Raw genomic sequence first — 57671 nt, 5'->3', positions numbered from 1 at the left:
CCGAGCAGGTCGCCGCCCTGGTCGCCACCTCCCTGCTGGGGGGCCGGCGGGGCCGGATGGCCGGGGAGAGCCTCGCCGAGCGGATCGGCGCACACGGCGCGCTGCGGCTGCGCGACCGGGCCGGACGGCTCCTCAGCGAGTACGTGGACCGGGTCCTGCACGCCGAACGCGAACGCCGGCTCGCCCCGCTCGACGCGCTCGAAGTCCAGCCGGAGCCGCAGGCCGAACTCATCGCCGCGCTGTCCGTACTGCAGAAGGAGAGGTGACCGGTGACCGCCGTCACTGACCAGGACCACACCGAGCACGCCGACCAGCCGGGCGAGGGAAAGAACAAGGCCGGATCCGCCGACGGCACCCACGCGCGCGTGCGGGACGACGACTCCTCCTCGAGCAGGGGTTCCACGGACCGTTCGGAGGCTGCGAGCCGTTCGGACGCGGGGAGTCGTTCGGACGCCAGAGGCCGTAGCGATGCCACGGGTGGCCGTAGGGACTCCACGGGTGGCCGTAGCGACTCCACGGACCACGCCGACCCCACCGACGCCTGGGACGACGGGCTCATCGCGCGGCGGGTCAGCGAGACCACCGGGGGCGACCAGTACGTCGTCATGGACAGCCGCGCAACCACGCCGCAGTCGGTGGCCCCGCTGGTGTACGACTCGGGGCTGCGCTCCCGGCTGGAGGCGTTGCGCGAACTGGTGGGGCTGTCCCGTACGCGGCTCGACAGCCGGACGCTGGCACGGGCCGGGCGAGTGCTCGACGAGGCGTCCGCGCGTCGCAGGCTCTCGGGGCAGCACACCGTCGTCGCCATCGCGGGTGCCACGGGCAGCGGCAAGTCGCAGCTGTTCAACGCGCTCGCCGGAGTGGCCATCTCGGAGACCGGCCTGCGCCGTCCCACCACGGCGGCACCCATCGCGTGCAGTTGGAGCGACGGGGCGGCGAGCCTCATCGAACGGCTCGGTATCCCGCCGCGGCTGCGCCGGCGCCCGCTGCCCACCGCCGGGGACGCGGAGTCGCCGCTGCGCGGGCTCGTCCTGATCGACCTGCCCGACCACGACTCGGCGGCCGTACAGCACCGCGAGCATGTCGACCGCATCCTGGGGCTCGTCGACGGGGTCATCTGGGTCGTCGACCCGGAGAAGTACGCCGACGCCGTCCTCCATGAGCGCTATCTACGGCCGATGGCGGCTCACGCGGAGGTCATGTTCGTCGTCCTCAACCAGGTCGACCGGCTGCCCGGGGAGGCCGCCGAGCAGGTACTCGACGATCTGCGGCGGCTCCTCGACGAGGACGGCATCGCCCTCGGGGAGTTCGGCGAGCCGGGCACGACCGTCCTCCCGCTGTCCGCGCTCACCGGGGAGGGCGTCGGTGAACTGCGCGAAGTGCTCGGCCAGTTCGTCGCGGAGCGCACGGCACCGGCCCGCCGTATCTCCGCCGACGTGGACATCGCGGCGGCCCGGCTCCGGCCCGTCTACGCCACCCGGCGGCGGACCGGGCTCAGCGAACAGGCCCGGGAGGAGTTCTCCGACCGGCTCGCGGACGCGGTGGGCGCGACGGCGGCGGGGGAGGCGGCCGAGCGCGCGTGGCTGCGCAACGCCAACCGCGCCTGCGGTACGCCCTGGCTGCGATTGTGGCGCTGGTACCAGGACCGCGGCGAGCCCACCACGGGCCGGATCACCGGACGTACGCAGGCCGACGAGGAGGCCACCGCCCGGCAGCGCGTCGAGACGGCGGTGCGCACGGTGGCCGACCGTGCCTCGGCCGGGCTGCCCGCACCCTGGGCCCAGGCGGTGCGTGAGGCGGCCGCCCGGGGCTCCCAGGGGCTGCCCGAGGCGCTGGACGAGCTGAGCGTGCGCGCGGGAGTGCCGACGGGGCGGCCGCCGCGGCCGGGGTGGTGGCCGATGGCCGTGCTGGCCCAGGCGTCCATGACGATCCTGCAGTTCCTGGGCGGGCTGTGGCTGCTGGGTCAGATCCTCCAGATCATGTCGCCGAACCTCGGCGTGCCGGTGCTGCTGATGATCATCGGCATCGTCGGTGGACCGCTCATCGAGTGGAGCTGCCGGATGGCGGCCCGCGGCCCGGCCCGGCGCTACGGCCTGGAGGCGGAACGCCGGTTGCGGGAGGCGGCGGCCGGGTGCGGGCGGGCACGGGTGCTGGATCCGGTGGCGGCGGAGTTGCTGCGGTATCGGGAGGTTCGGGAGCAGTACGGGAGGGTGGTGGGAGTGGGGCGGTGATGGCGCTTCGGAGGCATGGCGGTTGTGACGGACCGCGTGCCTCCACGCGCTGAGGGCGGCGTCCGGTCGGGCGCCGCCCTCCCTCGTGTGTCCACCTCGTGCCCATCTGGTGTTCGCAGTGTCCGCAGGGGTCCGAGCCCCCTCGGCGTCACCCGCCCGGGTGGCGGCGTTGTCCACAGGCCGGCGGTGGTCCACAGCGCTCAGCGGGCTCGGCCCGGCGGCGGCAGTCTGGGGGACACAGCCGTACGGGACGGGCTCGTACGCGTGTCGGCCCCGGGGCCGGAGCCCGGGCGAGGGAGGGGTTCGCGATGAACGAGACGATGGTGTGCGCGGTCGGCCGGGTGGCGACGCAGCCGGTGTACCGGGAGGTGGCGTCCGGCCCGTCGGCGAGGTTCCGGCTGGCGGTGACCGCGCGCTACTGGGACCGCGAGAAGAACGTGTGGACGGACGGTCATACCAACTTCTTCACGGTGTGGGCCAACCGGCAGCTCGCCACGAACACGGCGGCGTCGCTGACGGTCGGGGAGCCCGTGATCGTGCAGGGCAGGCTGAAGGTGCGGACCGATGTGCGCGAGGGGCAGAGCTGGACCTCGGCGGACATCGACGCGGTGGCGATCGGCCATGATCTCGCCTGGGGTACGTCGGCGTTCCGCCGCGGAGGCAAGCAGGAGACAGCGGGAGCGCCCGCACAGCCCGAGCCCAACTGGGAGATCCCGCCGGACGGTTCGGCGGCGACGGGCACGGAGGTCGCCGCCTCTGCCGCACAACCTCCGTCAGGAGAAGCAGTATTGACGTGACGTCAATCACTGCGTGAGCCGCCCGAACTGCGGCTTATCGGCACGTGCACACCGGAAAGTCAGGCGTGGATTTGTCGATAAGCCCTGCTCGCGAGGGATCTTGGCGATAACGATTCCGAGTCGGATCACTCGTCCGACTGTCTCACCGGCGAGCGGGGTCGGTCGCGTACCTAGGATGCCGGGAAAGCTTTCGGGGCTCTTGGGGTCCGCGAGGCTTCTGATTCTGCTGGTGGGACCGTACCCCCCACATCGACGGGTCCTGCTCGAAGGGGAATTTGGTGATTGCTCTGTTCTCTGCGGTGCGCGTACGCAGGCGAGGGCCGGCCGGCCTCGGCGCCGCGACCCTGGTGTCCGGCCTGGTCGCCGCGGGCGTGGTGGCCGGTGCCGGCCGCGCGGCCGCCGACGAGACCACGCAGAGTCAGGGCGGAGCGACGGCGACGATAGCCGGGCTCAAGACGTACGGCACCGCCGTGATACACGGCGGCAACGGTGGCACCGGGGACCAGCAGGTGTCGGCGGGCCTGTTCGAGATGGCCGTCGACGGCGGCGGCATGCTCCAGACGTACTGCGTCGACCTGCACAACCCCACGCAGCGGGACGCCAAGTACCACGAGACGCAGTGGAGCGGCACGTCCCTGGGTGCCAACAAGGACGCGGGACGCATCCGCTGGATCCTGCAGAATTCGTACCCGCAGGTGAACGACCTCGCGGCGCTCGCCCGGAAGGCGGGGGTCCGCGGTGTGCTGACCGAGCAGGACGCGGCGTCGGGCACGCAGGTGGCGATCTGGCGCTACTCGGACGACGTGGCGGTCGACGCCCTCGACCCGCAGGCCGAGCAGCTCGCCGACTACCTGGAGAAGAACGCCCGCGACCTGCCCGAGCCCCGGGCGTCGCTCACCCTCGACCCGCCCGCGGTCTCCGGTCGGCCGGGTGAGCGGCTCGGGCCGGTGACGGTGCACACCAACGCGAGCAGCGTGACGGTGTCGCCACCGGCGGACGCGGCCACCAGCGGGGTGCGGATCGTCGACAAGCAGGGCCAGGCCATCACGTCCGCGGCCGATGGCGGGCAGGTGTTCTTCGACGTGCCCGAGGACGCGGCGGCGGGTACGGCCGACCTGACCGTGCAGGCGTCGACGACCGTGCCGGTCGGTCGGGCCTTCGCCTCCGAGAGCCGGAGCCAGACGCAGATCCTGGCCGGGTCCAGCGAGTCGACGGTGTCGGCGACGGCCGGGGCGACCTGGGCGAAGGAGGGGCCGATCCCGGCGGTCTCGGCGGCGAAGAACTGCGCCGACGGGGGAGTGGACGTCATCGCCTCGAACAAGGGCGACGAGCCGTTCACCTTCGAACTGGCCGGCCTTGAGCACACCATCGCCCCGGGCGAGTCCCGCACGGTGACGGTGCCTCTCCAGGAGGACCAGGCGTACGACTTCACCATCCACGGCCCGGGCGGCTTCACCAAGCGCTTCAGCGGCATGCTGGACTGCCAGACCCAGGGCAACGAGACGGGCACGGCCACCCAGACCCTGAGCGAACCGAGCCCGGCGACGGTGGGCGGCACAGCCACGGACACCAACCTCGCCGAAACCGGCGGCTCCGAGGTCACGCCCCTGATAGCGGGCATCGCCATCACCCTGGTCCTGCTCGGCGGAGCGACCCTGGTCGTACTGCGCCGCAAGGAGACCCCGACCGGGGACTGACCGACGCGCCTGAACGGGCTTGGGCAAACCCAAGGCGGGTGTTGTGCGTGCGGCCGGGTCTCAGACTGTCCCGTGCCGCAGGTGCAGCAGCCCTTCGATGGACTCCAACCGAGCCCGCAAGGTGACCCCGGGGGCCGTGGTGGTAGTCAGCACGAGCACTCGGCATTCCGGGTGCGCGTCATCGAAAGGCTCGGCTTCGTCGTCCCCGGGGGTTTCGTTGGGCTGGATCTCGACTCGCACGCCGTGGTCGTCGGCGAGGTGGTAGACGCCCCGGAAGTGACTCTCTCGCTCTGTGAAGGTCATTCCCAGGCGGGCACTGACAAGCCGTACCAGATCGTCAGCGGTGTGCGTACTGGTGCCGTAGATGTCGTGATCAGCCATGACCCAAGGGACCATAGTGCTTGACTGCTCGGTGTCCCACTCCTTTGACGCCCGCTGTGGGCTTCCCTCCTAAGCTCACCCCATGGAGATCACTGTGCGGGCAGCAGACGCGGCGGACCTGTCGGCGCTGCTGGGTCTCTACAGCGAACTGAACCCGGACGACGCGCCGTTGACCCGAGCGTCCGCTGAGACCGTCTGGGCAGCCGTGGCCGGGCAGCAAGGGCGGACCGTCCTGGTCGCCGAGGTCGGCGGTGCCGTGGCCGGTACGGCGGACTGTGTCGTCATGCCGAACCTCACCCGGGGCGGCCGGGCCATCCTGTTCGTGGAGAACGTCGTGGTGGCCGGCCGTTTCCAGCGGCGTGGTGTCGGGCGCCAGCTGATGCAGGCAGCCGTGCGGCTGGGGGAGTCGGCCGGTTGTTACAAGGTGCAGTTGCTGGCGGCGGACGACGAATACGTCCACAGCTTCTACGAGGCGTGCGGCTTCGAACCCCTGGCACAAGGGTTCCGGCGCTACGTCGAATGACCGCACATGTCCCCGAGGGGAACCGAAGCGCGTTCTTCGACGTGTTCCTGTGCAAGGGGTGGTGCCTCACGCTGCGATCCGATCAAGATCGTGGCAAGGCCGGTGCGGATGTCAGTGCCGGAAGGGATACTTGCGGCGACGGATGACCATGGGGGAGGTCACAGTGACACACCTGCCGACGAGCAGCACACCACCACCGGGCACGGGCACGCCCGTCCTCCCCGCCCAGTCGGCGCAACCCCCCAAGGCGACGCCGGGCCCCGCGGAGCCGCAACCCCGCCGTACCGCTTTCGCCGAGGGCGTCGACCGGCTCCGGGCAGCCGCCACCACGGAACCCGGCCGGCTGCGCATCATCGGCGCCGTCCTCGCCCTGCTCGTCGTCGCCTTCGGCGCCGTCACCGCCTGGCAGATGACCGAGCGCGCGGACGCCGCCGACGACGTCCTCACCAGCAGTCAGCCGCTCAGCTCGGACGCCGCGGACATCTACCGCTCCCTTGCCGACGCCAACACCGCCGCCTCCAGCGGCTTCCTCGCCGGCGGCCAGGAGACGGCCACCTCCCGCGACCGGTACGAGAAGAACATCCGCACGGCCGCCGAGAAGCTCGTCAACGCCGCCGCCAACTCGGACCCCGACTCCCCGTCGGCCAAGACCATCGCCGAGCTGAACAGACTCCTCCCGGAGTACAAGGGCCTGGTCGAACGCGCCCGTACCTACAACCGCCAGGGCTTCCCGGTCGGCGGCGCCTACCTGCGCTACGCCAACGAGAAGATGCAGGACCAAATGCTCCCGGCGGCGGAGGACCTGTACAAGAAGGAGAACCAGCGCCTGCGCGCGGACTACGCGGACGCCACGCCCTACCCCTGGGCGGCCATCGCCCTCGGCATCGCCGCCCTGGCCGCTCTGGCCTGGGCCCAGCACCGCAACTACCAGCGCACCAACCGCGTCCTGAACCACGGCCTGGTCGCCGCCACGGCCACCGCGGCCGTGGTCCTCCTCTGGCTGGTCGTCGGCCACAGCATCGCCCGCGCGGGCCTGAACGACTCCTACGACCACGGCGTCCGCTCCCTGAACGTCCTGCACGACGCCCGCATCGCCTCCCTCAAGGCGAGAGGCAACGAGAACCTGACCCTGGTGGCCCGCGGCGCGGAGACGAAGAAGGTCGGTGAGGAGACCTACGACGCCTACGACTACGACTTCCGTGCGGACATGAAAGCCCTGGGCGCGCACCTGGCGGACGCCGAGAAGCTCGCCGACGACACCTCGGGCGAGCGGCCCGTCACCGCCGCCGTCGGCAACATGACGGAGTGGAAGAAGCGCCACACCGCGGCCCGCGAGCAGGACGAGAACGGCAACTACCAGCGTGCGCTGGACATGGTCATCGGCGCCCGGGACGCGACCGGCGAGTGCTTCGACAGCGTCGACGAGAACCTGCGCACGGCACTCGCGCACGAGGAGACCGAGTTCAAGCAGGCCGCAGGCGACGGCCGGGACGCCCTGACGGGCCTGTCGGCGGGCGCGGCCGTACTCGCCGTGCTCGGTGCCGCGGGCGCGGTCCTGGGCATCGGCCGCAGGCTCTCGGAGTACCGGTGAACGGGCCAGAGGTGAAAGGGGGCATGACCATGCGAGCACGACGTCTGCGGGCCAGTCTGAAGGGCTGGGGCGGAGTGGGCGCGATGGCGGTCGTCTGCGCCCTGGTGGCGCTCTTCGCACTGTGCGTCCCCCTGTCCGGATCGGCCCTGGTGGACGACCGGCCCGTCACCCAGGCCACCCGGGCCACGGCCGCGAAGGCCGAGGAGGACTGCGAGGCCCCCGAGAAGCAGACCCTGTCCCCCTCCTCCGCGGACGGCGACACCATCGAGGCGATCAAGAAGCGCGAGGGCGAGAAGCGCAAGCTCATCGTGGGCGTCGACCAGAACAGCTACCGCTGGGGCTACCGAGACCCCAACAGCGGCAAGACCGCGGAGCTGGAGGGCTTCGACATCGACCTGGTCCACCGCATCGCCGAGGACATACTCGGCGACCCCGACGCGGTCCAGTTCAAGGCGATCCCCACCGACCAGCGCATCCCGGCGATCCGGGACGGCCGCGTGGACATGGTCGTCCGCACGATGACGATCAACTGCGAGCGCATCAAGGACGTCGCCTTCTCCGCGCCGTACTTCAAGACCGGACAGCAGGTCCTGGCCCTCAAGTCCTCGCCCATCAAGGGCTACGACGACACACTCGCGGGCCGCAGGATCTGCACGGCGGCGGGCTCCACGGCCTACTCCACGCTGGAGGCGGACCAGAAGGACGGCGAACTCCCCGCGAACACCGACATCTCCGGGACCGTCCCCAACCAACTCGACTGCCTGGTCAGACTCCAGCTCGGCGAGGCCGACGCCGTGGTCACCGACGGAGCGCTCGCGGCGAGTCAGGCGGCCCAGGATCCGACGGTCCAACTCAAGGGCGACCCCTTCACTGCCGAGTACTACGGCGTGGCGATGAAGAAGGACGCGGACGATCTGGTACGCCGGGTCAACCAGATCCTGGTGGACTACCGCGAGGACACCACGAAGGGCTGGCAGGCGTCGTACGAGAGATGGCTCTCCGCGACACTGGGCAAGGATGCGAAGAAGTCGGAACCACCCGCACCGCAGTACCGCCGCACCACCTGACCACGCGACCGACCCCCCAACCGGCACAACCGCAGCGAGAGGTGATCGATGGGCGTCACGGGATCCACCGGGCCGGTGATGGACCGGGACGAGGTGGACCGTGCGCTGGCGCGGCTCGGCGCGGAGCACGAGGCGATCGAGACCTCGCTCCTCGCCCTCCAGGACCACGCGGGCCGCAGACTCCTGGAGGGCGCCGAACTCACCGGCGTCACCAGGGACCGCTGGACGTCCACGGAGGCGTCGATCACGCTGCTGTGGACGTACTTCGACGCGTACACGGACGCGCTGCGCACCGCCCGGGACATCCGCTCCCGTCGCCGCTGGTCCAGCCGCGAGGACCTGGTGGAGCTGACGGAGCTGCTGAAAGGCGAGTCGGTCACGGTCGCGGGCAGCGCCACCGCGACGGCCAACGCCCCCACCCTGCAGGGCTCGCCGAACAGACTCAGCGAGCGCTACTCGCTCGGCACCCTCGTCGACCGGATGAACGAGCTGTACGCGACGAGCCTGGACATGGTCGTCGCCGCCGACGCCGTCTGGTCGGCGCTGCCCGCCCGGATCGATCTGCTGGCGGCCGAACTCCAGCGCACCCGCCGCCTCGCGCACTCGGTCGGCGTGCGCCCTGGCGAGCACCCGGCGGGTGACGACCTGGAGCGCATCACCCGCACCCTGACCAGGCTGCGCGAACAGGTGGTCTCGGACCCGCTGGCCTTCTGGCAGGCCGCGGAGCGCAGTTCGGCTCCGGGCGGCGGAAGGCCCGACACCACGGTCTACGACCGCGAGGCGCGCGCCCTGGAGGACGTGCGGCGGGAGATCGACGCCGTGCTGACCGTCCGCCAGGACGCCGAGAAGCGGATCGTCAGGCTGCGGGACATCCTCAGCCGCGCGGACCGTACGCTCGCCGAGGCGCGCACCGCCCGGGGCGAGGTCCTCGCGAAGATCGCGGCGACGGAGGTGCCGGTCGTCAGCGGGCCGCCGACGGTGTTGCAGGAGCAGCTGGCGACGGCCGCGGAGTACCGCAGGCAGGCGCAGTGGCACCGCCTGTCCCCGCTCCTGGAGTCGCTGGAGCAGAAGGCCGAGGACGAACTGCTGCGCGCCCGCGAGTCGTTGACCGCCGTCACCGCGCCCCTGGCCGTCCGTGCCGAGCTGCGCGGCCGCCTCGACGCGTACAAGGCGAAGATCGCCCGGCACGGCTTCGCCGAGGACACGCTCGCCATGGAGCGGTACGAGAAGGCACGCCGCATGCTGTGGAGCGCCCCCTGCGATCTGCGCGCCGCCGAACAGGCCGTGCTGCGCTACCAGCAGGCGGCCGCGGAACTGCTCGGCGGCCCGCGGATCCCGGACCAGGACATGTCCGAGGACGACCGGCGGGGGACCGGCGCATGAGCGACAAGGGGGAGTCCATGAGTCAGGCACCACAGGAACCGACCGGCTCGGCTCCACGCACCTGCCAACGCCCCAGCTGTGGCGGCAGCTACGAGGACGTGGGCGGCGGCGAGCTGTACTGCGACACCTGCGGCCTCGCCCCGGTCGTGGCACCCAACGGCATGGTCGGATCGCCCCCCACCGGCATCACCGCCGGCGGCAAAGGAGGCTCGCACGGTTCGGGCTCCAGCCGCAGTGCCCGTTCCACCAGCCGCAGTTCCCGTACGTCGTCCCAGTCGTCGAAGTCCCGCCGCTCGGTGTCGGGGCGCCTCTCGCGCTCCCTGTCCGGGAAGTCCACGAGCCGCTCGGTGTCAGTGCGCAGCTCCGGTTCCGGCGCCGGTTCCTCGACCCGGGGCAGGCTGGGTGCCGGGCTGGTCCAGGTCCCGCCGATCCCGCGGCCCGACCCGCGCGAGATGGTCCTGGACAACCCCGAGGTGCCCGAGCGGAAGCGGTTCTGCTCGCGCTCCGACTGCGGCGCCCAGGTGGGCCGTTCGCGCGGCGACCGGCCGGGGCGTACGGAGGGCTTCTGCACCAAGTGCGGGCACCCGTACTCGTTCGTGCCGAAGCTGAAGGCCTTGGACGTCGTGCACGGCCAGTACGAGGTCGTGGGCTGCCTCGCGCACGGCGGTCTGGGCTGGATCTACCTGGCGGTCGACCGGGCGGTGTCCGACCGCTGGGTGGTCCTCAAGGGCCTGCTGGACACGGGCGACCAGGACGCTATGGCGGCGGCGATCTCCGAGCGGCGCTTCCTCGCGGAGATCGAGCACGCCAACATCGTGCGGATCTACAACTTCGTGGAGCACCTGGACCAGCGCACCGGCTCCCTCGACGGCTACATCGTCATGGAGTACGTCGGCGGCAAGTCGCTGAAGGAGATCGCCAACGCCCGCCGCACACCGCAGGGCAGGCGCGACCCGCTGCCGGTGGAGCAGGCCTGCGCGTACGGCCTCGAGGCCCTGGAGGCGCTCGGCCACCTGCACAGCCGTAACCTGCTGTACTGCGACTTCAAGGTCGACAACGCGATCCAGACCGAGGACCAGCTCAAACTGATCGACATGGGCGCGGTGCGCAGGATGGACGACGAGGAGTCGGCCATCTACGGCACGGTCGGCTACCAGGCGCCGGAGGTGGCCGAGGCGGGCCCGTCGGTGGCGAGCGACCTCTACACCGTCGCCCGCACCCTCGCCGTCCTGACCTTCGACTTCCAGGGCTACACGAACGTCTACGCGGACTCGCTGCCCGACCCCGACCACATCGAGGTCTTCCGGCAGTACGAGTCGTTCTACCGCCTCCTGGTGCGCGCCACGGACCCGGACCCGGGCCGCCGCTTCGCCTCCGCGCAGGAGATGACCGAGCAGCTCACCGGTGTGCTGCGGGAGGTCGTGTCCCTCCAGACCGGCCGGGCCAGGCCCGCCCTGTCCACGCTGTTCGGGCCCGAACTGCGGGTCACCGACACGGAGCTGTTCCCGAAGCTGGACGGCGAGGTGTCCCGGCTGGGGGCGCGGGTGGCGCGCACCCGGCGCGTCTCCTCGGCCGCCGCCCTGCCCGCCTCCGGCGCCCACACGCCCGCCACCGGGGCCCACCAGCCCGCTGCCGCGCTCCCCGTCGGCCGGCCCGCGAACACCTGGCTTCCCGCCGGCTCACCGGGCGCCGCCGCCCCACCGGGCCTCAGCGCCCCACCCGGCCTCGGCGCCCCACTCGCCCTCGTCAGACCCGTCGACACCACGGCGGCCGCCCTCGCCCTGCCCGTCCCGCGGGTCGACCCGTCCGACCCCAACGCCGGTTTCCTGGCGGGCCTGATGACCTCCGCTCCGGCCGAGCTGCTCGGCGCGCTCGCGGCGGCTCCGGCCCCGTCGACCGAGACGCGGCTGCGGCAGATCCGGGCCTGGCTGGAGACCGGCGATCCGGCCGCCGCGCTGGAAGCGCTGGTCAGGCTGGAGGGCGAGCGGCCCGACGACTGGCGGGTGGTCTGGTACCGGGGCGTGGCCGCGCTGGTCACGGGCGACGACGAGGGCGCCGCGCTCGCCTTCGACGCGATCTACGACGCCTTCCCGGGCGAGATCGCGCCCAAGCTGGCGCTGGCCCTGTGCGCGGAGGTGCTGGGCCAGCTCGACAACGCCGCCGAGTACTACCGGCTGGTGTGGTCGACCGACCCCAGTTACGTGAGCTCCGCGTTCGGGCTGGCCCGCGTGCAACTGGCGACGGGGGACCGGCGCAGTGCCGTACGGACGCTGGAGTCGGTGCCGGAGTCCTCCATCCACTACACGGCGGCCCGTGTGGCGGCCGTGCGGGCCCGGCTGCGGCAGCGCACCGCGACGGCCTCCGACGTACCGTTCCTGGAGGACCTGATGGCCGCCGCGGCGCAGGTGGAGGCGCTGGAGGCGTACGGTCTGGACCCGGCGCGGCGGGAGCAGTTGTCGGCCGAAGTCCTCGGTTGCGCGCTGGACTGGGTACTCTCCGGGGGCCAGGGTTCCGCCCCTCCCGCCGCCGGGGGACGGACGCTGCTCGGCAGCGGCCTGGACGAGCGGGGCCTGCGGTTCGGTCTGGAACGCTCGTACCGCACGCTGGCCCGGCTGGCGCGGGGCGGCGAGGAGAGGATCGACCTGGTGGAACGTGCCAATCGTTACCGCCCCCGGACGTGGGTGTAGTTGATGTCGCAGATGCCCCAGTTGTCCGCCTGCCCGAGTTGCGAGGAACCCCTCGAGTCGGGTGACCGTTTCTGCGGCGCGTGCGGATACGACCTGTCCGCCGTGCCGGCACGGCCGGAGGACAACCCGACCATCACCATGAACGGCTCGGTGCCCGCCCAGGGCACCCCGGCGGGTGAGTACCCCGAGCCACCGACCGAGCCACCCGCCGGCACGGCCTGGCCGGCGCCCCCGCCCCCGCCCCCGAGCGCCCCGCCGGCCGCCCCGGCCGCCGGAGTGCGGTTCGACCGGCGGGCGCAGCCGGACGGACCTCCCGCGCCGCCCGGCGGCGACACCCCCCAGCCCGGGGCCCACCCGGGACAGCAGCCCGACGAGTACCTCCTCCAGGCACCGGACCCCCGGGTGTCCGCCGAGCCCGCGTCCGCGGGGGCCGGCGGCAAGGTCTGTGTCGCCTGCCGGGCCGGCCGCGTGGACGACGACGGCTACTGCGAGAACTGCGGCCACGCCCAGCCGCGCGAACGGGACCACATGGAGCAGGAGTCCGGCCCGATGGCCGCGGTCAGCGACCGCGGCCTGCGCCACCACCGCAACGAGGACGCGTTCGCCATCGGCACCGCCGCGCTGCCGGACGGCTCGCCCGCCTCCGTCGCGATCGTCTGCGACGGCGTCTCCTCGGCGACCCGCCCCGACGACGCCTCGATGGCGGCGTCGAAGGCGGCGAGCGAGACCCTGCTGGCCGCCCTGCCGCGCGGCACGCACCCCCAGCAGGCCATGCACGAAGCGATCATCGCCGCCTCACGCGCCGTCAACTCGCTCGCCGCGGAGCCCGCCACGGCCCGTGAGCAGGCCCCGCACCAGAACGCACCCGCGTGCACCATCGTCGGTGCCGTAGTGACGTCCGGTCTGCTGATCGTCGGCTGGGTCGGCGACAGCCGCGCGTACTGGGTCCCGGTCGACCGGAGCGCTCCCCCCGCCCGGCTCACCGAGGACGACTCGTGGGCCGCGCAGATGGTCGCCGCGGGCCTGATGAACGAGGCCGAGGCCTACGCCGACGAGCGCGCCCACGCGATCACCGGCTGGCTCGGAGCGGACGCCTACGAACTGGAACCGCACACCGCCGCGTTCAAGCCGGACCGGCCGGGCGTGGTCGTGGTCTGCACCGACGGCCTGTGGAACTACGCGGAGGCGGCCGAGGAGATGGCCCGCGTCGTCCCCCTCGACGCGGCCACGCAACCGCTGCACAGCGCCCGGGTGCTCGTCGGCCACGCTTTGGACGGCGGGGGCCACGACAACGTAACAGTGGCCCTCGTGCCGTTCCCGGCCGTCTCCCAGGGGGCAGGATCGGCCTGAGGCCACGTACGGGGACGCCTCGGCGGACCGGAGGGGACCGGTCCGCCTACCGTCATCACCCCGCTCCAGGCGGGGGCTTTCGAGGGGGATCGAAGCAGGCATGGCCATTTTCTCGAAGTCGAACGTGCCCCAGTTCTCGGTGGACGTCTACCAGAACGAGTACCTGCCGGAGGGAGCCGGCGAGGTCAACGCCATCGTCACCGTGACGGCGACCGGCGGCGGCACGATCGGCACCGCGGTCTCGGCGCCCCACCTCTACTCGCCCGGCCAGGGCCCGTCCGCGGCCGTGGCGATCATGGTCGACTGCTCGGGCTCGATGGACTACCCGCCGACCAAGATGCGCAACGCCCGGGACGCCACGGCCGCCGCGATCGACACCCTGCGCGACGGCGTGCACTTCGCGGTGGTCGGCGGGACGCACGTGGCCAAGGAGGTCTACCCGGGCGGCGGGGGCCTCGCGGTCGCCGACGCCACCACCCGCGAGCAGGCCAAGCAGGCGCTGCGCTCGCTCAGCGCGGGCGGCGGCACGGCCATCGGCACCTGGCTGAGACTGGCCGACCGCCTGCTGTCCTCGGCGGACGTCGCCATCCGGCACGGCATCCTGCTCACCGACGGCCGCAACGAGCACGAGTCGCCCCCGGACCTCAAAGCCGCGCTCGACGCGTGCGCGGGGCGCTTCACCTGTGACGCGCGCGGCGTGGGCACCGACTGGGAAGTGAAAGAAGTCACAGGGATCGCCTCCGCCCTGCTCGGCACCGCCGACATCGTCGCCGACCCGGCCGGACTCGCCGCCGACTTCACGCGGATGATGGAGACGGCGATGGGCAAGGAGGTCGCGGACGTCTCCCTGCGGCTGTGGACCCCGGTCGGCACCACTGTGAAGTTCGTCAAGCAGGTCGCGCCCACCGTCGAGGAACTGACCGGCCGGCGCACCGAGTCGGGGCCGCGCGCGGGCGACTACCCCCTGGGTTCCTGGGGTGACGAGTCCCGTGACTACCACCTCTGCGTCGAGGTGCCGCCCGCGGACATCGGGCAGGAGATGCTCGCGGCCCGGATCTCGCTGGTCATTCCGCAGTCCGACGGCAGCGTCCAGAACCTCGGCGCGCAGGGCCTGGTGCGCGCCGTGTGGACGGACGACATGGTCGCCTCGACGTCGATCAACCCCCAGGTCGCCCACTACACCGGGCAGGCCGAACTGGCACAAGCCATCCAACAAGGTCTGGATCTTCGTAAGGCGGGAGATATGGATGGAGCAACGGCCAAACTGGGCCGCGCCGTTCAGCTCGCGAGTGCCTCCGGGAACGCCGATACTGCGAAACTGCTTGCGAAGGTGGTGGACGTGGTCGATGCCGCGACCGGTACTGTGCGACTGAAGGCGAAGGTCGAGGAGGCCGACGAGATGACGCTCGAGACTCGGTCCACCAAAACCGTTCGCGTGAAGAAGTGACCTAGAAGAGATCGAAGGAGGGACGCGCCGACATGCCGACCTGCCCGAACGGACACCAGTCGGGTTCCGACGACTGGTGCGAGGTCTGCGGTCACCGCATGGCGGGTGCCGTGCCTCCGCCACCCCCGCCGCCCCCGCCCGGCGGCGGTTACGGCTTCCCGCCCCCGGGCGGCCCCGGCGGCCCTCCCGGCGGCCCCGGTGGTCCGGGTGGCCAGCTCGGTGGACCTCCTCCGCACCTGTCCGCCGTGCCGAACGCCGAGCCGGAGCTCTGCCCGCAGTGCCGCACGCCGCGCGAGGGCGGCGCCCCGTTCTGCGAGGAGTGCCGGTGGAACTTCCTGACGAACACGGCCACCTCGTACACCCCCGCGGCTCCGCACCCGACGGCGCCCGGCCCGGGCGTGCGGTTCCAGCCACCGGGCCGGCCCGGCCCCGGCGGACCGCCCGGCCCGCCCGGACCGCCCGGACCGTCCTATGGCGGCGGTGACTCGTACGAGTACCAGGGCTCCCGTCCGTCGCAGGTGAACCGCCCGGCCGAGCCGATCCCGCCGTTCGGCGGCGACCCGTCGGGCCCTCCCGGTCCTCCCGGTGGCGGTTTCCCCGGCCCTGGTGGTCCTCCCGGCCCGGGCGGTCCTTCCGGCCCCGGCGGTCCCTCCGGTCCCGGTCCCTCCGGCCCCGGCGGCCCTTCCGGCCCGCCCGGATTCGGTGCCGACCCCTCCCGTCCGGTCCCGCCCCCGCCCGGCCCCGGTGCGCCCGGCCCCGGTGCGCCCGGTCCCGGTGGGCCCGGCGGCGCTCCGCAGGGCTTCCAGCAGTCCGGCCCGCCGGCCCCGCCCGGGTTCCCGCAGGAGACCCAGCGGCCGCAGCAGGGCGGTCCGTCCTTCGGCGGCGGTGATGACGACTGGGTGATCCCCCCGCCGTCGTCCTCCGGCCCCGGCGGTCCCTCCGGCCCCGGCGGCCCCGGTGGCGGTCCGGGCGGTGGCTACGGCTACCCGCAGTCCGGCGCGACCCAGGCGCCCCCCGGCCCTCCCGGCCCCGGCAGCCCTGGTGGCGGTCCGGGCGGTGGCTACGGCTACCCGCAGCCCGGCGCGACCCAGGCCCCGCCCCCTCCCGGCCCCGGCGGCTTCCCGCAGCAGCCCCAGGCGCCGCAGGGACCCGCGACCTGGACCGCGACGATCGGCCCCGACCGCGACTACTTCATGGCGATGATGCAGCGCTCCGGCCCCGAGGCCGCGGGCCTGAACCTGCCCGCGTACTCGCCCGAGCAGCAGCGCACCCTCACCGGCAACCAGCTCACGATCGGCCGCCGCCGTCACTCCACCGGCGACACCCCCGACATCGACCTGGCGGTGCCGCCGGAGGACCCGGGCGTCTCGCACCAGCACGCGGTGCTGGTCCACCAGCCGGACGGCAGCTGGGCGGTCGTCGACCAGAACTCGACGAACGGCACGACGGTCAACGGCTCGGACGAACCCATCCAGCCGTTCGTCCCCGTGCCGCTCCACGACGGTGACCGGGTGCACGTGGGCGCCTGGACGACGATCACGATCCGCAGGGGCTGAGCGGCCCCGCCGGGATCAAGACGGGAGTGGCCAGGCGTACGGCCCCTCCGGGTCGTCCAGCCAGGCCCACTCCCGGTCGCCGCTGACCGTGATGCCATAGCGCTCGCGCTGCGGCCTGCCCTCCTGCTCCCACAGCGAGTGCGCCTCCTGCGGGTCGAGGCTGCCGCGGGTCAGGGCCAGCAGGAAGCGGAACAGGTCGTCCTCCCTGGCCCGGCGCGGCACCCCGCCCATCTGGAGCGGCTCGCCCCCGGGCCGGCTCCCGCCGCGCAGCGGCACGAAGTAGGCGGGCGTGTGCAGGAAACGCCCCTCGGCCTGCCCGGCGTCCGTCACGGTGAGTGCGACCAGGCCGGTGGCGAGCGGCATCAGGATCCGGCCGCCGGGGCGGCTCTGGGCGAGCCAGGCGCGCGGCACGGTGCTCAGCGCGCACGTGGCGATGATCCGGTCGAACGGAGCGCGTTCGGGCACGCCCCGCGCGCCGTCGCCGGTGACGACGACCGGGTGGTACCCGGCCGCGGCCAGGTGCCGGCGGGCCGACTCGGTGATCTCCGGGTCGAGATCGACGGTGGTGACCTTGTCGTCGCCCAGCCGGTAGGAGAGCAGCGCGGCGTTGTATCCGGTGCCGGCGCCGATCTCCAGCACCGTGTCCCCGGTCTGCACGCGCAGCGCGGCCAGCATGTCCGCCATCAGGGACGGCTGGCTGCTGGAGGAGAGCAGTTCGCCGTCGCGCAGCCGGGTCGCCAGCGGGGTGTCCTCGTAGGCGCCCCGTATCCACCGCTCACGTGCCTGCGGGTCCGGGCTCTCACCCCACCGGCGTTCGTAGCCGCCGGCGACGCCGACGTAGTAGTACGGCACGAAGAGGTGGCGCGGGACCGCCGCGAACGCCTCCCGCCACAGCGGGTCGGCGGCCCACGCCCCGTTCGCGTCGATCCTGCGTACCAGCCCCGCCCGCGCCGAGGCGGCGAGACCGTCGGATTCCCTGTCGGGAGCATGCCCGCCCATACCCCCACAGTAAGGGCAAGGGGTGCCGGTCCTAGGCCTTGAGTCCTATGTCCCCGTGTCTGAGAGCATGGAGGGCGTGAATGAGATTCGGCGCGGCACGCTTCAGGAGCAGACCTTCTACGAGCAGGTCGGCGGGGAGGAGACCTTCCGTCGGCTCGTCCACCGTTTCTACGAGGGAGTCGCCGAGGACCCGCTGCTGCGGCCCATGTACCCCGAGGAGGACCTGGGCCCGGCCGAGGAGCGCCTCGTGCTGTTCCTCATCCAGTACTGGGGCGGCCCCACGACGTACAGCGACAACCGGGGCCACCCGCGTCTGAGGATGCGGCACGCGCCCTTCACGGTCGACCGGGCGGCGCACGACGCCTGGCTGAAGCACATGCGGGTCGCCGTCGACGAACTCGGGCTGTCCGAGGAGCACGAGCACACGCTGTGGAACTACCTGACGTACGCGGCGGCGTCGATGGTGAACACGGCGGGCTGACGCCGCCCGTCCCTCGGGGTGCTGGTCAGCGGACGCTGACGTCCAGCGCCCCGAGCCCGGCTCGCCGCACGGCGACCGACCCGTACGGTGTGCGCAGCCTGAGCCACGCGCCCGAGGAGAACAGTCCCAGTGGCTCCTCGCCGGGCGCCTGCGCGCGGGCGGGCCGCAGGAAGCCGAGCGACTGAGCGGCGTGCACGGCCCGGACGGGCAGTCGGGTGTCGCCGACCGTACGGGACCAGACGTCCCGCCCGATCCGGTCCAGCTCGGCCCGCGTCCGCCGCTCGGCGGGCAACTCCTGCGTGCGGGAGCGGAACTCGGCGACCACGGCGGAGACCAGCGACCGCAGGGCGTCGGGCGCCGGCAGTCCCGGTTCGGGCCGCCAGCCGCGGCGCGGCGGCAGCAGCCCCGCCCACGGTGGGCCGGTCACCGCGGCCGGCACCACGGCCGTGGCGCCCTTCTCGTCCACCGACTCCAGGAACTCACCGGCGGACACGGTCACGTCCAGCGTGACGTCCAGCCCGTCCTCGTACGGCTTCGCGAGGCGCACCGCGCGGATGGCCAGCACCTCGAAGGACGGCGGGCGTCCGAAGACGGCCAGCGCGGTGCCCGCCGCCTGGAGACGCACCGCGGCCCCACGGTCGTAGTGGAGCAGCCGGGAGAGGAGGGCCGCGAGGTCCGCCGCCTCCCCCTCGTCGGCGAGGTGGAGCACCGTCATGCGGCGACGGCCTCCTCCTCGTCGTCATCCGTGTACTCCTGGAGGAACTCCCGTTCCTCCGCGGTGATCCGGCGCGGGCGCTGGGCCTCGAAGTCGAACGGCACGACCACCGTCGAGGCCCGTACATAGATCACGTCGTCGTCCTTCACCTCGTAGGTGATGGTGAAGGACGCGGCCCTGATCTCGGTGATCCACAGCTCGACGTCCACCGGGTGGTGCCGGTGGACGAGCTGCCGCTTGTAGTCGATCTCATGGCGTGCCACCACGGACCCCTGCTGGAAATCTTTCTCCGGCCGGAAGAGGAAGTCGATGCGGGCTTCCTCCAAGTAGCGCACGAACACCGCGTTGTTGACATGACCGTAGGCGTCCATGTCCGACCAACGCAGCGGGCAGCGGTAGATGTGCCGCAAGATCGATCAGCCCCGGGTCAGCTTCTTGTAGGTGGCGCGGTGCGGACGGGTTGCGTCCGGGCCGAGCCGCTCGATCTTGTGCTTCTCGTACGACTCGAAGTTGCCCTCGAACCAGAACCACTTGGACTCGCCCTCGTAGGCGAGGATGTGCGTGGCGACCCGGTCGAGGAACCACCGGTCGTGGGAGACGACCACGGCGCACCCGGGGAACTCGAGCAGCGCGTTCTCCAGGCTGCTCAGGGTCTCGACGTCCAGGTCGTTGGTCGGCTCGTCGAGGAGCAGCAGGTTGCCGCCCTGCTTGAGGGTGAGCGCGAGGTTCAGCCGGTTGCGCTCACCGCCGGAGAGCACACCGGCCGGCTTCTGCTGGTCCGGGCCCTTGAACCCGAAGGCGGAGACGTAGGCACGGCTCGGCATCTCGACCTGGCCCACGTTGATGTAGTCCAGCTCGTCGCTCACGACGGCCCACAGTGTCTTCTTCGGGTCGATGTTCTCGCGGCTCTGGTCGACGTACGAGATCTTGACGGTGTCGCCGACCTTGATGGAACCGGAGTCCGGCTCCTCCAGGCCCTGGATCATCTTGAACAGGGTTGTCTTGCCGGCACCGTTCGGACCGATGATCCCGACGATGCCGTTCCGCGGCAGGGTGAAGCTGAGGTCGTCGATGAGGACCTTCTCGCCGAAGGCCTTGCTGAGGTTGTTGATCTCGACGACGATGCTGCCCAGGCGCGGGCCCGGCGGGATCTGGATCTCCTCGAAGTCCAGCTTCCGCATCTTGTCGGCCTCGGCGGCCATCTCCTCGTAGCGGGCCAGACGCGACTTGGACTTGGCCTGACGCCCCTTGGCGTTGGACCGCACCCACTCCAGCTCTTCCTTCAGGCGCTTCTGCCGCTTGGCGTCCTTCTGGCCCTCGACCTTGAGGCGGGCGGCCTTGGTCTCCAGGTACTTGGAGTAGTTGCCCTCGTAGGGGTAGAGGCGGCCGCGGTCGACCTCGCAGATCCACTGGGCGACGTTGTCGAGGAAGTACCGGTCGTGGGTGACCGCCACGACGGTGCCCGGGTACTTGGCCAGGTGCTGCTCCAGCCAGTTCACCGACTCGGCGTCGAGGTGGTTGGTGGGCTCGTCGAGCAGCAGCAGGTCGGGCTGCTCCAGCAGCAGCTTGCACAGCGCGACGCGGCGGCGCTCACCGCCGGACAGGTTGGTGACGGGCCAGTCGCCGGGCGGGCAGCCCAGCGCGTCCATGGCCTGCTCCAGCTGGGCGTCCAGGTCCCACGCGTTGGCGTGGTCGAGGTCCTCCTGGAGCTTGCCCATCTCCTCCATGAGCTCGTCGGTGTAGTCGGTCGCCATCTGCTCGGCGATCTCGTTGAACCGGTCGAGCTTGCCCTTGATCCCGGCGACGCCCTCCTGGACGTTCTCCAGGACGGTCTTGTCCTCGGTCAGCGGCGGCTCCTGGAGCAGGATGCCGACCGTGTAACCGGGAGTGAGGAAGGCGTCACCGTTGGACGGCTGCTCAAGGCCGGCCATGATCTTCAGGATCGTCGACTTCCCGGCGCCGTTCGGGCCGACGACGCCGATCTTCGCTCCCGGGTAGAAGCTCGTCGTCACGTCGTCGAGGATCACCTTGTCGCCGTGCGCTTTGCGCGCCTTGCGCATGGTGTAAATGAACTCAGCCAAGAGAAACCGTCCGGCAGCTTGAAACTGGCAGTGGGCAGATACACCCCATCTTGCCGTACCGCTAGCCCTGGGTGGAAACGCGTATGGCTGTGGGCGGCTGACCTGGCTTTTCTCGGATGACGACTACCGGGCGACTGTCACTGTCGGTCGCCCTTGGTCGACCTCGGGCGCCCTCGCACGGCCCAGGGACGGCCCAGGGGTGATCACTTGAGGGCACCTTGTGCAGGCTGCATCGGGGTGGGTCGTCACCGTTACGTGAACGGCAGGGCTGACCGCTCGCACCGCTCGACGAACGCAGACGCACCCGAAGCAACGCCGCAGCTCGTCCGCGAATAGCGTGCGGCTACCGGTTGATCGGGATCTCATAGACGATCTCGCAGTGAGCGGCGGGTACCACGATGTCCGCTGTCTCGACGGGGCGCCCGTCGTCGCTGTAATACGTCCGCCGGATGTGCGTGACAAGCGCGGCCTTCTGGATGCCCAGAAGAGAGGCCTCCTCGGCGGTCGCCTGTCGCGGCTCAGGCTGTTCCACGGTATGGCTGACGGTGACACCGATCACGGCCATGCGGTTCACGACACCGGCCCCGGCATGCGGGCCTCCCTCGGGGAGGACGACGAGCGTGCCTGCGGTGAGGTCGTAGGGCTCCCAGCTCGTCGACAGCTGCACCGGCCTGCCGTCGGCCAGGAACTCGTACGAGGTCCGGACGCACAGGTCGCCCTCGGTGATGCCCAGCCGGGCCGCGATGTCGGCCGGTGCCGGCACCTTGGCGTCGGTCCTGCTCTCCCAGTCGCCTTGCTTGCCCAGGGCCTTCATGTCGGCACGGAAGGGCGACTTCTCGGGCTGCTCGCGCGCAGACGACCGGACGACCCGCACCCGCTGCCGGGGCTCGGCGACGTAGGTCCCCGATCCGGCGCGGCCTTCCAGCACGCCCTGGGAGATCAGCAACTCCTGAGCCCGGCGCACCACGTTCTCGCCCACGCCGCACTCCTGGCCGATCTGGGCGCGGGAGGGCAGCCGGTCCCCCGGCTCCCACACATGCTCAGCGATCCGCCGCCGGAGTTCGTCGGCGATGCGGAGGTAAGGCGGCTGCTCAGGCATATGGAAAATCTAGTCCACTAGCTCTAACCTAGTTAACTAGCTTCACTCGAAGTGATCGCCAGTGACGGAGGCTGCCCTGTGCCCGCTTCGGGAGTTCGCGCGGCAGCCATCGCTGCCCGGCTGTCCGACCTCGGGCTTCCCGCGCGCGTGGAGGAACACGGCCGGCACACGTCGGTCGAGGCGGAGGTGCCGGACTCACTCACCGCCGACTTATGGCGGGAGGTCCTGGAGGCGGTGGCTGAAGCCGATCGGTTCGGGCTCCTCGCCACCAGCCTGAACGACCGCACCCTCTGGGCGGTCGTACACAAAGCGGTCCCCACGACGGGCGATGTCGGGGGACCGAGCCATCAGCGATAGGAGCTGACCAGCGTGCTCAACCGTATCCACCGGGCCGCCTCGCTCACCAGAGCGCGGTACTTCCCCAAGGGCAGGCACCGCCGCCCCTTACGGCCGTCCCGGCCTGCACCCGCCCCCGCTTCCCCTGCATTCGCTGACGAGCCGACGGCCGTCCTGCGCCAGGCCCTCGACAGGACGAGTCACTGGCAGCCGCTCAGGGGCGAGGACACCGCACTCATCCGTCCATACGCACTGGCGCACGAGGAACTCGCACGACGGCACCCGACGGTCGTCATCGCTCCGCAGATGCCAACCGACGCCTGGTCGACACTCCTGGGGGGTCCACTGATGCCCTCGCAGTGGCAGACTCTTGGCCCGGACACCTCGGCCACCTCGTACCGCTCGATTGCCTGCCAGATCGGCACGCACCACGCCTGCGCGGAGTCCTCTCCGGAGTCGGCGCCGGTCGACCTGCCCTTGATCTACGAGGCCTGCGACTGTCTGTGCCACTCGGCGCCCGGTCAGTTCAAGCCCGGGAGTCACGCGGTGAGTGACTCGGCGTCCACCGGTGCGCCGGCATCCAACGCCGAGATCACCGAGAGGCGCACGCCGGTATGACGGCACAGGAAGAACTGAGGCTTCTCCCGTGGGCGGGACCGGACGGCAAACCGTGCTACTTGAGCACCGACGGCCAAGGCGGCTACGTCTCCCGCCTGGCGGACCACATCGAGGCGTTCCAACTCGGCATGGCATCTCAACTGCTGGAGCACTCGCGTCAGGTACTCGACGACGAGACCGAGGACCCGGAGGAGCTGAACCTTCTCGCTGCCCAACTGACCAGCGCATTGCGAGACGTGCTGCGTGTAGCGACCAGCCGCGGACATGGTCCCGACGCGCCTGGGCGCCCCTGAGAGGAACTGTGCTGCTGTATAGCCAAACTGATCACCGGCGGCCTCCCACTTGATCATCGCTCTGGCCTGCTGCCGAGCTGTCGGTGCCTGTCGGTAACGATCACCATTGAGCGCCCTTCCACAGCCCGGAAGGGCGCTCGTTCGTGAGTACCGCACTGAGAGTTCGATCTGCTCCTGATGTGAATGGGACCAGACTCGTGCACCGGTGCCACGCGTGGTGCTCTGGGGTCGTTGGTGTCAGCGTTGGACGTCAGCGGAGTAGTTCCAGCGCCGGGCAGCTCTCAACGGACTCGTCTGGCTGATCGGTATACTTCCACCAGACGCACCGTACCTGCGGCGTTCAGGGGAGCGTTCACGCGTACGACGGGCGTTCACTAGCTGCGCCAGAGGTAGAAGATGAACACCATCCCGACGGCGAGGCCCCAGGCGAACGCCCTGAGCTGAGCCTTCCTATCGACTATGAGGCGCGGCGGCGGCGGCGTCACGGTCGCTTCTATCCGCTCCGCCACCCCGCTAAGCACGGTGCCGATCTGCTCGATTCGACCGAAGGGCCGGTCCGGGTTCTGCAAACGTTCGATCTCCCTGGGCAAAGCCTGCAGTTCGCCGATGCTCCGGGTCAGGCGCTCCAGAGTTTCCACGCCACTCTCGAACCTGGTGATGACTTGGGCAAAGTCATTGGGATCCAGCCGCTTGGACACCTTGCCCAAGTCCTCGGCGGCTTGGGACACGCGCTTGGCAACTGTTTCGTTGCTAGAGGACCTCGGTGCTGGCGCCGTTTCAATCCTGAACTTCCAGCCCCAGACGGCAGGAGTCTAATCCTTGAACAGCACGACCATCGTGCGCGGTGGGTTTCGACCTAGCCGACGGTCTTGCCCTTTGTTCGAGAGTGAGTAAGGGGAAGGCGCCGATGTGACGATTAGGGAGATCGAAGAGGTTTCCCAGACTATCTCTTACCGTCGCACTGGGCCTCATGGCAGGTTCTCTGAGCTAGCATCAAAACAGCCGACTAAATCGCCGCATAGATCAAATGTTAGACGAAATCATGGAATCGCCAGAAGACTACCTGTAGCTGTATCGTGGCGCAAGTTTCTGAGCTAAGCCGGATACTGCCCCTCAGTCAACGGCCAGCAAACGTTTTGCTGCCTTGCTGAATCTGAACCCCTTTTTGCCGAGCTTCTTCACGCGCCTGCTCAAGCGCGCACAACCTTTCTTGTTAGCTTCCTCGTCATCCCGCGCCATGTGCCATTCCAGGCTCGTGCGAACATAGAGCAAGTGCAGCGTATCGCAATATTCCGATATTTCTACTGCTCGCCGAAACAGTCTATTCGGAGTCACTATCCACATCTCAGATAGTGATTCATTGCACCGCCTTTTGGCTTGCGTCAATGCATCGCCAACACTGGATTCGATCTCTCCGTCGAACCAGGTGCGGTCATCCCACTGGACTCTACTTATGGCTCTGTAGAAATCATTGACCGCCAGAATGAACTCCTCGTATACGCGGGATCGAGTATCGTGAACCTTCTTCCGCTGCTCGGCAGTTGCTGATACCCGGGCAGCCCTTCTCTGTGCTGCCGCTGCCGCTAAAGCTGCGGACACAGTCGCCACGGCTGCTCCAGCAGCCCCAATTATTGCAGCCAAACCCGCATCCATGTTGAGAGTTTCCCTGCCTGGAATCCACTGGTCAAGAGTCGCGCAAAATCGAAATTCCAATCGAGGGGAATCATGTCACTCAATGCAAACGCCGTGCGCGTAGCGGATACGGGCGCCTTCTACGTGGCAGCCCCAAAGGCCAAACTTCCGACTGTGCAACGACCCCTTGGGATGCTGCTTTCACGGACGTTGGTTGGATCTCGGGCGACGGGATCACCGAGCCCAAGTCGGCAGACACCACAGAAATCAAGGCTGGTTTCAGGGGCCGTTGCTGTGTGCGGTGCCCGCTCAGCACCGTGGTTCCCGTGGTTTCCCGCTGGGTCGGGCCACGGATGGCACGTGCACCTTCTGATCCGTAGCTCTACAGAGATCGGACACTGGAGGTCATTCAGTCTGCCGGAACGGCTGTGAGGGCCGGTGCTTGGCGCTGGCGGTTGCTGGGGTTGCTGTACTTCGTTGCTGTACCACATCGCCGAGGTGCAGGAAGCCGCCGGCACTATGTCCGGCCTTGTGGCTCATCGCGCGCCATGTCAGGAACCCCACGGCAGGGACCGCAGCGCTTCTTACCTTTACCTGGCCCGACGAGCCATCGACGCGGTACAGGAGAACGGACAGCCGGACGGACGGGTGACAACGGTGCTCCATCTGGAGGAATGAGTGGCGCGAGCACGCGACAGGGCTAGTCACTATACGGATATGACCGACGAACTTGAGCGGCGTGTGACGCTTGGCTTGCTTGCCAATAATCAGGCATGGAAACTGCGTGCCATTGAACGTATCGAACTCTCAAAAGCCATGTGGTCAGAGCGCAGTCGCGAAATTCATGTCAAATCTCTCCAGGAAGTCGCTGACGTCGAGGATTCTGACGGAAACCACGTATCGCACCTGAAGGAGGGATTGCGAGAGCTTCGCAAATCCCAAAACACCGCACTTCTAACTCTACCTGTCACTGATCTGCCAAAGATCCCCCTTCTTGACCTCCACATCAAGATTGGCAATGATCCTGTCTACCGGATTCGCATGGATGACAGTGCGCGAATTCAGGCTGACTACATCGGATTCCTCGCACAGGAAGCGAAAATTTCCACTCCTGGCGAAGACCTATGCAGGTTCCTTACCTCACTCTTCTACTTCCCTACAAATCACTATGAGCAAGTCTGGAAGCGGTACAACGAAGTTTCGTCCAATCCGCGCACGTGGTTCAACTGGCTAAGGATCAAGGGTTCCAAATCCGCTACATTCAAATATCTTACTGAGCGCAGTAAAGTAGACCGCAAGAGAAGTGGAGCTCCACTACTGCCGTTTGATGTGAGCCAAGTGCAAGAGTATAAAGAGTGGCGAGAGCGCTGCACCTATATCGGTGAACGTGTGCGCGAGTTCGTCGTCCCGCACTATTTGAGCGGGACTGAGAACCCTCTCATTGCCCTACCGCATTACGCCGAATTCCTCAAACGGGAGGCAGATGCTCACCTAACGCCAAGTTTTGTATCGAAAATACTCACCGAACTGGAAACTCTACTGAAGTCTGCAAAGACTGGGATGGAGGACGAAGGAAAGTCCAGCAGCCAGCGAGCTGCAGCTAGACTGCTGCTGTGGGCATATTCTGGCTACGGTTGTCGATGGACTGTTTTCGTCAAGCACGAAGTGCCAATTGAAACTCCGTTCATCATTCAAGTGGCCGAGAAGAGGCCGGTCTACTTCAAGCCGACTCAAGGCCGAACTTTCCCCATTCTTAATCATCTGGGGAACGTAGCATGGAAGGAAATTTCCTTCGCTGATGCCGAGACAAACCATGTCAGTGTTCGGGTTTCCGATACTGCAGTACGTCTCAGCAACCGGTGCGCGGTAAGAAGTGAATTGTGTAAGGAGGGTCCTCGTAACAGTGCAGACGAAGAAGAACGGACGTTCGAACTTTACCTGCGTCACGACTCTACGTCGAAGCGAGACGAACGCATCTGGATCAAGGTGCCACTATGTCTCACGAGGCTTCACTCGCTCATGTTGTGGCTCACAATGGCGTTCACAGGACTAGCAATCTGGTTGCTTGCGATCCGTGGATTTGGAGAGTGGGAATACCTTCGAGCATCCGCTGACAACCCAAACATCAAGACCCACGGGTTGACGGCAAAAGACGCCACGGTAATTTTGATCCCCGTGGCTTTCGCGGCCTCGCTTCTACTCGCGAAGGAATCCTCGACTCTGAGTATGAGGATTCGTCAACGCCGCCAAGCCATTCTCATTCTCGAACTATTCGTTCTACTCGCACTAACTTTCTTCCTGTATTTCATTCACTACGTCAAGAACATCTAGAATCCTGGCGAAAGCCCCTCAACCGCCCCGGCTACCATGAACTCCCCGCCAACTGATCACCGGCTGCCCGGCGCGCCGGCTGGGGCACACGTCCGGCTCTACCTACCGCGTCCACCGCTTCCTCGTTTCACCTGGGGGGGGAACCACCGCGCAACGTCAATGAATCGCATGGGGTTCTGCGCTCGGGCTGTTCTCGACCTGGGCCAAGCGCTATACGTCTCAAAGCCCGATCAGGGCCGGATTCCATCCTCTAGCGAGGCTCCCTATAAAAGTTCCTGGCCTCGAACCCCTGCCGGGTTCGATCGGTCAAGGCACCTCGCCCCGTGCCGTCACGCGTGCATCCGTGGTCCGCTGATCAGGTCTTCGGCGTACGCGCCGGGCTGCCGGACCGGTACCGGGCCATGGTCGACCTGGGCGCCGGGTGCGGCTTACGACAGGGTGAGATCTTCGGCCTGGCCGTCGAGAACATCGGAGACCTCGGCTGGCTCTACGTCCGCCAGCAGATCAAGAAGGTCCGCGGCACGCTGGTCTTCGCCCCGCCGAAGCGCGGCAAGCTCCGTGACGTTCCCCTCGACCCCGAGGTGTCGGTGGCACTCCGCGAGCACATGGCGGACTTCCCTCCCGTCGAGGTGACGCTGCCCTGGCTGATCCCGACCGGCCCCAAGGTCACACACCGGCTCCTCTTCACGAGCGGCATCGGCGCAGCCATCTGGAGCCAGGCGTTCAACGACCAGGCATGGAAACCCGCGCTCGCATCCGCCGGCATCATCCCGGCCCCGGAGAAAGGCCAGCGCTACGCCGCCGCCCGCGAGCACGGCATGCACGCCCTGCGGCACTTCTACGCCTCGGTCCTCCTGGACGCCGGAGAGAGCATCAAGGCCCTGAGCCTCTACCTCGGCCACAGCGACCCGGGCTTCACCCTCCGCGTCTACACGCACCTCATGCCGTCCAGCGAGACCCGGACCCGGAAAGCCATCTCCGCGATGTACCGGGCTGCCGGTCACGCTCATGACGGCCCAGAGACGCCCGACGGCCCAAAGACGGCCCAGGCTGCCTGACACGGCCCCTCATCGGCGACAAAACCGCTGGTGAGGGGTCTCTTCGTGCCCTCTCGCGGCAAGTAACACCCCATCTTGCCGTACCGCCAGCCCTGGGCGGAAACGCGTATCGTCGGGGAGCTCTGACCTGGCTTTTCTCGGATGCCGGCTGCCGGGCGACTGTCACCGTCGGTCGCCATTGGCCGACCTCGGGCACCCTCGCACGGCCCAGGGGTGCCCAGCCGGAGGTGCCCCGCACGGCCAGTAGCGCTGCCCGCCCATGCCTTCCTGGCCGTCATCCGCGCCGACGAGGACTACGAACACTCCACCCCCACCGGACTCATCGCCCTCACCTGCAACGCAATACAGCGGCTATTCGCTCGGCCGCCGCATCCCCGAACGATCAACGCGACCATCGCGTGCACTGGTCCCTATGGCGTCGTCGACACCAGGCCCGCGCCCGCGACTGCCACTACCGCCGACGCGAGGCCACAGCATGAAGATCCCCTCATGCCGCCATCAGCGCCGCCAGGGCGCGGTCCATCGCGGCGTTGAATTCTTCCGGCGTCAGCGGCAGCCGGGACTTGACGTCCCGACTCCACTGGTCGGCGAGGACCTCGGCGGAGCCCGCCTCGACACCGTCGAGCGCCGCGTCGGCCAGGTCCGACGGCGCGATCTTGGCCACGGGCCAGCCCGCGGCCATGTCGGTGTCGGCCAGGCCGAGGTGCACCGCTGTCACGAGTGTGCCCTGCTCGGCGAGTTCCAGGCGGACGCCGTTGGTCATGGCCCAGGCGGCGGCCTTGGTCAGGTGGTAGGCATTGGCGCCCTTGCCTCCGAACCACGACATGGCGGAGAGGACGTTGACGATCGCGCCCCCTCCGTTCCTGGCGAGCGCCGGCGCGAACTCCCGGATCATTCCCAAGTGGCCGAACATGTTGGTCTCCAGCTCGTGCCGTACCGCGTCCAGTGAACCGGTCACCAGGTCGGTCCCCGTACTGATTCCCGCGTTGTTGATGAGCAGCGAGACGTCCGGGGCGGCCTCGGCTGCGGCCCTCACGGATGCGGGATCGGCGATGTCGAGGGGCAGCACGTCGACCCCGGGCAGGTCCACGGTCTCGGGCCGGCGAGCCGTCGCGTAGACCTTGCGGGCGCCCCGTTCGAGCAGGCGCTGGGCGAAAGCGCGGCCCAGGCCGCGGTTGGCTCCGGTGACAAGGGCAACTGAGTTGGTGATGTCCATGCCCGGTACGCTAAAACCTGACGCCAACGTCAGAGGCAAGCGCTGATCATCAGGGCCGGGGGAGAGGAATCGCCATGACCGTCACGGAGGCCGCGGGCGAGCGGCTGATCCGCATCGGCGAGGTGGCGCGGGGGGCCGGCGTCTCGGTACGCGCCGTGCGCTACTACGAGCAGCAGGGGCTGCTCATCGCCGAGCGCAGCCCATCCGGCCAGCGCCTCTACCGGCAGGATGCCGTCACCCTGGTCCGCTTCTTCCAGCAGATGTTCGCCGCCGGCCTGACCAGCCGAAGGATCACGGAACTCCTTCCGTGCTGGGACTCCGGGCACACCGACGCCGAGCAACGAGCCATGCTGCGCGCCGAGCGGGACCGCATCCAGGCCAAGGTCGACGACTTGCAGGCTGCCCTGGACCGCCTCGACGAGGTCATCGCGATCACGGACACGCACCCGTAGGCACTGCCGCACGCGACCGCTCCTACTCCAAGTGGTCGCGCACGACATCGAGGAACGCCCTTCGACTGGGACGTATGTACGCCCAGACCTTCTCGTCCTGCGGCTCTCCCGGGTCGCCGGGGCCGTTTCTGATCACGTCCTGGACGTCATACGCCAGACGACGTGCCGCCTCGTTCACCTCGGTCGCGCACAGCATGTGGATCGTCTTCTGCGCCACCCACATCCTGTCAATGGACTGTTTTGCCCGTGCTTGCCACTGCTCGTCAGCCAGCCTGTGGTGATGGCGGTCTACGGCAACCCGTTCGGCTTCTTGCACTGCGGACAGGAAGTCGACGAGGTGGGTGACGCGTTCGTTGCGACGCGCCTCGGCGCGTTCACGAGCGCTCCGCCGAACTTCGGCCCGCTCCGACGCGCGTCCGCGCTTCCCCCGTCAGAACGGGCAGGTGTCCATCCAGCGGGTGACCAGGGACGGGTCGTTGCGGTCGGCGTCGCGGGCGGGGCCGCAGAGGAACGGCGTGAAGCGGGTGTCGGCGCGCAGCCAGTAGCTGAGGAACGACACGATCCACTTGCCCTGCTTGGCCTTGTTGCCGGAGCCCGTCATGGGGCACAGGTGGTCGCCCGGGACCTCGATGTAGAGCTTCTCGGCCTGCGACATGGAGTTGTACCAGGGCACCGCGTAGGTGTTGCCGTGGGCGACGGGGTCGCTCTGGCAGGTCAGGAAGAACGTGGGGTCGGTGACCCCGGAGAAGTTCGCGTTCGGGTAGTACGGGGCGGTGGGCACGCCCGCCCGGAGTCGCGGGTCGTCCCGGAGGGCCGCCATGACGCCACCGCCGCCCATCGAGTGCCCGACCGCGCCCAGAGTGCCGTTGACCTTCCCCGATATCGGGTTGCCGGTGGCTTCTCCGAGGGCGAGCAACTGGGTGCCGGCGGCGGTGATCTGGCGTCCGCGTGAGGCCGGATCGTCGGTGAGCGTGTTGGTTCCGACGTTGATGACGACGAAGCCCCAGGAAGCCAGACGGGGCGCGAGCCACTGGAGGTTCTGCTGCGTGCCCTGGTACCCCGGCATCAGTACGACGCCCGGGTAGGAACCACCGGCCGTCGGGTACGTGACCGTGCCGGAGCCGTATCCGCTCGGGTCGGGGACGGTGTAGGCGGCCGTGGTCAGCGGCCCGTCCGCGGCCTCGAGGGAAGCGGTCGACGGGGCCGGGATCCCCTCGCCCGGAGAGGTGCCGCGGGAGCCGTACACCTGGAACTCCCACAGCGAGTAGCCGTAGGCGGTGCCACGCCGCGTGCCGTGGACGCGTACGTACCGGCCGCTGCCGTTCACGTCGAGGGTCTGCACGCCGCCGGTGCCGACCGTGGTCGAGTGGACGGTGGTCCAGGCCGTGCCGTCGTCGGAGGTCTGGATCCGGAACGTGCGGGCGTACGCGGTCTCCCAGCGCAGCACGACTCGGCTGAGGGTGGCCGTGGCGCCCAGGTCGACGGTCAGCCACTGCGGATCGCTGAACGTGCTCGACCAGCGGGTCGCGGGGTCGCCGTCGACGGCCGCCGGGGCGGGGGTGGACGCACTCTCGGTGGACGAGGCGGTCGCGGGCCGGCCTTGGGACAGTAAGTCGGCGGCGGCCGCCGGCGGGGCGGCGACGGTCAGCATCGCCAGTGCCAAGCCGATGGTGGTGGCCAGTGCGATCAGTGTCGTCACGGCACGGGACCGGGTCCGTGGCGGCGCGGTCGTGCGGGTCGGCTGACGGGATGGACGCATTGCTTTACCTCCGGATAGCGGTGGGAGCGCGGTGACCGGACAGCGAGGTACGCCCGTACGTGATGGCTGCGGGGATTACCGGGATTGTTCGAAGAGCCAGTCGATGACCACGTCGTTCTCGTAGGTCTGGGCCCATGAGAGGTGTGGGTTCACCGGTGTCGTTCCGGGCGTGTAGCTCGTGAACAGGGTGTGGCTGCGTGTGGCCCGGGCCTGTCGGAGGAGCTCCCGGGACCGGGCCTCGAACTGTGCCTTCGGTAGATCGTTGGCCCATTCCCCCCGGCTGACCCGTGCGCCCGCGGTCTCCAGCGCGTTCATCAGCGTCCAGGTGCCGGGCTTGCCGAACCGGCCTTCCCGGTAGGGGACGACCGGGTCGTCGATGGAGTGGTCGGCCCAGATCGGTATGTGCGTGATCCTGTCCATGGTGGCCGGGTCGCCCCAGCCGGCCGTGGGCAAGGCGGCCGCGAACATGGCGGGTCGCTTCACCAGCAGGCTGTAGATGCCGCGTCCGCCCGAGGAGAGGCCGACGAGATAGAGACGCGACGTGTCCACGCTCCGGGTGTGCTCGCGCACGAAGGTGTCGATGAGTTCGATCAGCGCGCCCTGGACCCTGGTGTCGGTCCAGTCCGTGCCGTCGGGTCCGTCCATGGGACGGGGCAGGGGGATCTGCGGGGCGAGGACGAACGCGGGGTTGCGGCGCTGTCGTTCCGGTTCGGCGAACGTGACGGCGATCCGGTTGGAGGTGAGCTGGGTCATGTTGTTGTCGGCGACCTCGCCACCGCCGTGCAGGGTGACGACGAGCGGATATCGGGTGCGGGTCCGAGGATCGCGTACGAAGCCCGCGGGCCGGTACAGCCGGAAGTCCAGTTCAAAACCCGTGGAGTCGGTGAAGGAACCGGCGGTGAAGTCGTCGACCAGAGGCGTGATGACGCCGTCGTTCCGGCTTGCGAAGGGGCCGGCCTTGAGGACCGGTTCACCGTCTTGGGCGTGCACGTCCGCCACCTGTGTGACGGAGTAGGCGCGGTCGAGCGGGAGGGGGTCGGTGCCGGCTGCCCGTGCGTTGGGGTCGTTCGGGTCGAGTTCGATGATCAGCCGGTCCCCGGGCCGTCCGGGGTGGGACCGGTCGTCCACTTCGGCGGTGGTGCCGGAGTACACCCGGGTCACCGTGCGTGCCGCTGTCTGCCCGCCCACGGTGGCCTTCACCTGGAAGGCCGAGGGCGGGACCACAACGCCGCGTAAGTCGATGCGGTGGGCGTACTGGAGGACCACGGCCGTCACCAGCCAGTTGTTCCTCGGTGTTACCCGGGTGACGAGGTCCGTCCGCAGAACCGGGTGGGGTCCGGGGGCCGCTCGTCGTCCTTCGGATGTGTGTGTCGTGGTGCCGGCGGCAGCGGCGGGTGCCGTGTTCAGGGCCGGCGCCGCGACCGCACCGGCGGTGACGGCGAGGGCCGTCCGTCTGGTGATGCCTCTCATGGGTCCTCGTCTCGGTCGGTGGGAACCCGGGCCGGGCGCCGGAAGTGAAGGGATCCGGGACGCCCGGCTCAGGGCTCCCGGCGGTTACTGGGAGATGGCGCCGGTCAGCAGGGCGGCGCCGCCCCCATCACGCGGCCGGAAGAGAGAGAAGCCGGGCGGGGGCAGCCGAGGTGTTACGCGAGAGTTTCGGAGCACCAGCGGATCGATGTCCAGCATCGAACCGAGATCTGTCCATGCGATGAGCGCATCAATGCGAGCGCGGATCCGGAGCGACACGGACTCACCCCGCGAAGTGTGCCCGCAACCTCCCCTGCGCCCCTTCCACCGATCCCACGCTGTCCAGCCCCAGCAGCGCCGCGCCGAGGACCGGGCTCGCCGTGACCACCTGCGGGACGGCCTTGGGGGCCCGGTCGGACAGCAAGTCGGCGATCTTGTCGTTCAGTTGCGGGTGCCGTGCCGCCAGGACCCCGCCGCCCAGGAGGACCGGGGCCGGTTCGTCCAGGAGATCCAGGCGGGTCAGGGCGACCACCGCCATGGAGACCACCTCTTCCGCCTGGCGTTCCACGATCGCGCGGGCGATCGGATCGCCGTCGACGGCCGTCGCGAAGAGGACCGGGGTCAGTTCGTGGCGGCGGGACTGTGCCACGTGGCCCAGGTGCAGCGCTTCGATGAGCGTGTACATGGACGCCAGCCCGAAATGGGAGGGGAGGGTCCGGGACAGGGCCGTGGCGGGCCCGCGGCCGTCCTCCGCGCGGGACGCGTGCCACATCGCCTCCTCCGACAGGCCCCAGCCGCCGCCCCAGTCGCCCGAGACCCGGCCCAGCGCGGGGAAGCGGGCCGTGCGGCCGTCTGGGTGCATGCCCACACAGTTGATGCCCGCGCCGCAGACGACGGCGACTCCTCGGGGCTCCGTCACTCCGGACCGGAGGATCGCGAACGTGTCGTTGCGGACCGACACCGAGGCCCCCCACCCCCGGGCCCGCAGCGCGGTCGCCAGTTGCTCCTCCTCGACCGGGAAGTCGGCGTTGGCGAGGCAGGCCGAGACGTGGTCGACGGAAGTGAGGCCCGCGGTGCTGAGCGCCCTCACCACCGTGTCGGCCAGCACCTCCATGGCCGTCTCCACTCCGACGGCCGGCGGGCGGAAGCCGCCGCCGCGGGCCGTGGCCAGGACTTCTCCGTCCGCCGTCACGATCGCGACGTCCGTCTTGCTGTTGCCGGCGTCGATGGCGAGGACACGTGCGGTCAGGCCCACGCGAGGTGCTCCCGGTTGTGTGCGATCAGCCGGTCGGTGAGCGCCTCGGCGTACTCGTACTGGCCGATGAGGGGATGGGAGAGCAGCGCCCTGAAGACACGGGTCCGGCCGCCGTGCAGGGCTGCCTCCAGGGCGAGGTCCTCGTATGCCGTGACGTTCGCCATCAGGCCCGCGTGGAGCGGGTCCACCGGTGGTACGGGGAGGGGGGAGGCGTCCTTCGCTCCCACCGCCGCCGGTACCTCGATCACCGCGTCGTCGGGGAGGAACGGGAGCGTGCCCCGGTTGTACGTGTTCACCACCTGGTACGGAGTGCCACCGCCGCCCAGCAGGGCCGCGGCCAGGTCCACCGCCGCCTCCGAGTAGTAGGCGCCGCCCCGCTTGGCGAGCAGTTCCGGCTTCCGGTCGAGGGCCGGGTCGGCGTACATCTGCAGCAACTGCCGTTCCATCGCCGCCACTTCGGCCGCTCTGGACGGCTTCGTACGGAGTTCCCGGACGACCTCGTCGTGCGCGTAGTAGTAGCGCAGGTAGTAGGAGGGGATCACGCCCAGGGTGTCGAACAGCGCGCGGGGGAGGCGTAGATCGGCCGCGATCGTGTCGCCGTGCTCGGCCAGGAGCTTCGGCAGGACGTCCTCGCCCTCCGGGCCGCCGAGGCGCACTCCCGTCTCCCACGTGAGGTGGTTGAGGCCCACGTGGTCCAGGTGTACCTCAGTGGCCTCCACGCCCAGCAGGGCCGCGAACTTGCGCTGCAGACCGATCGCCACGTTGCACAGGCCGACCGCCTTGTGGCCCGCCCGGAGCAGGGCCCGGGTGACGATACCCACCGGGTTGGTGAAGTCGATGATCCACGCGTCGGGGTTGGTGCGGCGGACCCGCTCCGCGATGTCCAGGACGACCGGCACCGTGCGCAGGGCCTTCGCCAGTCCGCCGGCGCCCGTCGTCTCCTGGCCCACGCAGCCGCAGTCCAGGGGCCAGGTCTCGTCCTGTTCGCGGGCCGCCTGGCCGCCGACGCGGAGCTGGAGGAGCACCGCGTCCGCGCCGTCCACCGCCCGGTCGAGGTCGGTGGTGGTGGTGATCCGGCCCGGGTGGTCCTGGCGGGCGAGGATGCGGCGGGCCAGTCCGCCCACGAGGGCCAGGCGGTCCTCCGCCGGGTCCATCAGGACCAGTTCCTCGACGGGCAGGGTGTCCCTCAGGCGGGCGAAGCCGTCCACGAGTTCGGGGGTGTAGGTCGAGCCTCCGCCGACCACGGTGAGTTTCACTGCGGGGTACCTCGCTTCCAGGTGGCCGGGACGACGACCATCGGCCGGGCGTCCGGGGGTTGTCCCCCGGGGAGATGCTGCATGTATGTCTAACCCTTTACTCCGGTGAGCGTGACGCCCTCGACGAACGCCTTCTGGGCGAAGAAGAACACGAGGATCACGGGGGCCATGACCAGCACGGTGGCGGCCATGGTGAGGTTCCAGTCGGTGTGGTGGGCGCCCTTGAACGACTCCAGGCCGTAGGAGAGGGTCCAGGCGCCCGGGTTCTCCGAGGCGTAGATCTGGGGGCCGAAGTAGTCGTTCCAGGCGTAGAAGAACTGGAAGAGGGCCACCGCGGCCATACCCGGTTTCGCCATCGGGAGGACGACCTTGAGCAGGGTGCGCAGGTCGCCGCAGCCGTCGACCCTCGCCGCGTCCAGGTACTCGTCGGGGATCGTGGTGAGGAACTGGCGCAGCAGGAAGATCGAGAACGCGTCCCCGAACGCCATGGGGATGATCAGCGGCCAGAGTGTGCCGGACAGGTCCAGCTGCTTCGCCCAGAACAGGTACATCGGGATGATGATCACTTGGGGCGGCAGCATCATCATCGAGATGACCAGCATCAGGGCCAGATTGCGGCCGCGGAAGCGGAACTTGGCCAGGGCGTAGGCCACGGGGATCGAGGAGACGACCGTGAGGACCGTGCCCAGACCCGCGTAGACCAGGGTGTTCCGCCACCACGTGAGGAAGCCGGGGGTGTCGAAGACCCTGGCGTAGTTGCCCCACTCCCAGGTCTGCGGGATCAGGTCGCGGCTGAGCGCCTGGCTGTCGCTCATGAGGGAGGTGAGGAACACGAAGACGAAGGGGAGCGTGAAGAAGAGGGCCGCCGCGATGCCCAGGGAGTGGACGGCGATCCACTCCAGCAACGCCCTTCGGTGGGCCGTGCGTTCGGCCGGAGAAGGCGGTGCCTTCAGTTCCAGGGGTTTGTCGAGTACCTGGGTCATCGGTCACCTGCCTGGATCAGGCCGCCCCGGCGGCGCATCAGAAGTGCGGTGAAGGCCATGGAGAGCGCGAAGAGGACCAGTGCCACCACACAGGCGGAGCCGTAGTCGAAGCGCTGGAAGCCGAGGTTGTAGACGAGTTGGGGGAGGGTGAGCGTGGACTTGTCCGGGTAGCCGGGCTCGAACTGGGTGCCCGCGCCCTGGATCACACCCGACGCGACCTTTCCGGCGATCAGCGGCTGTGTGTAGTACTGCATCGTCTGGATGACGCCGGTGACCACCGCGAACATGACGATCGGGGAGATGTTCGGGAGCGTGACGTAGCGGAAGCGCTGCCAGGGCGTCGCACCGTCCAGTTCGGCCGCCTCGTACTGCTCCTTCGGCACGTCGAGCAGCGCGGCCATGAAGATGACCATCAGGTCGCCGATGCCCCAGAGGGCCAGCAGGGTGAGGGCCGGCTTCGACCAGGCGGGGTCGTTGAACCAGCCCGGGGTGGGGAGGCCGGCCTTGCCGAGGAGCGAGTCGACCGGGCCCGTGCCGGGGTTGAGGAGGAAGGCGAAGGCCATCGTCGCCGCCACCGGCGGGGCGAGGTACGGCAGGTAGAAGAGGGTGCGGAAGACGCCCGTGGCCGTCTTGATCCTGGTGATCAGCAGGCCCACGCCCAGGCCGAAGGCGACGCGGAGCGTGACCATGACGAGGACCAGCCACAGGGTGTTGCGCAGGGCGGGCCAGAAGAGCGGGTAGTGCGCGAAGACGTACGTCCAGTTCTTCGTGCCCGACCAGGACGGCGGCTTGAAGCCGTCGTAGTGCATGAAGGAGAAGTAGACGGTGGAGAGCAGGGGGTAGGCGAAGAAGACCGAGAAGCCGATCAGCCAGGGGGAGAGGAAGGCGAGGGTGCGCAGGGTCGAGCGGCGGTGTTTCGCGCGCAGTGTGTAAGTGCTCATGAGGCTCTCGGCTCACTTCGCCTGCGCGATGTCCGTGTCGATCTGCCGGGCGGTTTCCCGAAGGCCCTTCTTCAGGTCGGTCGCCTTGCCGCTCTCGTAGGCGTAGCCGAACTCCTGGACGGTGGTGAGGTAGACGCCGCCGTTGACGGAGGCGGGGGCGGTGGTGGAGTCCGGGTTCGCGGCGATCTCGAGGAACGTCTTGAAGCGCGGGTCGTACTTCAGCTTCGGGGACTTCAGGGCCGCCAGGGTCGAGGGCACGTTGTGGATCGCGTTGGAGAAGTGCACGACCGCGTCCGTGTCCGTCGTCATGTACTTCACCAGCTCCCACGCCGCGTTCTGCTTCTTGCTGGTGGCGGCGATACCGGCGATCGTGCCGGTGATGTAGCCCTTGCCGTACTGGTCGGCCTGGTCGTCGGGGACCGGTAGCGGGGCCACGCCGATCTCGAACTTCGGCTTGGTGGCGAGGGCCATGCCCAGCCGCCACTCGCCGTCGAGTTGCATGGCGACCTGGCCGGTGTGGAAGGGGTGCTTGGGGCCCCACTCGTCGCCCAGCTCGGAGCGGTAGGTCTCCAGCTTGCGGTAGCCGCCGAGTTCGTCGACCAACTTCTTCTGCACCGTGAAGGCCTGCGCGAAAGCGGGGTCCTTGGCGACGTTCGACTTGCCGTCCTTGTCGAAGTACGTGGGGGAGAACTGGCCGAGGTAGTGCTCGGTGGTGGTCTCCCAGCCGTGGTAGTTCGGCATGAAGCCCAGCTGCTGGTAGGTGCCGCCCTGGGGGATCGTCAGCTTCTTGGCGTCCTTCTCGAACTCCGACCAGGTCTTCGGAGGGCTGGTGATGCCGGCTTTCTCGAACGCCGTCTTGTTGTAGTAGAGGCCGTAGGCGTCGCCGAGGAGGGGGACCGCGCAGCGGTTGCCGTCGAACTGGGTGTACTCGTTCATCGGCTTCGGGAAGGTCTTTTGCGGGTCGACGCCCGACTTCTCGAAGAACGGGTTGAGGTTCACCAGGGCGCCGGAGGAACAGAACCGTCCGACGCTGTTCGTGGTGAACGACGAGATCACGTCCGGGGCCTTCTCGCCGCCGGTGCGCAGGGCCTGGTTGATCTTGTCGTCGGTCATGTTGCCGACGACGTCGACGTGGATGTTGGGATGCGCCTTCTCGAATCCGGTGACCAGGTCCCTGACGGCCTTCACCTCCGACGGCGCGCTCCAGGCGTGCCAGAAGTTGATGGTCGTCTCCTGGGAGGCGTCGTCGCTCGCGCCGGAGTCCGGCTGACCGGTGCAGGCGGTGGCGAGGAGGGCGAGGGAGGCGGAGGCGGCGAGTGCTATGGCGTTTTTTCTTGATATTCCGGGCATGACGGAGCTCCCTGAGCACGGGGGAAGAGGAGAAGAGGGGAAGAGGGGAAATGCCGGGGGAGGGGGCGGGGTGGGGTCAGCGGGAGGTGTCGAAGACCTCGTCGCGCGTGGTCGCGAGCGCGCTCTCCAGTGCGCCGCGCAGCACGGGGTGTTCACGGACGTCACCCACGACCAGGCGCGGCCGTGACGCGGCCAGCTCCTCCAGCTCGGACTGGACGAGGCCGCGCAGCGCCTCACCGCCCGAGGTGAGGGAGGCACCGCTCAGCACGACCAGCTCGGGGTCGAGGACCGAGACGAGGGAGGCCAGACCGGTCGCCAGTCGGGTCGCGTAGGTCTGGAGGAGACGGCGGTGGGGCGCGTCGTCGGTCCGAGCCGCCCTGGCCAGCAGTTCGGCGGCGGCCTCGGCGTACGGGCCCGGCGGGATGTCCTCGATGCCGAGCTCGCGGGCCAGCCTGGGCACGGCCTGCGAACCGGCGAGCTCCTGGTAGCCGCCGCTGTTGGCTTTGGTGACCTGACGGACCAGGGGCGTGCCCGGCACCGGCAGGAAGCCGACCTCGCCGGCGCCGCCGGTCCAGCCGCGGTGCAGCCGGCCGCCGAGGACCAGGGCGGCGCCCAGGCCCTCCTCGTTCCACAGCAGCACGAAGTCCGTGTGGCCCCGGGCCGCGCCGAGGCGCTGTTCGGCGAGCGCGACCAGGTTGACGTCGTTCTCGTACTCGAAGGGCATCGGCAGCGCGGCGGCGAGCTCCTCCAGGAGGGTCGGGGAGTGCCAGCCGGGGAGGTGGGAGGCGTAGCGCAGCCGGCCCGTCGTGGGGTCGAAGGCGCCGGGGGTGCCGATGACGAGGCGGTGGACGTCGCCCCGGGTGAGGCCCGCCGCCTTCACCGCGCCGTCCAGCGCGTCGGTGACCTGCTGCACGACCGGGGTGCCGGTGCGCCTGCCGGGGGTGGGCAGTTCGCAGCGGCCGACCGTGCGGCCGGTGATGTCGGCGACCGCGGCGATGATCCGCTGTGGGGTGACGTCGAGTCCGGCCGCGTGTCCGGCCGCCGGGTTGACCTCGTAGAGCTGGGCGTTCGGGCCCGGCCGGCCTTCGGTGGTGCCGGTGGCGAGGACGAGGCCCGCGGCCTCCAGGCGGGCCAGGAGCTGGGAGGCGGTCGGCTTGGACAGGCCGGTGAGCTTGCCGATCCGGGTGCGGGACAGCTGACCGTGCTCCAGCAGCAGGTCCAGGGCGGCCCGGTCGTTCATGGCGCGCAGGACGCGCGGGGTGCCCGGCGTGCCGGCGGTTCCTGCCATGCGAGTCCACACCTGCCCTTCGGCTGCTCAGCTTCTCAGTGATCAGGTGGGGAAGTCCATCTGGTGTTTCTTGCCGCCAGATCACTGTTAGGAAAGTTTCCTATCGGTGGGGAGGAAGGTAAGCCCGCCACCACGCGGACGTCAATAGGGGACGTCCTGCCGTCATCCGGGCATACGGAAGGGCGGTACCCGGAGGACCCCGGGTACCGCCCTTGCCGGTACGGCTACTTGGTGGTGCTCGTCGGCGCCGAGGGCGTCAGCGGGGACGCCGCCGCCGACTGCGGGGACGTCGCGTTCGCGTACACCGACGGGGCCGCCATCCCCGCCGTCGGGTCGGCTGCCTGCTCCTCCGCCGGGGCCGTGGCGCCGCCGACGATCCGGATGTCCGCCGCGTCGAAGGCCCGCTTGATCCGCCAGCGCAGTTCGCGCTCCACGGTCAGGGACTTGCCGGGCATCGTCTTGGCCGTGACGCGCACGACCATGGAGTCCAGCAGCACGCTGTCCAGGCCGAGGACCTCGATCGGCCCCCACAGCAGCTCGTTCCAGGGCTCCTCGGCGCCCATCTTCTCGGCGACCTCGTCCAGGGTGGCCTTCACCTTGTCCAGGTCCTCGCCGGCGTGGACGGTGACGTCGACGTTGGCCGTGGCCCAGCCCTGGGAGAGGTTGCCGATGCGCTTGACCTCGCCGTTGCGGACGTACCAGATCTCACCGCCGTCGCCGCGCAGCTTGGTCACCCGCAGGCCCACCTCGATCACCTCGCCGGAGGCCACGCCCGCGTCGATCGTGTCGCCGACGCCGTACTGGTCCTCCAGGATCATGAAGACGCCGGACAGGAAGTCCGTGACGAGGTTGCGGGCGCCGAAGCCGATCGCCACACCGGCGACACCGGCCGAGGCGAGCAGCGGGGCGAGGTTGATCTGGAAGGTGCCCAGGATCATCAGCGCGGCCGTGCCGATGATCAGGAACGACGCCACCGAACGCAGCACGGAGCCGATGGCCTGCGAACGCTGGCGGCGGCGTTCGACGTTGACCAGCAGCCCGCCCAGCGCGGAGCCGTCCACGGACTGGACGCTCCGGTTCATGCGGTCTATCAGCTTGGTGATCGCTCGCCGTACGACGCCCCGCAGCACCGCGGCTATCACCACGATGAGCAGCACCCGCAGGCCGATCGCGAGCCACGTCGACCAGTTCTGCTCCACCCAGCCCGCGGCGTTCGTCGCCTTCTCCTGGGCATCCTGGAGCGAGGGCACTCTCGGGGTCTCCGAGTCCGAAGGGGTCGGCGACGGCGACGGACCGGCGGCGAGCAGGACGGCGGACAGGGACACGGCGGGTACCTCCAGGTGCAACGGTCTGCCCCGGTGCGGTGGCCCGGCGGGGTCAAGGTCACGGCTGGGTCACCGAAAGGGCAGAACCACCACACTAACGGGGCATTGTGTGTGCCCTTGCCGGTTGTGTGAAGGAGAGACCGTGCTCACCTGGGCTTGAACAGGCCATGATCCTGGGGATGCATCAGGTGTGGTCGAAAACACTCCCAGCCCGTTACGGGGACATGGTGGCGCTTTCACCAGGCCTGAGGGGAGACTGGCTACGAATCGTCCCGGCGCGAGCCACGCGCCGCCGGCGTCCAAGGAGGCATCCGTGCCGCATGTCCTGGTCCTCAACGCGTCGTACGAGCCGCTAGGTGTCGTACCGCTCCGCCGCGCGCTCGTCCTCGTCCTCGAGAACAAGGCCGTATGCCTCGAGGAGTCCGGCGCCTATCTGCACAGCGCGACCGTCACAGTCCCCGCACCCAGCGTGGTCCGGCTCAAGCGATTCGTCCGGGTTCCCTATCGGGGGCCCGTTCCACTGACCCGCCGGGCGCTGTTCGCCCGCGACGGGGGCCGGTGCATGTACTGCGGTGGCGTCGCAACCAGCGTCGACCACGTCATCCCGCGCAGCCGCGGGGGCAAGCACGTCTGGGACAACGTGGTGGCGTCCTGCCGGCGCTGCAACCATGTGAAGGCCGACCGGCACCTCGTCGAGATCGGCTGGCGGCTGCGCCACAAACCCGCTCCGCCCACCGGCCTGGCCTGGCGCATCATCGGGACCGGCCATAGGGACCCGCGCTGGCTGCCGTACTTGCAGCCGTACGGCGCGGACGACGCCATGGCCCGGATCGACGGCATTTCCGCCTGACGAGGATCCGGGCCTTCGTATTGCCGCGTGCGGTCCTGAGCCGGCCCCGGGGTCCCCCCGCGCCCCCGGAGCCGGCCGCTCGTGGGGCGGCCGTACGATGCCTCATACGGAGGCCGGGCCGCCCGCGCTCAGGCGTACCGCAGCTCCCCGGGGCGCACAGAGCGGCGCAGCAGGGGCAGTGAGGTGGCCGCGGCCAGCAGGCAGGCGGCGTAGACGGCGAGCGGGACCAGGGCCGTCGCCCACGGCACGGGGCGGCCGGCCAGCACGGCGTACCACGTGCCGACGGTCATCCCGCCGAGGCCCGCGAGCAGCACCGCGGGAGCCAGCGGCAGCGCGGTCTCCAGCAGCAGGGCCCGGCCGAGCACCGTCCGGGGCACCCCGGCGGCGGCCTGCGCGGCCAGGCCCCGGCGGCGGGTGGCCAGGGACTCGGCGGTCCCGACGGCGAGACCGGACAGGGTGATCGCGAGGGCGACCACGACGGCGGCGCCGACGAGGTCGAGTCCGGTGGTGTAGTAGGACGGGTCCTCGGCGAGGTTCTGCTTGGTGCGCACCACGTCGCTCAGTACCTGCCGGATGCCCATGAAGCCGGTCCCGACGACCGTCACCAGCAGCACGGCCGCATGGGTGCGGGCGGCCGACCACGGGTCGTCGCGCAGCCGCTCCGCGGCGATCAGCGTCGCCGCCGACCGGGCCCGGACCGCGAGGATCCGCCCGGTCGCCCTCGCCGCGGCCCCGGAGAGCCACACCGCGCCCGCGCCGACCGCGAGGACCGCGCCCGCCATGGTCAGCGGCAGCCCGCCGCCCGGCCGGTCGGAGGCGGCCGTGGACGTGCCGGCCACGGTCAGCAGCGCCATCACCGCGACCACCAGGATCCCGGCCAGGAACAGCAGCCCGGGCCCCCGTCCGCCGCCCGGCCCGACCCGGCGCACCCAGCCGAGCGGCGAGGCCACCACCCGGCGCAGCGCCAGCGCGCCCGCGACCGCGCCCAGCACCGGTACCGCCACGGCGACCAGGGCGATCCCCAGCCAGGCCAGGGCGGTCGGGTCCCACAGGCGGAGCAGGAGCAGCACCGAGAAGACGGTGGCGACCGCCGAGCCCAGCAGACAGGCCAGCCCGGTCTCCAGCGCCGCGATCCGCCGCACCTGCCAGGGCGTCGCCCCGGCCAGCCGCAGCCCGGCCAGCCGCCGGTCGCGGTGCACGGCGCCGATCCGGGCGCACTGGCCGAGGAACCCGAGCACCGGCACGAGCAGAAGCAGCAGGCCGACGATCACACCGGACCGCGTGCCGGGCTCGTCCAACAGGCCCTCGGCGAGCGGCACCTCGGCGCGACCGCGCAGTGCGGCGAGGGCGACGGCGGCCAGCGCGAATCCGGTCGCGAGCGCGGCGCCGGTCGCCGTGAGCGTCACCCGCCACCACTCGCCGCGGTCGGAACCGCGGGTCAGTTCCCAGGCGAGACGCAGATCGGAGCGCAGGGGGCTCATGCCGTCACCTCCGGGCGGCGGGCGGAGCCGCACGGCAGCCGCCGGGGTTCGGACGCTCGGCGGGCGGAGCCGCGCCGCGGGGATACGCACCGGCAGGTCCTCACGCCGTCACCCCCAGCGGGGCCACGGCGCCGTCCCGGAGCTGCACCTCGCGGTCCGCGTAGGCCGCCACCCGGGCGTCGTGGGTGATCAGCAGGACCGCCGTGCCCGACTCGCGGACCGTGTGGACCAGGGCCGTCATGACCTGCTCGCCGGACAGCGAGTCCAGCGCCCCCGTCGGCTCGTCGGCGAAGACCACCTTCGGGTCGGTGACCAGGGCCCGGGCCAGCGCGGCCCGCTGGGCCTGGCCGCCGCTCATCTCGCCCGGCCGCAGCTCCTCCTGCCCGCGCACCCCGAACCGCTCCAGCCACTCGGCCGCCCGGGCCCGGGCGCCGGCCCGCTCGACGCCGGCCAGCAGCAGCGGGAGGGCGACGTTGTCGAGGGCCGTCAGCTCGGGGATGAGCTGCCCGAACTGGAACACCACGCCGAACTCGGTGCGGCGCAGCTCGCTCAGCCGCTTCTCGGGGAGGTCCTCCAGTCGCCGTCCGTCGTACGTCACCGAGCCCTCGTCCGGGCGGACGATCCCGGCCAGACAGTGCAGCAGCGTCGACTTCCCGCTGCCGCTCGCGCCGGTCACGGCGAGGATCTCCCCCGCGTGCAGCTCGACCGAGGCGCCGCGCAGGGCGGGCGTCCTGCCATGCGCCTTGGTGAGGCCGCTCGCCGAGACAAGGGGCTCTGGTCTGCTCATACTGCGTCGACCTCCGCGGTCAGGGTGGTCAGCCGGGCCGCCGTGGTGCTCATCCAGCGGAGGTCGGCGTCGAGGTGGTTGAGGGCGTAGTCCGCCGAGAGCACGGTCGCCAGGTCCGCGCCCTTGGCGGCCTTGACCGCCGTGAGCTCCCGCATCCGCTCCATGTGGGCGGCGCGCTGCGCGCTCAGGTACCCGGCCGGGTCGCCGCCCGAGAGGATGGCCACCACGACCTTGGCGAAGATCTCGTTCGCCACGAAGGGGGCGGGCGGCGCGATCTCCCCGGACCAGCGGGACAGTTCGTGCGTCCCCTCGTCGGTCGCGCGGTACATCGTCCGCTCCGGGCCGCCGTCCGAGTCGGTGCCCTCGACTTCGGCGAGGCCGTCCCGGACGAGGCGCTGGAGGGTCGTGTAGACCTGCCCGTAGGCCAGCGGACGGGCCTGCGGGAAGCGTTCGTCGTGGCGTCGCTTGAGGTCGTAGCCATGGCTCGGCCCCGAGGCGAGCAGGCCCAGCAGGATGTGGCGGGTGCTCATGCGGATCATTATGTACTGAGTACATGTACTGAGTGAATAGTGGGGCGTGATCGAGTTCTGGCGGGAGGTCCGAACAGTGGCCGGGACGGCTCACTCGGTGACGGCGAACGCCTCCACCGACCACAGCGAGTACCCGTACGGGGTCGCCCGCTTCTCGCCCTGCACCCGAACGAAGCGGACGTCCCGCTCGTCCATGCGGACGCTCTCGACGCCGCCCCGGCCCTCCCGCACCGACGCCGCCGTGCGCCAGCGGCGGCCGTCCGGCGAGACCTGGACGCGGTACGCCGAGGGGTGGGCGTCCTGCCAGCGCAGCACGAGCTGCCCGAGCCGAGTCGGGTGGGCCAGTTCGACCTGCCACCAGGCGCCGTCGTCGACGGGTGACGACCAGCGGGTCTCCGGGTCGCCGTCGTTCGCCGCCGACGCGGGGAAGTCGGGCGTCTCGTCGGCCGAGGAACGTGCCGTGCCGGTGCGGGCCAGGTCGGGTCCGCCGGTGGGCGGGAACGCCCGGACGGTGAGGGTGCGGGTCGCTCCCGCGAACCCCAGCCGGATGTCGTACGACCGCTTCGGCGAACCGCGCTCCACGGTCACCTCGACCGGGACCTCCACGGTCGAGCCGCGCGGCACGGTCAGCTCGCTCTCCGGCACCCGCACCCGGACCCCCTCGGGCGCCTCCACGGTGAGCCTGCCCCGGGCGTCGGCCGGGCGCAGCGAACTCAGTCCGGCCGTCAGACGCTCCGGCTTGCCGTTCTCGGCGTCCACGCGGTCGCGGGTGAGCGACAGGGAGGTGGCGGGGGAGTCCGTGAACCACGGCACGAGATGGTGCACACGGGAGGCGGCGGGACCGGTGACCCGAACGGCATCGGGCCTCTGCGTCCGGGGCGCGCCCGGTGTGCCCGGCAGGGGGTCGTCCGCGCGGGCCCGCTCCGGAACGCGTACCTCCGTCGCCCCCGAGGGGGACAGCCGGCCGACGGTTCGCCAGCCCTCTCCCGGTACGTGCAGTTCCACGCTGCCCTCGGTGCCGGGGTCGGTGAGGACGGTCACGGCGGTGAGATCCCGGGGGTGCGGGAAGCGCAGGGTGCGGCCGTCGCCCCGGTCGCCGGTGTTCGGGGGCGGCTCGTGGTGGATGCCCGACCAGGCCGCGTACGCCTTCTGCGCCTGCCGCAGGAAGGGGTCCAGCACGTCCGTGCCGACCTCGACCCGGGCCGGTTCCAGCCGGGCCCGCAGGGTGCCGAGCCTGCGGTACGCCGTCCAGGCCGCCGCGGTGTCGCCGGCGCGCTGCGCGTCCAGCATGTCGAGCGCGGTCGTACCCGCCTCGCCGTAGCGGGCCAGCAGTTCCGCCCAGGGGGCGACCTCGGAACCGAGGCCGGTGCCCGTCAGCCGCCGGGGCAGCTCGCGCAGCACGGTGAACGCCTCGCGCAGCCGCCGCCCTGCGTCCCCGTCCGTCCCGGCGCTCCTCGTCGCACGGTCCCGCCAGTACGCCTCCGTCAGCGGGCGCAGATAGGCGGACTCCTCACCGCCGAGGACCGACGACGCGTCGTTCCCGGCGAGCGCGGCCAGGGCCTCCCGGCGATGCCGGTCCCCGCCCGCGAGGTCGGTGATCGCCGCCCGCCAGGACTCCCCGGGACGGTAGGCGCGCGGATTCCAGGCGTAGTCGGCGGCGGTGAACAGCGGGATGCGCGACGCCTCCGGCTGCTGCATCGCGTTGGCGAGCAGGGCGGCCGAGCCGGCGGCCACGGCCGGTTCGCGGCCCTGGTAGGGGCCGAGGAAGAGACGGCCGGGCTCGTAGTCGTTGACCGGGTAGTTGTCCATGGTGACCAGCGGGTGCCCGAACGTCTCGCGCGCGCCGGCCAGTTCGCCGCCCGTGATGGTGCGGGGCACCACCCCGACACCCGTCCAGGCCACCTCGACCTCCGCGTCCAGCGCGTCCGCGAGGGCCCGCCGGTAGTCGGTCGGACCGTCCTCGTAGTACTCGGTCGGCATCAGGGACAGGGCCGCGGCGCCGGGATGCCGTTCCGCCAGATGACGGGTCACCGCGTTCGCGACCCGGGCCTGGGCCCGCGCGGCGGCCCGCGGGCCGGAGCCGAACCGGTCGGCGTCCGCGCCGCAGTGCCACTCGCTGTAGCTGACGTCCTGGAACTGGAGCTGGAAGGCCCGGAAGCCCAGCGCCCACATCGCGTCGAGCTTGCGCGTCAGCGCGCGCACGTCGGCGTCCGAGGCGAAGCACATCGCCTGGCCCGGAGCCACCGCCCAGCCGAGGGTGACGTGGTTGCGGCGCGCCCGCTCGGCCAGTTCCCGGAACTCGGCCCGCTGCCGCGCCGGGTACGGCTCCCGCCAGCGCGCCTGCCGGTACAGGTCGTCACCGGGGGCGTACAGGTAGCGGTTCTGCTTGGTGCGCCCCATGAAGTCGAGCTGTCCCAGCCGCTGCCCGTGCGTCCACGCGGTGCCGTAGAAGCCCTCGGTGATGCCGCGTACGGCGGTGCCGGGCCAGTCGCGCACGACGGCCGCGGTGAGGGTGCCGTCGGGGCGCAGGAGCTGCCGCAGTGTCTGGACCGCGTGGAAGAGGCCGTCCTCGCCGGTGCCGGTGAGGGAGACGCCGCCTGCGCCCACCGACAGCTCGTACCCCCCGGAGGGGAGCGCGTGCCGGTCGCCCCGGCGCACGGGTTCCGTCGACACGCGCACCGTCAGCGCCCCCGGCCGTGCCCCGGCGGAGTCGGTGATCCTGCGGGCCCCCGCCTGCCCCAGCAGCTCGCGCAGGGCCTCGACGGCGTACGGGTCGGTCCGGGGACCGGTGATCAGGGCGACCTCGTCCGGCACCGCGACCGGGGCGCCGTTCCCGCGCAGGGACTGCGGTCGCGGCCAGACGGAGAGGCCCGGCCCGGTGCTGTCGGGAGCGGGGGTCGCGGTCGTGCCCGGGGTGGGCGGAGCCGCCATCGCGACGGGCGGGGTGCCGAGGCTTCCGGCGACGACGGCGACCGCGAGAGCCGCTGCCCGCTTCCCACGCCTCAGTCCCACAGGCCCCCTCCTGATGTTCCCGATGTGTTCGACCGGGAGAACGAGCCCACCACCCACCCGGTGAAGGTGTCAACGAGAGTGGCCGGTGTGGCCGAATTGTCGGACTCTGGAGGGAGTGGACGGGAGTGGAATGTGACCAGGAGCACGAAGTGTGGCCCAGGGCGTCTGGCATCGCGTCGACTGGGTAGGGCTGCGATAACCCGTCGAATGTTGAACCCGACAAGGAGGCCCCCGTGGCTGCGATGACTTTCCTTCCGCTCCCGGCCCCGTCCAAACCCGTGGCGGACACGTCCGCCGACCTCGACCCGCACTACGACGATCCCCGCTACGACGACCCGCACTACTGCGTCTTCAGTGCCGAGAGCACCTGCGCCGAGCCCCCGCTGACCAGCGAGCCCCCGCTCCCCGACGCCGAGCCCCTCACCAGCGAACCGCCGCTCGCCGAATCCGCCCCCCTGACCAGCGAGCCCTCCGCCTTCGTCCCGGACTACATGAGGTCCTAGGGGGCCTGGATGACCGCATCCCGGCCGGCCGAACCGCCCTCCGAGGACCTGTCCCGTCTCGCCGGCCTGTACGGCGTCGCCACGTCCTACAGTCCGTCCCCGGACCGCTCGGTCCCGGCCTCGGCCACCGCGGTCACCCTCACCCTTGCCGCTCTCGGCGTGGAGGCGAGCACGCCCGGCGCCGTCCGCGCCGCGCTCGCCGCCCGGGAGCGGGAACTGGGTGCACGACTGCTGCCGCCCACGGTGGTCGGCTGGGGCACCGGCCCCCCGGCCGCCCTGGCCGCGCTCCCCGACGGCACCCGGCTGCGCGTCGACACCGAGCAGGGCGACACGCACACCTCCGCCGAGCGGCTCCCGCCGGGCGTCCACCGCCTGACCGCCACCGCCCCCGACGGCCGCACCGCCACCGCCCACCTGATCGTCGCCCCGCCCCGCCTGCCCGCCGCCACCGCACGCTCGCACGGACTCCTCGTCCAGCTGTACTCCCTGCTGTCCCGCCGTTCCTGGGGCATGGGCGACCTCGGCGACCTCGCGGAACTGGCCGGCTGGGCCGCGAGGTCGCTCGGCGCCGGGTTCGTCCAGGTCAACCCGCTGCACGCGGCCGTGCCCGGCGCCCCCACCGACCCCTCCCCGTACCGCCCCTCCTCACGCCGCTTCCCCGACCCCGTGCACCTGCGGATCGAGGACGTCCCCGAATACGCCTACGCCGAGGACCGCGAACGGCTGCGCGCGCTGCTGGAGGAGTCCGGCCGACTGCGCCAAGCGGTGCTGGAACAGGGCGCGTTGATCGACCGGGACGCCGTGTGGGAGCTCAAGCGGGAGGCGCTCGAGCTGTTGTGCGAGGTGCCGCTGGGTCCCGGCAGGCGCGCCGCCTACTGCGACTTCCTCGCCGCGCAGGGACAGGCTCTGGAGGACCACGCCACCTGGTGCGCGCTCGCCGAGGTGCACGGCTCGGACTGGCACCGCTGGCCGACCGGCCTGCGTGACCCCCGCTCGCCCGACACCGCCCGCGCCCGGTCCGGCCTCATGGACCGGGTGGACTTCTGGACGCGGCTCGCCTGGCTCACCGACTCCCAGCTGACCGCCGCACAGCGCGCCGGCCGCGACGCCGGGATGCCGGTCGGGATCGTGCACGACCTCGCGGTCGGCGTGCACCCCGCCGGCGCCGACGCCTGGGCGCAGCAGGAGTACTTCGCCGCCGGGATGTCGGTGGGCGCCCCACCGGACGCCTTCAACGCACGCGGCCAGGACTGGGGCCTGCCGCCCTGGCGCCCCGACCGCCTGGCCGCCTCGGGCTACGCCCCGTTCCGCGAACTGCTCCGGGCTCTGTTCCGCTACGCCGGAGCCCTGCGCATCGACCACGTCATGGGCCTGTTCCGCCTGTGGTGGGTCCCCCAGGGCCACCCGCCCACGGAGGGCACCTACGTCCGCTACGACGCCGAGGCCATGCTCGCGGTCCTCGTCCTGGAGGCCTCCCGCACCGGGGCCCTGGTGATCGGCGAGGACCTGGGCACCGTCGAACCCGGCGTCCGCGAAGAACTGCGCGAGCGCGGCGTGCTCGGCACGTCCGTCCTGTGGTTCGAACGCGACTGGGAGGGCGACGGCCGCCCCCTGCCCCCCGAGCGCTGGCGCTCCGACTGCCTGGCCACCGCCACCACCCACGACCTGCCCTCCACGGCCGCCCGCCTCACCGGCGAGCACGTCGAGCTCCGCGACAGCCTCGGCCTGCTGACCCGCCCCCTGGCGGAGGAGCGCGCCGAGGCCGCCGCCGACACGGGGGAGTGGCTGGCCCTGCTCAACAGCCTCGGTCTGCTGGAGGGCGGCACCGGCGGCACCGACCCGGCCTCGGAGGAGGCGGAGATCCAGGCCGTCCACCGCTTCCTGCTCCGCACCCCCGCCCGCATGATCGGCGTCTGGCTCCCGGACGGGGTCGGCGACCGCCGCCCGCAGAACCTCCCGGGCACGTGGGACCAGTACCCGAACTGGCGCCTGCCGATCGCGGACGCTCAGGGGCGTCCCGTGACGCTGGAGGACCTGGCGGCGTCGCCGCGGCTGCGCGGGCTGATCGAGGTGCTGAGGGACGCCGGCACATGACGGGCGGGCCTCTTACGGCACCCCGGGCGCGCGTCCCCACTCGGCGTTGGATACTTTTGGCACCGTGGACAAGAAGAACGCCCTGCGCGCCGGCGCCCTGGCAGCCGGTACGACGCTGATGATGCTGCTCCTGTCGTCGCCCGCCTCCGCGCTCACGCGCGACGACGGTGACGACCCCGGCACGGGCCTGAGCGTCATCGAGACGCTGGGCCTCTTCGTCTTTGCCCCCATCGTGCTGTACCTGGTCATCGCCGGTCTGGTGATGGTCGGCGACAAGTCGCACAAGAACAAGGACACGACCAGCTCCAACATCGCCACCAAGGCCGACGCGAAGAGCGAAGTCAAGGCCTGACCAGCTTTCCCCCTCGAGGGCGTCGTCGCGGTCACCGCGGCGGCGCCCTCGTTGCCGTCAGGGCCTCTCCGCCCCGGCCAGCAGTTCCCGCAGGAGGTCGGCCAGCAGGCCGGCCCGTTCCGCGTCCAGGGCGGACAGCGCCTCCGTCTGGACGGCCAGCCCCGCCGCGACCGCCTCGTCGACCACCCCGAGGCCCTTGTCGGTGAGCGTGACACGCAGCCCGCGCCGGTCGTGCGGATCCGGCGAGCGGCGCAGCAGCCCCGCACGCTCCAGCTTGTCCAGGCGCCCCGTCATACCGCCGGTCGTGAGCATCAGCGTCGCGGACAGCTGCCGGGGTGAGAGCGTGTAAGGCTCCCCGGAGCGGCGCAGGGTCGCGAGGACGTCGAACTCCCCGCGTGAGATCCCGAACTTCGCGTACGCCTTGTCCATTCGGTCGCCCATCGCGAGCGTGAGCCGGCCGATCCGGCCGAAGACCTCCATGGCGGCGGTGTCCAGGTCGGGCCGGACCGCGGCCCACTGCTCGATGATCGCGTCGACGGGGTCCTTGCGCTGCTCAGGGCGTTCGTTCATGCCCCGAGTATCCGCCCCCACTCGATCACCCGCAAGAAAGTAGCTTGACGGAAAGTTGCTTAGCGCTAAGCTACTTTCTGCCGACCTACTTCGAAGGGTGTCTTCCCATGGCCTCCCGCCCGGCTCTCATCGCGCTCACCGCCCTCGCCCCCATCTCCTGGGGCACCACCTACGCGGTCACCACCGAGTTCCTCCCGGCCGACCGCCCTCTGTTCACCGGGCTGATGCGCGCCCTGCCCGCCGGTCTGCTGCTGCTCGGCCTGGCCCGGGTGCTGCCGCGCGGTGCCTGGTGGTGGAAGTCGGCGGTACTCGGCGCGCTGAACATCGGCGCCTTCTTCCCGCTGCTGTTCCTCTCCGCGTACCGGCTGCCCGGCGGTCTGGCGGCGGTCGTCGGCTCGGCCGGGCCGCTCTTCGTCGCCGGCCTCTCCGCGCTGCTGCTCGGGCAGCGGCCGACCCGGCGCACCCTGCTGACCGGGGCCGTGGCCGCGTTCGGCGTCAGCCTCGTCGTGCTGCGGGCGGCCGGGGCGCTGGACGTGCTCGGCGTGCTGGCCGCCGTCGCCGCCACCGCGTCGATGTCGACCGGCACCGTGCTCACCCAGCGGTGGGGCAGGCCCGAGGGCGTCGGCCCGCTGGCCCTCACCGGCTGGCAGCTGACCGCCGGAGGCCTGCTCATCGCGCCCCTCGCCCTCCTCGTCGAGGGCGCGCCGCCGGCCCTGGACGCCCGGTCGGCCGTCGGTTACCTCTACCTGGCCCTCGCGAACACGGCGGTCGCGTACTGGCTGTGGTTCCGCGGCATCGGCCGCCTCACCGCCACCCAGGTCACCTTCCTCGGCCCGCTCTCCCCGCTCACCGCGGCCGTCGTCGGCTGGGCGGCGCTCGGCCAGTCGCTCACGCCGGTGCAACTGGTCGGCATGGCGCTGGCGTTCGGGGCGACGGTGGCGGGGCAGTTCGTCACCCGGGAGGCGCGCGTCCTCAGGCTCGCCGGAAGGACCTCCCGCGCCGACGCGACGCACCTGACGGACACCGCCCCACGACGGTAGAGCACCGCGACACCACAGCGTCCCGAGAGCACCGCCCACCGAACGACAGGGGCGCCCGGCGAGTCACCGGGCGCCCCTCACACACGTCTGGCCGGCTACTGCGCCGCCGCGTCCGCCCGCTGGGCCCGCAGCGCGCGCTCCACGCCCGCCCGGGACTCCGAGACCAGCCGCCGCAGGGCCGCGCTCGGCTCGGCCGAGGTCAGCCACGCGTCCGTCCTGTCCAGGGTCTCCTGCGAGACCTGGACCGTCGGGTAGAGACCGACGGCGATCTGCTGGGCCATCTCGTGGGAGCGGGACCCCCAGATGTCCTTGACCACCTCGAAGTACCGGTCCGCGTACGGGGCGAGCAGCTCACGCTGATCGGTCTGGACGAAGCCGCCGATGACCGCTTCCTGCACGGCGTTCGGCAGCTTGTCGGAGTCCACGACCGACGCCCACGCCTCCGCCTTGGCCTCCGGGGTCGGACGGGCCGCACGGGCCGTGGCGGCGTGCCGCTCACCGGCGGCTGTCCGGTCACGGTCGTACTCGCCCGCGATCTCCGCCTCGTCGAACCGGCCGACCGCGGCGAGCCGCTGCACGAACGACCACCGCAGCTCCGTGTCGACGACCAGACCCTCGATGGTCTGCGAGCCGTCCAGCAGCGCGTCCAGCACGTCCAGCTGCTCGGGAGTGCGGGCCGTCGCGGCGAACGCGCGCGCCCACGCCAGCTGGTGGTCGCTGCCCGGAGCCGCCGCCCGCAGATGGGCCAGCGTCGCGTCGGTCCAGCGGGCCAGCAGCGTCTCGCGGGCGGCCGGGTCCGCGTACAGGTCGATCGCCAGCTTCACCTGGCGCTGCAGCGACTGCACGACGCCGATGTCGGACTCCTTGCCGATGCCCGAGAGCACCAGGGACAGGTAGTCGCGGGTCGCGAGCTCGGCGTCACGCGTCATGTCCCAGGCCGACGCCCAGCACAGGGCGCGAGGCAGGGACCACTCGAAGTCGCCCAGGTGCTCCGTCACGAAGGCCAGGGACTGCTCGTCCAGACGGACCTTCGCGTACGACAGGTCGTCGTCGTTGAGCAGGACCACGGCCGGGCGGCGCTTGCCCACCAGCTGCGGCACGGCGGTCAGTTCGCCGTCCACGTCCAGCTCGATCCGCTCCTGCCGCACCAGCTTGCCGCTCGCCTCGTCGAGTTCGTACAGGCCCACGGCGACACGGTGCGGGCGCAGCGTCGGCTCGCCCTTGGCGCCGGCGGGCAGGGCCGGGGCCTCCTGACGGATGCCGAAGGAGGTGACGACACCGTCCGCGTCCGTCTCGATCTCCGGGCGCAGCACGTTGATGCCGGCCGTCTGCAGCCACTTCTCCGACCACGTCTTCAGGTCACGCCCGGAGGTCTCCTCCAGCGCGCCCAGCAGGTCGGACAGCCGCGTGTTGCCGTAGGCGTGACGCTTGAAGTAGGCCTGCACGCCCCGGAAGAACTCGTCCATGCCGACGTAGGCGACGAGCTGCTTCAGGACGCTGGCGCCCTTGGCGTACGTGATGCCGTCGAAGTTGACCAGGACGTCGTCCAGGTCCTGGATCTCCGCCATGATCGGGTGGGTCGACGGCAGCTGGTCCTGCCGGTAGGCCCAGGTCTTCATGGAGTTGGCGAAGGTGGTCCAGGCGTGCGGCCACCGGCTCCCGGGCGCGTGCGCCTGGCAGGCGATCGACGTGTACGTGGCGAACGACTCGTTCAGCCACAGGTCGTTCCACCACTCCATGGTCACGAGGTCGCCGAACCACATGTGGGCCAGCTCGTGCAGGATGGTCTCCGCGCGCATCTCGTACGCCGCGTCCGTCACCTTCGACCGGAACACGTACTGGTCGCGGATGGTCACCGCGCCCGCGTTCTCCATCGCGCCCGCGTTGAACTCCGGCACGAACAGCTGGTCGTACTTCTTGAACGGGTACGTGTAGTCGAACTTCTCCTGGAACCACTCGAAGCCCTGCCGGGTCACCTCGAAGATGGCGTCCGAGTCGAGGTACTCCGCGAGCGAGGGCCGGCAGTAGATGCCGAGCGGGACCGACTGGCCGTCCTTCTCGTACACGCTGTGCACCGAGTGGTACGGGCCGACGATCAGCGCCGTGATGTACGACGAGATGCGCGGCGTCGGCTCGAAGACCCAGACGTTGTCCTGGGGCTCCGGCGTGGGCGAGTTGGACACGACGGTCCAGCCCTCCGGCGCCTTCACGGTGAACTGGAAGGTCGCCTTGAGGTCCGGCTGCTCGAAGCTCGCGAACACCCGGCGGGCGTCCGGCACCTCGAACTGGGTGTAGAGGTACGCCTGGTCGTCGACCGGGTCGACGAAACGGTGCAGGCCCTCACCGGTGTTGGTGTACGCGCAGTCGGCGACGACCCGGAGGATGTTGCGACCCCTGAGCAGGCCGGGCAGGGCGATCCGGGAGTCCGCGAAGACCTCGGCCGGGTCGAGGGAGTCCCCGTTCAGGGTCACCTCGTGCACCGCCGGCGCGACCAGGTCGATGAACGACTCCGCGCCGTTCTCGGCCGTCACATCGAAGCGCACCGTGGTCACGGACCGGTAGGTGCCGCCCTCCTGCGCGCCGGAGAGGTCGAGTTCGATCTCGTACGAGTCAACGGCGAGCAGCTTCGCCCGCTGCTGCGCCTCCTCGCGGGTCAGGTTTGTGCCAGGCACGCGGTCATCTCCTCGGTATGGGTGGGTTGCGCCATCTTTCCACGGCGGCCTCGCCTCAGGCGACGACCTGGGCGTCTCCTAGGGATACCCCTCGGGAGGCGAGGGTCCGCGCGAACGCGCGCACCCCGGCCGTCTCCCCGTCCCGGTGCCACACCATGCCGAGAGCCGACTCCGGAACACCCTCCACCGGCACGAACGCCACATCCTCGCGCCGGTGGTACGCGGCCGTCGGCCGGCACAGCAGCATGCCCGCCCGCCCGGCGGCGACCTGCGTCAGCCCCTCCTGGAGCGTGCTCACCACCGGGCCGGGCACGGCGGACGGAGCGTGCGCGGCACGCCAGTAGGCGGGCGCCGGGGGAGCGGCCGTGACCAGCGGGGCCGCCGCGACCTCCGCCGCGGTCACCTGCGCGCGGGACGCGAACGGATGGTCCCGGCCGACCACGATCGTCTGCGGCCGTCTGGAGAAGACCGGGCCCAGCACCAGGTCCGGCTCCTCGACGGGCAGCAGAACCACCGCCGCGTCCACCGCGCCCTCGCGCACGGCGCCGAAGGGGTCGGCGAGCGGGATCTCCACCAGATCCGTCACGCACTCCGGGTGCGTGGACCGGAAGGCCCGCACCGCCGCCGTCAGCCGGGTGTCCGCCGCCCCCTGGAAACCGACCCGCAGAGCGCCCTCGACCCCCCGGGCGGCGACCCGCGCGTCCTCCACGGCCTCCCGCAGCCCGCCGTACGCCGGACGCAGCCGCTCGACGAACCGCTCGCCGAGCGGGGTCAGTGCGACCCGTCGGCTCGTGCGATGCACCAGACGGCCGCCCACCCGGCGCTCCAGCGCGCTCAGCAACTGACTCACCCGGCTCTGCGAGACGTACAACCGCTCCCCGGTCCGGCCGAAGTGCAACTCCTCCGACAGCACCAGGAAGCACTCCAGCTCACGCAACTCCAGCCCCGCCACGGCCGATTCCCTCCTGCTCCGATCGATCAGTCCCGCTCATGGAAGGGTGAGGACTTCGCCGTTGTTCCCGGGCAGGGCGGCGCAAAAAGGTGGAGGCATGCCCTCCACGACCTCCGTTCCGGAGCCCACCACCCTCGCGCCGGCCCGCCCCTGGCCCGCCGTCCTCGCCCTCGCCGCCGCCACCTTCTCCGTCGTCACCACCGAGATGCTCCCGGTCGGCCTGCTCACCTCGCTCGGCACCGGCCTGCACGTCTCCGCCGGCACCGCCGGGCTCGCCGTCACCCTCCCCGGCCTGGTCGCGGCGGCGAGCGCACCCCTGCTGCCGGTCGCGGTCCGCCGCGCCGACCGGCGCACCGTCCTGTGCGCCCTGCTGCTCCTGCTGGCGGCCGCCAACCTGCTCTCCGCCCTCGCCCCGCACATCACCGTCCTGCTGCTCGCCCGCGCCCTGGTCGGCGTGTGCATCGGCGGGGTGTGGGCCATCGCGGCCGGGCTGGGGACGCGGCTGATGCCGCCCGACCGGGCGGGCCGTGCGACCGCGCTGATCTTCAGCGGGATAGCCGTCGCCTCGGTGCTCGGCGTGCCGGCCGGCACGTTCCTCGGCTCACTCGCGGGCTGGCGCTGGGCGTTCGCCGCGCTGGCCGGACTCGCGGTCGCCGTGACGGGAGCCCTGGCCCTCGCCCTGCCGCCGCTGCCGCCCGAACGCCCCGTACGGCTCGGCACCTTCCCGGCCCTGCTGCGCACACCGGCCGTCTCCCGGGGCCTGCTGACGACAGCGCTCCTGGTGACCGGCCACTTCACGGCGTACACCTACGTCCGGCCGATCCTGGAACGCGTTCCCGGCCTGGGCGCCGGCACGATCAGCACGCTCCTCCTCGGCTACGGCGTGGCCGGAGTCGCCGGCACCTTCGCGGGCGGGTGGCTGGCGGCCCGTGACCCGCGCCGGGCCCTGCTGGTCATCGCCGCCGGACTCGGCGCGGTCGTCCTGCTGCTCGTCCCGGCCGGGGGTTCGCTGGCCGCGTCGGCCCTGCTGCTCGTCGTCTGGGGGCTGGTCTACGGGGGCGTCTCGGTCTCCTCCCAGAACTGGCTGTCGGCCGCCGCACCCGGGGCCCGCGAGGCCGGGTCGGCGCTCTTCGCGGGCGTCTTCAACACCGCGATCGCACTCGGGGCGTTCACGGGCGGCCGC

At 70.7% G+C, this 57671-nt stretch carries 50 protein-coding genes and 1 pseudogene (2 of these 51 cut by a window edge); 25 read left to right on the top strand and 26 right to left on the bottom strand.

Going from position 1 to position 57671, the window contains the following annotated elements; translation table 11 throughout:
- The 4 genes from ABZ016_RS03305 to ABZ016_RS03290 all read left to right on the top strand — a co-directional run.
- On the top strand, positions 1-266 hold the 3' portion of the coding sequence (locus tag ABZ016_RS03305; RefSeq protein WP_356914815.1) for a dynamin family protein. Its footprint begins 1342 nt before the window's first position; only the last 266 of its 1608 coding nucleotides appear in the window; its start codon lies beyond the left edge, outside the window; it ends in the stop codon at positions 264-266.
- Positions 267-269: 3 nt separating this feature from the next.
- Positions 270-2231: a YfjP family GTPase gene (locus ABZ016_RS03300; RefSeq protein ID WP_356914814.1), complete on the top strand. Its 1962-nt coding sequence runs from the start codon at positions 270-272 to the stop codon at positions 2229-2231.
- A gap of 308 nt (positions 2232-2539) precedes the next feature.
- Positions 2540-3028 carry a single-stranded DNA-binding protein gene (locus ABZ016_RS03295; RefSeq protein ID WP_356914813.1) on the top strand — a complete coding sequence of 163 codons (489 nt, stop codon included), beginning with the start codon at positions 2540-2542 and terminating at the stop codon, positions 3026-3028.
- A 278-nt stretch (positions 3029-3306) separates the two neighbouring features.
- Complete coding sequence (locus ABZ016_RS03290; protein ID WP_356914812.1) at positions 3307-4725, top strand: Cys-Gln thioester bond-forming surface protein; 1419 nt, start codon at positions 3307-3309, stop codon at positions 4723-4725.
- 60 nt (positions 4726-4785) lie between these two features.
- On the opposite strand, the gene ABZ016_RS03285 is transcribed toward ABZ016_RS03290, so the two are convergent.
- On the bottom strand, positions 4786-5106 hold the full coding sequence (locus tag ABZ016_RS03285; RefSeq protein WP_356914811.1) for a hypothetical protein: 321 nt from the start codon (positions 5104-5106) through the stop codon (positions 4786-4788).
- Between the two features lie 82 nt (positions 5107-5188).
- Between ABZ016_RS03285 and ABZ016_RS03280 the strand changes: the two genes are divergently transcribed.
- The 8 genes from ABZ016_RS03280 (at position 5189) to ABZ016_RS03245 (ending at position 16710) form a co-directional block, all read left to right on the top strand.
- A complete protein-coding gene (locus ABZ016_RS03280) occupies positions 5189-5629 on the top strand; it encodes a GNAT family N-acetyltransferase (protein ID WP_356914810.1) in 441 nt (146 codons plus the stop codon).
- A gap of 148 nt (positions 5630-5777) precedes the next feature.
- Positions 5778-7220, top strand: a complete 1443-nt coding sequence (locus ABZ016_RS03275; protein ID WP_356914809.1) for a hypothetical protein — start codon at positions 5778-5780, stop codon at positions 7218-7220.
- A gap of 29 nt (positions 7221-7249) precedes the next feature.
- Positions 7250-8287, top strand: coding sequence for a glutamate ABC transporter substrate-binding protein (locus ABZ016_RS03270; RefSeq protein WP_356915044.1), 1038 nt, complete (start codon positions 7250-7252; stop codon positions 8285-8287).
- Between the two features lie 48 nt (positions 8288-8335).
- Positions 8336-9670: a hypothetical protein gene (locus tag ABZ016_RS03265; RefSeq protein ID WP_356914808.1), complete on the top strand. Its 1335-nt coding sequence runs from the start codon at positions 8336-8338 to the stop codon at positions 9668-9670.
- A 17-nt stretch (positions 9671-9687) separates the two neighbouring features.
- Positions 9688-12357: a tetratricopeptide repeat protein gene (locus ABZ016_RS03260; protein WP_356914807.1), complete on the top strand. Its 2670-nt coding sequence runs from the start codon at positions 9688-9690 to the stop codon at positions 12355-12357.
- A 3-nt stretch (positions 12358-12360) separates the two neighbouring features.
- Positions 12361-13707 (top strand): PP2C family serine/threonine-protein phosphatase, encoded by a 1347-nt coding sequence (locus ABZ016_RS03255; protein ID WP_356914806.1) that lies wholly within the window; start codon positions 12361-12363, stop codon positions 13705-13707.
- A gap of 100 nt (positions 13708-13807) precedes the next feature.
- On the top strand, positions 13808-15154 hold the full coding sequence (locus tag ABZ016_RS03250; RefSeq protein ID WP_356914805.1) for a VWA domain-containing protein: 1347 nt from the start codon (positions 13808-13810) through the stop codon (positions 15152-15154).
- 32 nt (positions 15155-15186) lie between these two features.
- Positions 15187-16710, top strand: coding sequence for an FHA domain-containing protein (locus ABZ016_RS03245; RefSeq protein ID WP_356914804.1), 1524 nt, complete (start codon positions 15187-15189; stop codon positions 16708-16710).
- A 15-nt stretch (positions 16711-16725) separates the two neighbouring features.
- Here ABZ016_RS03245 and ABZ016_RS03240 read toward each other — a convergent pair whose 3' ends face one another.
- Complete coding sequence (locus ABZ016_RS03240) at positions 16726-17709, bottom strand: methyltransferase domain-containing protein (RefSeq protein ID WP_356914803.1); 984 nt, start codon at positions 17707-17709, stop codon at positions 16726-16728.
- Between the two features lie 67 nt (positions 17710-17776).
- Here ABZ016_RS03240 and ABZ016_RS03235 point away from each other — a divergent pair, with 67 nt between their 5' ends.
- A complete protein-coding gene (locus ABZ016_RS03235; protein WP_356915043.1) occupies positions 17777-18190 on the top strand; it encodes a globin in 414 nt (137 codons plus the stop codon).
- A gap of 25 nt (positions 18191-18215) precedes the next feature.
- Here ABZ016_RS03235 and ABZ016_RS03230 read toward each other — a convergent pair whose 3' ends face one another.
- From ABZ016_RS03230 to ABZ016_RS03215, 4 genes are all read right to left on the bottom strand, one after another.
- A complete protein-coding gene (locus ABZ016_RS03230; RefSeq protein ID WP_356914802.1) occupies positions 18216-18905 on the bottom strand; it encodes a hypothetical protein in 690 nt (229 codons plus the stop codon).
- Positions 18902-19315, bottom strand: coding sequence for a thioesterase family protein (locus tag ABZ016_RS03225; protein WP_356914801.1), 414 nt, complete (start codon positions 19313-19315; stop codon positions 18902-18904). The genes ABZ016_RS03230 and ABZ016_RS03225 overlap by 4 nt, the downstream gene beginning before the upstream one ends.
- Before the next feature lie 6 nt (positions 19316-19321).
- Complete coding sequence (gene ettA / locus ABZ016_RS03220; protein WP_356914800.1) at positions 19322-20986, bottom strand: energy-dependent translational throttle protein EttA; 1665 nt, start codon at positions 20984-20986, stop codon at positions 19322-19324.
- 343 nt (positions 20987-21329) lie between these two features.
- Positions 21330-22085, bottom strand: coding sequence for a GntR family transcriptional regulator (locus tag ABZ016_RS03215; protein ID WP_356914799.1), 756 nt, complete (start codon positions 22083-22085; stop codon positions 21330-21332).
- Between the two features lie 78 nt (positions 22086-22163).
- On the opposite strand from ABZ016_RS03215, the gene ABZ016_RS03210 reads away from it, so the two are divergent.
- The 3 genes from ABZ016_RS03210 to ABZ016_RS03200 are packed head-to-tail and all read left to right on the top strand — an operon-like array spanning position 22164 to position 23332.
- Complete coding sequence (locus tag ABZ016_RS03210; RefSeq protein WP_356914798.1) at positions 22164-22442, top strand: hypothetical protein; 279 nt, start codon at positions 22164-22166, stop codon at positions 22440-22442.
- Positions 22443-22454: 12 nt separating this feature from the next.
- Positions 22455-23039, top strand: coding sequence for a hypothetical protein (locus ABZ016_RS03205; RefSeq protein ID WP_356914797.1), 585 nt, complete (start codon positions 22455-22457; stop codon positions 23037-23039).
- The gene (locus ABZ016_RS03200) at positions 23036-23332 is read left to right on the top strand and encodes a hypothetical protein (protein WP_356914796.1); all 297 of its coding nucleotides are present in this window, start codon (positions 23036-23038) and stop codon (positions 23330-23332) included. Before ABZ016_RS03205 ends, ABZ016_RS03200 begins: the two co-directional genes overlap by 4 nt.
- A gap of 374 nt (positions 23333-23706) precedes the next feature.
- Here the strand turns inward: ABZ016_RS03200 and ABZ016_RS03195 are convergent, their stop codons facing one another.
- Both ABZ016_RS03195 and ABZ016_RS03190 read right to left on the bottom strand, forming a co-directional pair.
- Positions 23707-24060: a hypothetical protein gene (locus ABZ016_RS03195; protein ID WP_356914795.1), complete on the bottom strand. Its 354-nt coding sequence runs from the start codon at positions 24058-24060 to the stop codon at positions 23707-23709.
- Positions 24061-24445: 385 nt separating this feature from the next.
- The gene (locus tag ABZ016_RS03190; protein ID WP_356914794.1) at positions 24446-24985 is read right to left on the bottom strand and encodes a hypothetical protein; all 540 of its coding nucleotides are present in this window, start codon (positions 24983-24985) and stop codon (positions 24446-24448) included.
- 696 nt (positions 24986-25681) lie between these two features.
- On the opposite strand from ABZ016_RS03190, the gene ABZ016_RS03185 reads away from it, so the two are divergent.
- Together ABZ016_RS03185 and ABZ016_RS03180 are read left to right on the top strand one after the other, a co-directional pair.
- A complete protein-coding gene (locus ABZ016_RS03185; protein ID WP_356914793.1) occupies positions 25682-27295 on the top strand; it encodes a hypothetical protein in 1614 nt (537 codons plus the stop codon).
- Positions 27296-27570: 275 nt separating this feature from the next.
- A pseudogene (locus ABZ016_RS03180) lies at positions 27571-28353 on the top strand (site-specific integrase); the annotation flags it as partial.
- 487 nt (positions 28354-28840) lie between these two features.
- Here ABZ016_RS03180 and ABZ016_RS03175 read toward each other — a convergent pair.
- Positions 28841-29569, bottom strand: coding sequence for an SDR family oxidoreductase (locus ABZ016_RS03175; RefSeq protein WP_356914792.1), 729 nt, complete (start codon positions 29567-29569; stop codon positions 28841-28843).
- A gap of 74 nt (positions 29570-29643) precedes the next feature.
- Between ABZ016_RS03175 and ABZ016_RS03170 the strand changes: the two genes are divergently transcribed.
- Positions 29644-30021, top strand: a complete 378-nt coding sequence (locus tag ABZ016_RS03170; RefSeq protein ID WP_306927063.1) for a MerR family transcriptional regulator — start codon at positions 29644-29646, stop codon at positions 30019-30021.
- 22 nt (positions 30022-30043) lie between these two features.
- Here ABZ016_RS03170 and ABZ016_RS03165 read toward each other — a convergent pair whose 3' ends face one another.
- From ABZ016_RS03165 to ABZ016_RS03120, 10 genes are all read right to left on the bottom strand, one after another.
- Positions 30044-30238 (bottom strand): hypothetical protein, encoded by a 195-nt coding sequence (locus ABZ016_RS03165; RefSeq protein WP_356914791.1) that lies wholly within the window; start codon positions 30236-30238, stop codon positions 30044-30046.
- A 213-nt stretch (positions 30239-30451) separates the two neighbouring features.
- The gene (locus ABZ016_RS03160; protein ID WP_356914790.1) at positions 30452-31720 is read right to left on the bottom strand and encodes a discoidin domain-containing protein; all 1269 of its coding nucleotides are present in this window, start codon (positions 31718-31720) and stop codon (positions 30452-30454) included.
- Between the two features lie 135 nt (positions 31721-31855).
- Positions 31856-33250, bottom strand: a complete 1395-nt coding sequence (locus tag ABZ016_RS03155; RefSeq protein WP_356914789.1) for a prolyl oligopeptidase family serine peptidase — start codon at positions 33248-33250, stop codon at positions 31856-31858.
- A 280-nt stretch (positions 33251-33530) separates the two neighbouring features.
- Positions 33531-34502, bottom strand: coding sequence for a BadF/BadG/BcrA/BcrD ATPase family protein (locus ABZ016_RS03150; RefSeq protein WP_356914788.1), 972 nt, complete (start codon positions 34500-34502; stop codon positions 33531-33533).
- Positions 34493-35758 (bottom strand): 6-phospho-beta-glucosidase, encoded by a 1266-nt coding sequence (locus tag ABZ016_RS03145; RefSeq protein ID WP_356914787.1) that lies wholly within the window; start codon positions 35756-35758, stop codon positions 34493-34495. Before ABZ016_RS03145 ends, ABZ016_RS03150 begins: the two co-directional genes overlap by 10 nt.
- A gap of 89 nt (positions 35759-35847) precedes the next feature.
- Positions 35848-36741, bottom strand: a complete 894-nt coding sequence (locus tag ABZ016_RS03140) for a carbohydrate ABC transporter permease (RefSeq protein WP_356914786.1) — start codon at positions 36739-36741, stop codon at positions 35848-35850.
- A complete protein-coding gene (locus ABZ016_RS03135) occupies positions 36738-37682 on the bottom strand; it encodes a sugar ABC transporter permease (RefSeq protein ID WP_356914785.1) in 945 nt (314 codons plus the stop codon). Before ABZ016_RS03135 ends, ABZ016_RS03140 begins: the two co-directional genes overlap by 4 nt.
- 12 nt (positions 37683-37694) lie before the next feature.
- Positions 37695-39032 carry an ABC transporter substrate-binding protein gene (locus ABZ016_RS03130; protein ID WP_356914784.1) on the bottom strand — a complete coding sequence of 446 codons (1338 nt, stop codon included), beginning with the start codon at positions 39030-39032 and terminating at the stop codon, positions 37695-37697.
- A 76-nt stretch (positions 39033-39108) separates the two neighbouring features.
- Positions 39109-40320, bottom strand: a complete 1212-nt coding sequence (locus ABZ016_RS03125; RefSeq protein WP_356914783.1) for an ROK family transcriptional regulator — start codon at positions 40318-40320, stop codon at positions 39109-39111.
- A 224-nt stretch (positions 40321-40544) separates the two neighbouring features.
- Entirely contained in the window at positions 40545-41645 is a 1101-nt protein-coding gene (locus ABZ016_RS03120) for a mechanosensitive ion channel family protein (RefSeq protein WP_356914782.1), read from the bottom strand.
- 313 nt (positions 41646-41958) lie between these two features.
- Here ABZ016_RS03120 and ABZ016_RS03115 point away from each other — a divergent pair, with 313 nt between their 5' ends.
- Positions 41959-42495, top strand: a complete 537-nt coding sequence (locus tag ABZ016_RS03115) for an HNH endonuclease (RefSeq protein WP_356914781.1) — start codon at positions 41959-41961, stop codon at positions 42493-42495.
- Positions 42496-42623: 128 nt separating this feature from the next.
- On the opposite strand, the gene ABZ016_RS03110 is transcribed toward ABZ016_RS03115, so the two are convergent.
- The 4 genes from ABZ016_RS03110 to ABZ016_RS03095 all read right to left on the bottom strand — a co-directional run bounded on the left by ABZ016_RS03110 (position 42624) and on the right by ABZ016_RS03095 (position 48305).
- Positions 42624-43976: an FtsX-like permease family protein gene (locus ABZ016_RS03110; RefSeq protein WP_356914780.1), complete on the bottom strand. Its 1353-nt coding sequence runs from the start codon at positions 43974-43976 to the stop codon at positions 42624-42626.
- Between the two features lie 100 nt (positions 43977-44076).
- The gene (locus ABZ016_RS03105) at positions 44077-44763 is read right to left on the bottom strand and encodes an ABC transporter ATP-binding protein (RefSeq protein ID WP_356914779.1); all 687 of its coding nucleotides are present in this window, start codon (positions 44761-44763) and stop codon (positions 44077-44079) included.
- Positions 44760-45293, bottom strand: coding sequence for a PadR family transcriptional regulator (locus tag ABZ016_RS03100; protein WP_356914778.1), 534 nt, complete (start codon positions 45291-45293; stop codon positions 44760-44762). Before ABZ016_RS03100 ends, ABZ016_RS03105 begins: the two co-directional genes overlap by 4 nt.
- Before the next feature lie 90 nt (positions 45294-45383).
- Complete coding sequence (locus ABZ016_RS03095) at positions 45384-48305, bottom strand: beta-N-acetylglucosaminidase domain-containing protein (RefSeq protein ID WP_356914777.1); 2922 nt, start codon at positions 48303-48305, stop codon at positions 45384-45386.
- A 233-nt stretch (positions 48306-48538) separates the two neighbouring features.
- Here ABZ016_RS03095 and ABZ016_RS03090 point away from each other — a divergent pair, with 233 nt between their 5' ends.
- The 3 genes from ABZ016_RS03090 (at position 48539) to ABZ016_RS03080 (ending at position 51254) form a co-directional block, all read left to right on the top strand.
- Positions 48539-48808 carry a hypothetical protein gene (locus ABZ016_RS03090; protein ID WP_356914776.1) on the top strand — a complete coding sequence of 90 codons (270 nt, stop codon included), beginning with the start codon at positions 48539-48541 and terminating at the stop codon, positions 48806-48808.
- Between the two features lie 9 nt (positions 48809-48817).
- The gene (malQ, locus tag ABZ016_RS03085; RefSeq protein WP_356914775.1) at positions 48818-50902 is read left to right on the top strand and encodes a 4-alpha-glucanotransferase; all 2085 of its coding nucleotides are present in this window, start codon (positions 48818-48820) and stop codon (positions 50900-50902) included.
- 64 nt (positions 50903-50966) lie between these two features.
- Positions 50967-51254, top strand: a complete 288-nt coding sequence (locus ABZ016_RS03080) for a hypothetical protein (protein ID WP_356914774.1) — start codon at positions 50967-50969, stop codon at positions 51252-51254.
- A gap of 57 nt (positions 51255-51311) precedes the next feature.
- Here ABZ016_RS03080 and ABZ016_RS03075 read toward each other — a convergent pair whose 3' ends face one another.
- Entirely contained in the window at positions 51312-51824 is a 513-nt protein-coding gene (locus ABZ016_RS03075; RefSeq protein ID WP_356914773.1) for a MarR family transcriptional regulator, read from the bottom strand.
- Positions 51825-51931: 107 nt separating this feature from the next.
- Between ABZ016_RS03075 and ABZ016_RS03070 the strand changes: the two genes are divergently transcribed.
- Complete coding sequence (locus ABZ016_RS03070) at positions 51932-52864, top strand: EamA family transporter (protein WP_356914772.1); 933 nt, start codon at positions 51932-51934, stop codon at positions 52862-52864.
- 95 nt (positions 52865-52959) lie between these two features.
- On the opposite strand, the gene pepN is transcribed toward ABZ016_RS03070, so the two are convergent.
- Both pepN and ABZ016_RS03060 read right to left on the bottom strand, forming a co-directional pair.
- Positions 52960-55536, bottom strand: a complete 2577-nt coding sequence (pepN, locus tag ABZ016_RS03065) for an aminopeptidase N (protein ID WP_356914771.1) — start codon at positions 55534-55536, stop codon at positions 52960-52962.
- A 55-nt stretch (positions 55537-55591) separates the two neighbouring features.
- Positions 55592-56488 carry a LysR family transcriptional regulator gene (locus ABZ016_RS03060; RefSeq protein ID WP_356914770.1) on the bottom strand — a complete coding sequence of 299 codons (897 nt, stop codon included), beginning with the start codon at positions 56486-56488 and terminating at the stop codon, positions 55592-55594.
- 97 nt (positions 56489-56585) lie between these two features.
- On the opposite strand from ABZ016_RS03060, the gene ABZ016_RS03055 reads away from it, so the two are divergent.
- Positions 56586-57671, top strand: the 5' portion of a protein-coding gene (locus ABZ016_RS03055) for an MFS transporter (protein WP_356914769.1). The gene runs 150 nt beyond the window's last position; only the first 1086 of its 1236 coding nucleotides appear in the window; it begins with the start codon at positions 56586-56588; the stop codon falls past the right edge of the window.

It is taken from the genome of Streptomyces sp. NPDC006372 (genome assembly GCF_040612515.1).
Taxonomy (GTDB): domain Bacteria; phylum Actinomycetota; class Actinomycetes; order Streptomycetales; family Streptomycetaceae; genus Streptomyces.
The sequence above is the reverse complement of the archived record's forward strand: the minus strand, read 5'-3'. Positions and strand labels throughout refer to the sequence as shown.

Coding starts and splice junctions, on each gene's coding strand:
- ABZ016_RS03285 (WP_356914811.1), bottom strand. CDS start 5,106: ATGGCTGATCACGACATCTACGGCACCAGTACGCACACCGCTGACGAT.
- ABZ016_RS03130 (WP_356914784.1), bottom strand. CDS start 39,032: ATGCCCGGAATATCAAGAAAAAACGCCATAGCACTCGCCGCCTCCGCC.
- ABZ016_RS03280 (WP_356914810.1), top strand. CDS start 5,189: ATGGAGATCACTGTGCGGGCAGCAGACGCGGCGGACCTGTCGGCGCTG.
- ABZ016_RS03075 (WP_356914773.1), bottom strand. CDS start 51,824: ATGAACGAACGCCCTGAGCAGCGCAAGGACCCCGTCGACGCGATCATC.
- ABZ016_RS03175 (WP_356914792.1), bottom strand. CDS start 29,569: ATGGACATCACCAACTCAGTTGCCCTTGTCACCGGAGCCAACCGCGGC.
- ABZ016_RS03295 (WP_356914813.1), top strand. CDS start 2,540: ATGAACGAGACGATGGTGTGCGCGGTCGGCCGGGTGGCGACGCAGCCG.
- malQ (WP_356914775.1), top strand. CDS start 48,818: ATGACCGCATCCCGGCCGGCCGAACCGCCCTCCGAGGACCTGTCCCGT.
- ABZ016_RS03125 (WP_356914783.1), bottom strand. CDS start 40,320: ATGGCAGGAACCGCCGGCACGCCGGGCACCCCGCGCGTCCTGCGCGCC.
- ABZ016_RS03255 (WP_356914806.1), top strand. CDS start 12,361: ATGTCGCAGATGCCCCAGTTGTCCGCCTGCCCGAGTTGCGAGGAACCC.
- ABZ016_RS03140 (WP_356914786.1), bottom strand. CDS start 36,741: ATGACCCAGGTACTCGACAAACCCCTGGAACTGAAGGCACCGCCTTCT.
- ABZ016_RS03200 (WP_356914796.1), top strand. CDS start 23,036: ATGACGGCACAGGAAGAACTGAGGCTTCTCCCGTGGGCGGGACCGGAC.
- ABZ016_RS03135 (WP_356914785.1), bottom strand. CDS start 37,682: ATGAGCACTTACACACTGCGCGCGAAACACCGCCGCTCGACCCTGCGC.
- ABZ016_RS03270 (WP_356915044.1), top strand. CDS start 7,250: ATGCGAGCACGACGTCTGCGGGCCAGTCTGAAGGGCTGGGGCGGAGTG.
- ABZ016_RS03260 (WP_356914807.1), top strand. CDS start 9,688: ATGAGTCAGGCACCACAGGAACCGACCGGCTCGGCTCCACGCACCTGC.
- ABZ016_RS03215 (WP_356914799.1), bottom strand. CDS start 22,085: ATGCCTGAGCAGCCGCCTTACCTCCGCATCGCCGACGAACTCCGGCGG.
- ABZ016_RS03240 (WP_356914803.1), bottom strand. CDS start 17,709: ATGGGCGGGCATGCTCCCGACAGGGAATCCGACGGTCTCGCCGCCTCG.
- ABZ016_RS03265 (WP_356914808.1), top strand. CDS start 8,336: ATGGGCGTCACGGGATCCACCGGGCCGGTGATGGACCGGGACGAGGTG.
- ABZ016_RS03110 (WP_356914780.1), bottom strand. CDS start 43,976: ATGAGCCCCCTGCGCTCCGATCTGCGTCTCGCCTGGGAACTGACCCGC.
- ABZ016_RS03185 (WP_356914793.1), top strand. CDS start 25,682: ATGACCGACGAACTTGAGCGGCGTGTGACGCTTGGCTTGCTTGCCAAT.
- ABZ016_RS03245 (WP_356914804.1), top strand. CDS start 15,187: ATGCCGACCTGCCCGAACGGACACCAGTCGGGTTCCGACGACTGGTGC.
- ABZ016_RS03155 (WP_356914789.1), bottom strand. CDS start 33,250: ATGAGAGGCATCACCAGACGGACGGCCCTCGCCGTCACCGCCGGTGCG.
- ABZ016_RS03230 (WP_356914802.1), bottom strand. CDS start 18,905: ATGACGGTGCTCCACCTCGCCGACGAGGGGGAGGCGGCGGACCTCGCG.
- ABZ016_RS03170 (WP_306927063.1), top strand. CDS start 29,644: ATGACCGTCACGGAGGCCGCGGGCGAGCGGCTGATCCGCATCGGCGAG.
- ABZ016_RS03190 (WP_356914794.1), bottom strand. CDS start 24,985: ATGGATGCGGGTTTGGCTGCAATAATTGGGGCTGCTGGAGCAGCCGTG.
- ABZ016_RS03235 (WP_356915043.1), top strand. CDS start 17,777: ATGGAGGGCGTGAATGAGATTCGGCGCGGCACGCTTCAGGAGCAGACC.
- ABZ016_RS03275 (WP_356914809.1), top strand. CDS start 5,778: ATGGGGGAGGTCACAGTGACACACCTGCCGACGAGCAGCACACCACCA.
- ABZ016_RS03070 (WP_356914772.1), top strand. CDS start 51,932: ATGGCCTCCCGCCCGGCTCTCATCGCGCTCACCGCCCTCGCCCCCATC.
- ABZ016_RS03250 (WP_356914805.1), top strand. CDS start 13,808: ATGGCCATTTTCTCGAAGTCGAACGTGCCCCAGTTCTCGGTGGACGTC.
- ABZ016_RS03100 (WP_356914778.1), bottom strand. CDS start 45,293: ATGAGCACCCGCCACATCCTGCTGGGCCTGCTCGCCTCGGGGCCGAGC.
- ABZ016_RS03105 (WP_356914779.1), bottom strand. CDS start 44,763: ATGAGCAGACCAGAGCCCCTTGTCTCGGCGAGCGGCCTCACCAAGGCG.